Below are 57,671 nucleotides of genomic sequence, written 5' to 3' on the forward strand. Positions count from 1 at the left end.
AAATAATAAATGACCCCTACGGGATTCGAACCCGTGTTACCGCCGTGAAAGGGCGGTGTCTTAACCGCTTGACCAAGGGGCCATAATAAAATACGGAACGGAGAAGGAGGGATTTGAACCCTCGCGCCGGTTACCCGACCTACACCCTTAGCAGGGGCGCCTCTTCAGCCTCTTGAGTACTTCCCCAAAAATGGCTCCGCAGGTAGGACTCGAACCTACGACCGATCGGTTAACAGCCGATTGCTCTACCACTGAGCTACTGCGGAATAAATAAAAGTTCACCTATACTCCCTGTTTACATCAGTGTCCCCACCTCAGGATGCTTCGCAAGATGCAGCTCGGCGGGTACAACTCGCAGTCTATTCATGGAAGTGATGCTCGTCTCTACCACTATACTACTCGGAATATTGATTTATCCACATGAACTATTCATCGGAAGTATTGAAGAGCCTTCCGTCGACTCTTTACATTATAATGACGCTCCACCCCAATGTCAAGAACGACTTCAAGATAAATTTTGGTTGATTTTCCACCGTCTACTGGGCACTCATTTCTTTAACTTTGCGCAATTCACCCCTGCACTTTCCGCACACGTATCTGGCTGTGTTTATGCTCCTCCTCCTTTTAAAAAGAATTCCACAGCCCGCACATTGGTAGACAACAACCTTCCCACTTCTTTTCTTTGCTTCGTTTTCCGGAAGCTGGCCACAGAATCTAGGTGCCCCGACTTTTTTTAACAACGCCCTGAAATCCGCGTCCCTGTGGCGGTATCCTTTCCCACGGGTATGAAGGTGATAGTGGCACAATTCATGCTTTATAATGCCGATCATTTCGTCATAACCAAGCTCTTCCAAATAGCGCTTGTTGATTTCTATGTTATGTGATTTCAGCAGGTATCTTCCACCAGTTGTTCTAAGCCTGGGGTTGAAGATAGCTTTATGTATAAAGCGGAGTCCAAAGTGCTCGAGCGAAATATTTTCTGTTAACGCCTGTAGTTCCGAGTTTTCCATCGACTATTGGACCCTCCCTTCCGTTGAACATGACAACCTATTATAGCATAGACTAGAGAAACGTTATGACACATCGGGAGGGATAATCCATGCCAACTTGGTTCCAAAACAGGATTAGGCGTGCTTTCTATGAGAAAAATCGGTACCAAATCAAGCTCCTTAATCAGTGCTGGTTCTTCTACAGGAGGAAAAATCCTTCATAGTTCTTTAAGCTGGCTTTTTCTTAGGACACTCCCTTTTCCCTAACAACAAAAAAAGACGTGCCCGTTAAATCAAGGCACGCTGTTTTTACGTTATTATAACTTACATAGTTTGTTTGTTCCCACTTTTCTTATTTTTCTTCTTTAGATGCCTCTGGGACAATCATTGTCAAAGACACTCGGCCTTTTTGTTTATCGACTGAATCCACCCAGACGGTTACGACATCACCTACAGAGACGACATCTAGAGGATGCTTGACATATTGCTTTCTCAGCTTGCTAATATGCACAAGCCCATCCTGTTTTACTCCGATGTCGACAAAGGCTCCGAAATCAACAACATTCCTTACTGTCCCCTGAAGTTCCATTCCTGTTTGTAAATCCTCAAGTTTTAGGACATCTTTTTTCAGCAATGGAGCATCGAGCTCGTCGCGAGGGTCACGCTCCGGTCGAATGAGGGCTTCGATAATATCCTTTAGGGTTATTTCACCAATCGAAAGATCTTCTGCTGCTTTTCCAAGCTCAAGCTTGTTTAGGGCTTCCTTCAGCTTGGGGCTGCCAAGGTCAGCAGTTGTAAATCCAAAAGTCGCCAAAAGTTTTTTTACTGCACCATAATTCTCCGGATGGATACCTGTACGGTCAAGTGGTTCAGCCCCATCCAGGATTCGCAGGAACCCGATGGCTTGTTCATATGTTTTTGCACCTAGGCGAGGGATTTTCTTCAGTTGTGATCGGTTGACGAATTTACCTTCTTCCTCCCGCTGTTTAACGATGTTGGCAGCGGTTGTTTTTGTCAGGCCGGCAACATATTTAAGAAGGGCCGGCGAAGCAGTGTTCACATTTACCCCAACTTGGTTAACAGCCGTTTCGACGACAAAATGGAGTGATTCCGACAGCCTCTTTTGCGAAACATCATGCTGGTACTGGCCGACACCGACCGATTTCGGGTCAATTTTCACAAGTTCGGCAAGCGGATCCTGCAGACGCCTTCCGATTGACACGGCGCTCCGTTCTTCAACCTGCAAATGAGGAAACTCCTCACGGGCAAAGTCTGAAGCAGAATATACACTTGCTCCTGCCTCGTTGACAATTAAATAATAAATTTCCCGATTCACTTCTTTAAGAATATCAGCGACGAACTGCTCTGTTTCCCTTGAAGCTGTTCCATTCCCAATTGCCACCATTTGTACCTTATATTCCGATAAAATTGCCGTGAATTTTCCTTTTGCTTCATGCTTTTTTGATACTGGCGGATGGGGGTAGATGACATCTATTTTCAAAACCTTGCCAGTTTCATCCACAACGGCAAGCTTGCAGCCCGTCCGGAAAGCGGGATCGACTGCTAATACGACCTTTCCTTTCAACGGCGGCTGAAGCAGCAGCTTCCGAAGGTTCTCAGCAAATATATGGATAGCCTGCTCTTCGGCCTTTTCCGTCAGCTCATTACGGATTTCCCTTTCGACTGAAGGCTGAATAAGCCTTTTGTAACCGTCCTCGATTGCTTCCGCAACCATGCTGGCGGATGGGGAATGGAGTTTGCCTATCCATTTTTTCTCCAAATACTTCATGTTTGAATCTGAGCTGGTTTTTATCCCTATCCTAAGAATCTCATCCTTTTCGCCACGGTTCAATGCAAGGATCCGATGCGGGACTATTTTGCTGACTGGCTCTTCAAATTCGTAATACATTTCAAAGACTTTCTTTTCGTCCTTTTCTGCGTCCTTTACTGCAGCAACAACCGTACCGGTTTTGAATGTTTCCCTTCTGATCCACTTCCTGCTTTCGGCATCATCGGATATACGCTCCGCAATGATATCCCTTGCACCTGCAAGCGCCTCCTCAATCGATAGGACTTCCTTTTCTTCAGATAAAAATTCTTTTGCCTTTTCTTCAACAGAACCACCGGAAAGCGCCAGAAGCCAGTCCGCCAATGGCTCAAGGCCCTTTTCTTTTGCAACGGTCGCCTTTGTCCTGCGCTTCTGCTTGTATGGTCTATACAGATCTTCCAGTTCCTGAAGCTTTGTTGCTTTTTCTATTTGTTTGGCCAATTCGTCTGTAAGTTTACCCTGCTCCGAAATGGAACGAACGATTTCTTCCTTTCTCTGTCCCAAGTTTTGCAGGTATTGCCATCTTTCAATTATGTTCCTGATTTGGACTTCATCAAGCGCATCGGTCTGTTCCTTTCGATAACGGGCAATGAACGGAACCGTGTTCCCTTCATTGACGAGCGACATGACATTCTGGACCTGTTTAAGGGCCAGGCTCTGTTCGTTGGCAATCAACTTTGCAAATTCATTCTGCTTTGTGATGGTCTCGTTCACCTAACCATTCCTCCACTCTTTCTTGCTTCACTTCTATTGTATCAAACTATCTGGATAGGGAGAAACACTGGAACCGCAGCATCCGACCAAAATATCCCTATCAGATTGAGAGTGAATTCATTTTAAAAAGACAAAAAGAACCTGCACTAGTGCAGGCTCCCGATAATGAATGTAGCGTCATCCGATTTTGTTGGGTATTTGCGTTTTATCTCATCAGCGATCATCTCGACAGGGAACAGGCCCTTTAGGAGGGCTTTGACTCCCTGAAAATCGTATCCATCCGAGAAAATCAGGAATTTAGAATGGGGGTCATAAGAAAAGCGCTGTGTATGGTAGGTTTGCGGTTTTCCCGACAGGTAGCCGGTGACCGGTAAAGGATACGTCAGCTTTCCTTTTGAGGAATACAAAAAGAAGCGGATGTTCCCTACGCAGCTATAAACAAACTCCCTGGCGTGGAAATAGACTTTCAATACGGAAACCGCGGCTCCCCTTTTTGTGGCAAGTGCATCATTGCAAAATTTCATCAAAGTTTCCACGTCTTCATGGTGGTTTTTTTCCACAGCAAGGACAACAGCATGCGAGGCTTCATATGCATAAAGGCCGCTGCCAAGGCCGTCGGCAAGCACGCATACGAAATATTCATCGGTTGCGATAAAAAAATAGCTGTCACCGCAATGGGACTTTCCTTCTTTGGCTATTTGATACGCATAAACTTCAATGTTGGTTTTTACAAGATGGTTCATGAAAGACACTCCGAGTTGTTGGCCTCCGCGTGGATGGCTTCCTGCAGCTTCTTGATTGCCCGCCTTTGCAAACGGGATACATGCATTTGGGAAATGCCGAGCTTGTCGCCCGCATCTTTTTGGCTCATGTTCTCCAAATACGTATACTGGATGATTTTCTTTTCACGGTCATTAAGGACATGAAGGACTTTTTCGAGGACCAGCCTCTGGTTGATTTTTTCATATCCTTCATCCACACTTCCAACGATATCAAGCAGGGTGACAGTTCCGCCATCCGAATCTGCTTCGATTGAGTGGTCTACCGAAAGGGCCTGATAGCTTTTGCCCATTTCCATCGCTTCAAGGATTTCTTCCTCGGAAACATCAAGATATTCGGCTATTTCAATTACCTTAGGGGAGCGGTGAAGCTTGGTTGTCAGTTCCTCGACGGTTGTTTTTATTTTCGGCCCAAGCTCCTTAATCCGCCTCGGGACATGGACACTCCATGTTTTATCCCTCAAAAATCGTTTGATCTCCCCAATGATTGTTGGCACAGCAAACGCCTCAAAACTCTTCCCGAACGATTCATCATATCTTCTGATTGCGCCAAGAAGGCCAATCATTCCAACCTGGAAGATGTCTTCATGGAACGAGCGTCCCTTAGAATATTTACGCGCGATTGTTTCAACTAGATTTTTGTAGTGAAGGACCAGTTGCTCCTGGGCATAGTCATCCTGATGGAGCTGATACGCTTTGATAAGGTCGTTTATTTCTTGTTTTCCTGAGGAGTTAAGTTGAGATTGTTTCGACATCCGTCTCCACCTGCTCTCCTTCGAGGTACTTAGTCATAAAGACCGTGACACCTTCTTTATGGTGAATCCTTACTTCATCCATAAGCGTTTCAATCAGGTAAAGCCCTAAGCCTCCTTCACGCAAAAACTCCACGGAATCATTATCTTCATACCGGCCAAGGCCCTGCCTAGCCGATTCGAAATCAAAACTTTGCCCGCTGTCCGCTACCATGACTTCCAGCCGGTCCTCATACAGGCCGAAACCGACGATTACTTCACCGATTTCCTTGTTTTTGTATGCATGTTGGACCGCATTGGTACATGCTTCACTTGTAGCAATTTTCAAATCTTCCAAATCGTCGTATGAAAACCCCATCCGGCTTGCTATACCGGAAAGTGTAAGGCGTATGACTCCTACATATTCGGGTTTAGCCGGAATTTTCATTTCAATATAGTCAAACGCCTGGCTCATTGCACTCCACCCTCTATCTGGCTGTTAATGTCTATGATGTCAGCCAGACCTGTAATTTCAAAAAGTCTGTTTAACCTTTCCGAGAGCCCAACGAGTTTGAATTCCCCGTTGTGGCTGCGGACCGATTTGAACACGCCTACAATCACTCCTAGTCCGGTACTATCCATATAGGATACTTCTGAAAGGTCGATTACCATTTTCACTCCGTCTTTTTCCGAAAGCGGGAAAACCGCCTCGCGTAGCTTTGGAGCTGTGTAGGCATCTATTTCACCGTTCACATATATTTCAACAAAATCATTGGATTCATTAACATCTAATTTGATGTCCACTTGACCCACCCCTTGTCTATTTACTAACCACTTAAACACTTTACCCGTATTTGCGGCTGTTAAACGCTCCTTTTCAGGATAATAAGTGTAAAATCATCCCTTAATTGGAAATCTTGGAGCCTTTCAAGGTCTTTGTAAATATTGTTCACGATTTCTTGTGCACCCAAATGAAGATATTTACGGATATAACCGATCAGAGCATCCCTTTCAAGGAAACCTTCCTCCGTTCGGCACTCCGTTACGCCATCTGACATTAGAATAATCATATCACCTGGATAGATAGGGCGTTCGAATTGCTGATACTTTGTTTTTTTATCAATCCCCAGCAAAAGCCCTTTCGCTTCCATTTCCAAAAATTCAGCTTTTTCGGCATTATAGTAAAAGCCTGGCTCATGCCCCGCTGAAGAATAATAAAAGATATGATTGGCGGGATTATACATACCATAAAACATCGTGATGAACATGCTTGGATCCACATTTTGTTCAACAACCCTGTTCAAGCTTTCAAGCACCATATGTGGCGCATGCCTGTTTTCCGGGAGGCTGTCCATTGCGTATTTAATCATAGACATGCAAAGCGCGGCTGGAATGCCCTTTCCAATGACATCGGCAATAGCCACGTTTACACATTGATTGTCATCCTGGACAAAATGAAAATAATCGCCATTCATATGCCTTGCTGGGACACTTATCGCTCCAATGTCCATACCTTCCACCTCGGGAATGGAGGTTCCAAGTAGTGTTTGCTGGACATTTGCGGCGATCTCCATTTCGGTACGGTATTCCATTTGCTTATTTCTAAGACTTTGATGTTCCCTGTAGGCAAGCCCATAGCCAACCATAACTTCTAAAAGGACGTCAAAAGAATGGAGTACACTTTCAGGTACATTGGGATATAGGTCAAGCAAGAGGCTTTTATGAAGGCTTACAATTTCCTCCGGGGAAATTTTCTTTTCCATCAATTCCCTGCTAAACTTCTGTCCTTGGTACAAGGTTTGTTCGGATTGGTCATTTAGATAATCAATCAGTATGTCCCGATAATTCGTTTCCATTCTTTCTCGCAAATCCATTTTCATCCCCCTAACGGAGCCATTTCACCGCTCTAATATCAGTTCCTTTTCCAGATGATGAGAGAATGTCAAATTCATCCATTAGCCGTTTCACCCCAGGAAGGCCAGCTCCAAGGCCACCGGAGGTTGAAAAGCCGTCCTCCATCACCTGCCTGATATCATTTATACCAGGACCACTGTCCACAGCAATGACCTTAAGGCCAGATTTTGGGCCCTCGTAAATTTTTTCGATACAAATCTGCCCTTGACCGGCATAAAGGTAAATATTTCTCGCCAGCTCACTTATTGCAGTCGTAATTCTCGCCTGGTCCACCGTGCCGAATCCAAGCTCTTTGGCAACATTGCGGCCAAGCTGGCGGGCAGCCACAATGTCCCACTCATTTAGGATTTTTACACAGGATTGGATGCCCATCTAGCTAATCCCCCAATTCCTGTTGTAATTTCTCCAAACCTTTTTCTAAGTCTAATGCCGTTAGGACATCGTCTAATCCAATTCCCAGTTCAATCAGTGTAATTGCAACCGCAGGCTGGATTCCCGTAATAACGACCTTGGCCCCCATCAGTTTGGACATGCTTATCACATCGCCAAGCACCTTGGCAATGAAGGAGTCGATAAAATCGATTGAGGTAATATCAATAACAACCCCATTGGCGCTCGTTTCATGGATTTTATGGAGCAGGTCCTCCTGGAACTGGAGGGCTGTTTGGTCATCCAATTCCCATTGAATGGAAACAAGCAAGCAATCATGCAGCTTTAAAATCGGTATCCTCATTCTCATTTTGCACCCTCCACCTTAATAATTTTCCGGTTTGTTAATTCCAGGGCGGCTTCAACGCCTTTTTTCAATGTATTTTTTGTCGTGAATTGATTCAGGTCAATTCCAAGATTGACGAGTGTTTGGGCGATTTCGGGCCTGATCCCGACAAGCATGCATTTTGCTCCGACAAGCCTTACCGCTTCGGCCGCCTGGATAATATGATGGGCGACCATCGTATCGACAACCGGCACTCCGGTAATATCAATCAACACGACTTCCGAACCGTGCTTGACGACGCCTGTCAAAAGATTTTCCATTATCTGCTTTGCCCGTTCAGTATCAATTGTGCCGACAAGGGGCATAACTGTAATTTTTTCAAAAACAGGGATAAGAGGAGCTGATAATTCCTGGAGCGCAATTTTTTGAAGGGATACCGTTCGCTCCCAAGTCCTAGAGTAAATATCGACTACTTCATTTTGCAGCGGGCTGATCCAACGATCAAACGCATAAACGACCGCCATCTGATTTTCGTCCGTTACATACTCTTTTTCCTGCATTCCTTCAAAAACTACTTTGCTATATGTCCTGACACCCTCTATGACAAAATGAAGCGGCCAACCAAGCCTTACAACTTTTTCAGCAAATTCGCTCAGTTTGGAACGGAACTCCTCTTTCGAACCTCCGAGACTTGAGCCAATCAAATCGATAAACTCGGAGCTTGTCCCATTAAAGACTTGTTCGGATACCATCCTCAGTACCCTTTCATCCGCCTCGGTTCTCATCCTGTTCATCCATTCATTTGCAATCTCGATCTTTTGCGCTCTTACATAGTCCAATATTAGGTTCTCCATTAAGTCCTCCCTGTCTTTTCCGGACGCTACTATTCATTTGTTTTGTCCAAAAAAAGCGCTATTCGTTTTAATTTGCCTCAATACCTTCAACTATATATCTTATATCCATTAAATGATAACAATTCTAAACCGTCAATTCCAAACTATCGGTTTTATTTTGTAATAAATCGGTACACCTGCGTTAATCTAAACGACTATGTTTTTTACCCATAATCCAAACGGAGTAAACGTGTTTGTTAACAATTTTCATAAAATAAAAAGGCGGGCTCCCGTGAGGTGCCTGCCTAAGATTGGAATGTTCATATGAGGTGGTTATGTAGAAAACGCCCGTTAAGAGCGTAGTTGGTTAAAACTCGATAAGACCAAGGCTTATCTGCAAGGCTTCATCCACTTTTTCCATCATCTCGTCATCAAGATGGGTAATCTTATCCGTCAGTCTTTGTTTGTCGATTGTACGGATTTGCTCCAGCAGGATGACTGAATCCCGTTCAAAACCATAACGCTTCGCATTGATTTCAACATGGGTTGGCAGCTTTGCCTTCTGGATTTGCGCCGTGATCGCTGCAATGATTACTGTGGGACTAAACCGATTCCCAATGTCGTTTTGAATGACAAGTACCGGCCGGACGCCGCCTTGTTCGGAACCGACAACCGGGGAAAGGTCCGCAAAATAAACGTCACCACGTTTGACAATCAAAGGATTATCCTCCGCTTACAAGACGTTCGACAGTGTGTTCCGCCTCATATTCTGCGAGGAATGCTTCCGATGCAATCGTCAAGTTGATTTTGGCCATCTCCATGTAGCCCCGCCTCATGGCTTCGCGAATTTGTCTCTTTTTCTTTTCGCGTAAATAAGCCTTTGTTGCCTGGTAAATAAATTCGCTGCGGTTCACATTTTCAAGCTTTACGATTCCGTCCAACTCGGTTAAAAGATGTTGCGGTAACTTTACCAGGATTTCCGTTGTTGCGCCAGTCTCTGACACAAGCTACACCTCCACCATCACTATAAAGACCGTTTATTTTTTCGCTGTTTTCAGCGAAAAAGCCATTTTTCTCTTTTTTTAAATACATTTCACCTCTGCCGGATGCCCCGACAAGAAGTTGCTATATTTTCTTACCAGTTCTAATAATACCATGATTCACAAGGCTTGCAAAGCCAATTCCGTAATCAACATGTAGTATTGGCATAAAAAAACGATTTTAATCCATTAATCCGCCAGCAAATTGTTTTGCAGGCCAACCATTTCCCCCTCCTTCTTATACAAGCGGGGAACCCTGTTCGAGATGAGGCAGGGAATTTCATAATTAATCGTTCCAATGTTCCGGGCAATTTCATCAATCCCGACAAACTCTGCTCCCTGTCTGCCAATTAAAATTACTTCCGTCCCGGGGGGAGCATATTCCTGGAGCCTAATCATGCATTGGTCCATGCATATCCTTCCAACAATCGGTGAGCGTTTTTCATTTACCAGTACTTCCTGTCCCTGAAGCTTTCGGATCCATCCGTCCGCATAGCCAATCGGAATGGTAGCAATCCACTCCTCGCCAGTTGCTTGATAGGTTGCGCCATAGCTGATGTACTCGCCCTTTTGCAGCTTTTTGATTTGGACGATTCTTGAGTGAAGCGAAAAAGCCTCATGGAGCACTACGGGCAATTCCGATTTCATTTCCGGGGATGGCGCAAGGCCGTACATTCCGATTCCCAGCCGTACCGCATTAAACCTTGCCTCCGGAAACCTTATCGCTGCGGCGCTATTGCTTGCATGGACCAAGCTTGGGCGATGGCTAAATACACCAAGCAAGTGGTTAAACTCCCGAAGCTGCTTACGGAAATAATCTGTTCCTGTTTCGTCCGCTGTTGCAAAATGGGTAAATACCCCTTCTAGCAAAAATCTGCCATCTGCCTTGATTAACTCATCGGCCTGTTTTAATTCTTTGGCATCCTTGAAACCAATCCGCCCCATCCCTGTATCCACCTTAATATGGATAGATAAGGAATGTTCGGCAAGGTGGGCAGAGGCCTCCTGCAGCCACTCCAAACTATAGGCCGTGACTGTTAGGCTGTTCTCGGCGGCAACCTTTACATCTTCCGGCCTTGTCGCTCCTAGAATCAACATGGGGGCTTCTATCCCCTTTTTCCTTAGGGCAAGAGCTTCGTCCAAAAAGGCTACGGCCAAATATTCAGCACCCGCTGCAAGAGCGGTTTCCGCAACTTCCACCCCGCCATGCCCGTACGCGTTAGCTTTTACGACCGCAATTACCTTTACTTCTTCTGGGAAAAGCTTCTTTATTGATGTAATATTTTGTTCAATGTTTCCCAAATCAATTTCAGCCCATGTATCTCTGTAAAAAAAACCTTCCATATCCATTACGTCACTTCCCTGGCATTGATTCGAGTTTCTGATTTCACTATTTTATCATAAGGCTGCTATGCCCATTAACAAATGGGCAACCGGTATTTTCTGCCGTTGATTCCATGAATACACAAAAAGCGGACCCTGTACCGGGCCCGCCTGATAATTGAGGTAATCTTATTTTGACAATTCTCCCTGGACGGTCCTCGCGATGGAAACCATCTCATCCTTTGTTAAATCATTGGAAGCAATCATGTAGTCCACTCCGCTGTCTGTCCAGGTTAGCGAATGGTCGGTGAGGGCTCCCACTGTAAAACCAAGGTCGGCTGGCTCTCCATTTACAACAACGGGATAAGAGGCGGATGCTGCCTCAACTACCCTCTTCTCCTGGACAAGTGTAAATGTTTTTGTGCCCCCGTATGTTAGAATTACCCGTTTTCCATCCTCAATAGCCATTTCTTTTTCGGAAAGGAAAGAGACTCCTTCAAGTTCCTCAGTAGGGTATTTAACCGTAAAGGAAGTATCATCCACGCCCGCCTCTGCCATCACAGGCGTACCAATTTGCGCTCTGGTCATGTTTTTCTTCATTTCAAAATCATCCTTGTCAAAACTGGCGTTGAATTTCACTTTTGAAAACTCCACCATAACAAGGGCGTTCCGGTCCGCATCCATGACCTTGACAACTGCTGGGGATAGATCCTTTTTATTGAATTTAATTTCCTGGGTCGGAAGCATTTGGTTGTTTTGATACCGCGTTTTCGTTTCGAACACATAGTAGTCCTTTGTTGAGGAGAACTTCGCCTCTTTGTCAGCAACAATATCTTTTATTAAGGATTCGTACAGGTATGCCTGGCTGCTGTTTTTAGGCCAGTCACTCTGGAAGCGGAAGCTTTTTTTCAAGGCAGGTGTTAACACAAAAACTCCATCATCATTTCTAAGAATCATCTGGCTTTGGTCTTTCTTGGCATTTTTTAAATTAACACGATAATAGGCAGGATCCTTATGCCAAATTTCTACCTTATAAACCTGTGGTTTTGCGCCCATTGACAGTGTCATCGTCGCATTCGCTTTATACCCTGACAACTTATCCAGCTTTCCTGCAAGCTGATCCCGGACGGATTCCTGCGATTTTGCACCGCAGGCTGACAGGGCTAAAACAGCCAGCAACCCGGCAATAACGAGCAACACCTTTTTCCTCATTCCTTCAACCCCTTCTGTTCTCATATCATCGTTTTGGAAAGCGGCATCCGGTCGCCCTGCTGCCTGTCTTCCCTGTGTCATTATGAATATATGAGACAACCATGGACAATATGTTAACGAATGGATTGAATTATGGGCTGGTCATTTGTCCAGTTCTTTTAACACAGCCTTAACAAAAGAGAAGAGCCGAATCAGCTCTCCTCGATGACAACATATGCAGCTGCATATTGCTTTGTATGGGTAATGGATAGGTGGGCCTTCCGGCTTGAAGGGAGCAAGAAAAAAGGCTTACCGAGAGGGTCCTTACCGACTTCGATATCCAGGAAGGAAAGAGACGCACCAATACCAGTCCCAATCGCTTTGGCATAGGCCTCTTTGGCAGCAAACCTTCCCGCCAGGTATTCTGCCCTTCTTTTGGCTGGTAGCTTGCTGAATTCCTCCTTCTCCCTCTCTGTCAAAATACGGTCTGGAAACTTCGTCTGTCTCTCCATCAATTCCCTAATCCTGCCTATCTCGATCAAATCAATTCCAATCCCTCTTATCATTGTGTCCAACTTCCTTCTAACGATGATTTTGCAAGCATACGAATAACCTGAATGGATTTGCAGGCGACTTCCGGCTAAGATGTTAGTATCGCTATAATTTTGTCGTTTAGGAGGCACCCCATGTTTACGAGAACCGAAACCTTTGGCCAGTTCATCCGTTTTTATCCTGTCGTATCAACAATTGCAGCCATCAACCTCCTCTTTTATCTAGTAACGGTTTTGCCCTTTTTCCCAAACTACTGGTTCATTTTTACATTTACGGGCGTAAATCTTTATATTGCGGAGGGGGAAATCTGGAGGCTAGTTACCCCGATTATTATGCATAGCGGGTTTTCCCACTTTTTGTTTAACACCTTCTCGCTTGTCCTTTTTGGCCCGGGGTTGGAGCGTATGCTTGGAGGCGTAAAATTCGTTGTTGTGTATTTTGTATCCGGCATTGCCGCGAACTTCGCCACTTTTCTTCTTGAACCTGCAACCTACAGCCATGTTGGTTCCAGTGGAGCAATCTTCGGCCTGTTCGGCTACTATATCGCGATTGTGTTATTACGCAAAAGAAATATGACGCGCCAGGACAGCCAGGTAATTGTGACGATTGCTGCGATAAGTATAATCATGACCTTCCTTCAGCCAAATATCAATATTACCGCCCATCTATTCGGGCTTTTGTCTGGATTCCTGCTAGGGGCAGCCGCAGGCCGGAAATAACTGCTGAAAATCCAGAAATAACTCTTTTACCCAGGTTCAATAGGACCCTGGCCCGGAGCGTGAAAACCAGCTGTAAATGGCTATGGCATCCGAAGAATCCACATCCTGGACACTTCCTCCGGCAATCCCTGTACCCGATTTTGCACTAGCATCAATTTTGGCCAGTTTTTTTCGCCTCTGAAAATAGCTCTCTTTCATGGCTAGGGATTGGATTTTATTTTTTTGCAAATAGACGGTTGTCTTTGCTAGCAATCTGTATTGGAGGCAAAGCTGTTCTCCCTCAATTCCCAACCCGGCAGCCCGGTACCGCGCGTATGCCCAAAGCGCCGCGATGGCCGGTACAAGAAGCGCAAAATAACCCCAGGGCTGGAAAAAGCCTGCGATAACAGCGGCTGGCGGAAGAGTAAAAATAATATACCTGAACATATACCTTCCAAGCGCCCTCTTAGGCAAAGGGATGAGGTTTGTGTTAAAATCATACCCTTGTAAATGCGTCCCAAGAATCGGGCCAACTTGTTCAAGCCTTACCATTGGGAGAATCAATATCCTTGAACTATCCTTTTCAGCCGCGGATCCCCCAGCACTATTGAGGTGAACAGCCGCATATCCAAGCAGTTCCCTGACTGGATTTTGGATAATTTGGACAGCCTGGATCCTCCGCAGTGGGATGGTAATCTTCCTTTTTTCCAGTAGCCCGCGGGAAATGACAAATTCCTCTTCCGTTTTTTCAATTGAGAAATTTCCGTATTTTAGCATCATCCCGGCTATGGCAATCAACCAGGCAGCCAAAAACGCCACAAAAAAAAGGATGCTAATGATAACCGCGCCGGTTGAGGCAAAATGCTCAAAATTCTTAAATACCTTCTTATATGGAATAAATTCCTCAAATTGAAAGAAGAAGGCAAGCACAGCCGAAATGACCACGCCTACTCCCCCTGATGTGGAAGCCATTAGGAATAAGGTAGTGAGCGGCATTTTGTAAAGTGTTCTGTTTGGAAGCACTAGTCCATCCTGGCTGTCAGTAATCGGTTTTTTTCCTTTTCCAGCTGATATCGCTTCCTCAAGCTGGGACGCATCCATTTTGGAGATCGCGGAAAAAACAGCTTCCGAGCCTTCTATTCCGGCTCCGCCTCCAGCAGTTTCTATCTTTATTTGAACAAGGCCGAACAGCCGCTGCAAAATCCCCTCACTCCGGTCGACACTTTGAATTCTTTCCAAAGGAATGTATCTTTTTTTCATAATAAATATGCCATACTCAAGCCGGAGTTCATTCTCCTCAATTCTGTACGTAAACCGATACCAGGACAGGACGCCTGCAAGCAGGGCAGCCACAATGCCTATACCTGCGGCAATATAGTAAAATGCATCCCATTCCGTTCTAGACCCCAAAAACAGAAACGCCGCGAATGGAACAAGTACGCCCTTTAATTGCTTAATCGCATTAGCGACGGCGGCAATGGGATGGAGTCTCTTCGGTTCAAACATCATCATCCGCCACCCTTGCAAGCCTCGATATTTGCGCCCTTAACGCCTCAGCTTCTTCTTCTTCTAGCGCTGGTATTTCATGGATGGTCGCAGCTGTCGACACCATAATAGCCCTAAGCCCAAACCTTCTTAAAATTGGTCCTTGGAATGTATCGACATGCTGGACCCTTGCCATTGGAATAAGAGAACGCCTAATTACAAATATTCCGTTCTGAAGCTCAATTTCATGCTCCCTGACCTCGTACCTCCACCGCTTCCATCTTAGCTCCGGGAATAAAAAAACAGTGAATACCGTCACGACAAATGAGATAAGGCATAGGACAACCGGAATCCACAGTTTCCATTCAAATACCGTGGACAGCACTACCGCCAGTATCGATGGAATCCAGACGTACAATGACGCAAGCACACCCGATATTCGCCAAACCAGAAGTGCCTTACGTGAGATTCTTTTTTCAGGCTGTGTAATCATATGTATCCTCCGTTTTCCCCACATCTACTACATCTAGTATACCGGAGGATCCCTAGCGCCGCATCTTGAAGAATTGTTTACTTAATTCTAAAGGAAGCTTGGTCAATGATTTCAATGTAGGGTTTGCCCCTCAAATCATTCATTAGCCGAAATAAGGCCGCATCCTTTTCCTTTGCTTCAATCATACAATCGATTTCAGGAACGGTACCCTTCACTCTTTGCAAAAAATCAAGGAACATTGCAGGATCAATATATCCTGCATGGGCCCTGAACTCGCTCTTCGACTTCGGGCTGGAAATGTGCATTTTTATAGGAAGCGGAGACCATGACCAGGAAGTGGCCACCCTTTCCCAATCTTCCTCCCAGCCTTTCCCGCCACCATTATGGGCTAGGTGATGGTGATAATCGAAGACACAGGGAACGCCAAGCTTTTCGCATAAATACAGGCATTCCTTAAGCGTGAAGGTCGTATCATCATTTTCCAGCATGACCATATCCTGCAACTTGCGAGGAAGATAGGCCCAGTTATGAATGAACATCTCGAGTGCTTTTTCCTTGTCATTATATCCGCCGCCTATATGGATGACACAACGGTGTTTCGGCTGAATACCCATTCCCTTAAGAATTTGGTAGTGCATCGAAAGCGTTTGAATGGATGTTTTTAAAATATCCTGCTTGTTCGTATTCAAGACGACGAAATGGTCGGGATGAAAATCGACTCTCGAAGGATGTTCCTTTAAAAAGGCGGCAATATTCCGGAACCCTTCCTCTAGAGGGGTTATATAATCCCAATCGGACAATTCTTCATGGTTCGCCAACGGAATCAGGCGGGAACTGAAACGAAAAAAACGAATGTCGTTGGCTAGATTATGCCGGAGGAGCCTTAGGCAATTCTCCAGGTTGGAGAGGGCTATCCTTTCCAATTTCCGGATGGCAGCCTCCCTGTCCTTCAACCGCTGAAATTGGGCAAATGTCATTGTCTGTGACGGTGAACAATGCTCGACTACCGTACTCATCGCAACATACCCAAGTCTGACAATAGTCATCTGGCATCCCTCCAATAAAAACTTTACATTTAGCATGCCTATTGTCCCTGAAAATCATTAAAAAACACGGGTTCCAATGGGAACCCGTGCCAAATTGTCGACTAAAGGCAGCGAGAGGTTACCCACTCACTGCTTTTTGCAATTTATATGGAATTATGAAGGTTAAAGGGTTCTCCCCCACAAAAAGTGGTTTTAGCGAATATGTTGATTTGCGCTACGGGTACACGCTTTCCGCGGGGCGTCAGTGGAGCCTCCTCGGCGCTTGCGCCTGTGGGGTCTCCACCTTGCCGCTACATCCCGCCGGAGTCGGTACCCTCCGCTCCAATCAACACAAAAGTTGGGCGTATTAATCATAAACCATCACTTATGGTGAAGAATCGGGTTAAATTAAACTTAACTTAAGAATTATTTCCAATTCTTCACATTCATAGGCTTGATTTTAGTCATCATCAGGCATCTCATAAATAGTGTTCTTTTTAAAAAGAGAATTTCATTTGATTGGAATGGAGGGTGGCGACTCCGGCGGTAAAAGCGGGATAGTCGAGACCCTGGACTGAGCGTAGCGAGGGAAGCGGCTCGGCCCCGCCCGCGGAAAGCGTCCACCCGGAATGGAAATCTAGAGACGCATTGTCATTTCAATTTATATTTCAAATTAAAAAAGACTGTAGGCAAACCCGAAACTCTTCGAGTTTGTCTACAGTCTGACACGGGTTCCAATGGGAACCAGTGCCTGAATGTTATTGTTTATTAAAGCTGCGTGGCTTTCCGCCAGTCCGCTTTTCGTATGGGCGTTTTTCGCCTTGGCGGCCGGAGCCTTTACGGCGGTCATAACCACCTTTGGAATCTCCGCGGCCACCTCTGTTGAAAGGCTTGCGGTCGCGGTCTCTTCTTTGTGGAAGAGGGGACTCTTCTGTCAGCTTGACCGGAGTTGCGTCAGGCTCTTTCGTCAGCATTTTCAGAACGGCTGCGACTACAGTTGAAGCATCATGGGTTTCCAGAAGCTCTGCGGCAGCTGCCTTATAATAATGCAGGTTGTTTGATTCAATTGATTGGTTAATCCTATCAACAACTGCCTTTTGTTGGCCTTCAAGCGCTTCATCAAGGGTTGGCGGGTTCATTCTTTCCATTTTCCGCTTGGTTGTCCTTTCAACTACTGCAAGATAGGACTTTTCGCGCGGAGTGATGAAAGTTAAAGCGACGCCTGTTTTTCCAGCACGGCCTGTCCGTCCAATCCTATGGACATAGGATTCCGGATCCTGTGGAATATCAAAATTGTAAACATGGGTAACACCGGAAATATCGAGCCCGCGAGCGGCAACGTCTGTTGCCACAAGGATATCGATGGAACCTTCTTTGAATTTTCGCAGCACGGATATGCGTTTCGCCTGAGTAAGGTCACCATGGATTCCTTCTGCTGTATAGCCTCTGAGCGTCAAAGCCTCTGCAAGTTCATCGACACGGCGCTTCGTACGGCCGAATACTATCGCAAGCTCAGGGGATTGAATGTCAAGCAGCCTTGTCAGTACATCGAACTTATTCTTCTCTTGAACTTCAGTGTAGTACTGCTCGATCAACGGAACAGTCATTTCCTTCGCTTTAACCCGGACAACCTGAGGGTTCTTCATGAACTTTTCGGCCATCCTTTGAATTGGTGCAGGCATGGTCGCAGAGAACAGCAAAGTCTGGCGCTCAGTTGGGATTTCGGCAAGAATTGCTTCGATATCCTCAATGAATCCCATGTTAAGCATTTCATCTGCTTCATCAAGGATGGCTGTGTGTACTGTGTCAAGGCGCATTGTTTTCCTGTTGATATGGTCGATGAGCCGGCCCGGGGTACCGACAATGATATGAGGGCCTTTTTTCAGCGAACGGATTTGGCGGCTGATATCCTGGCCTCCGTAGATTGGCAAAACTTGAATTCGCTTGCCAGATCCAATTTTGTAAAGCTCCTCTGATACCTGAATGGCAAGTTCACGGGTTGGGGCAATGATGATCCCCTGGATGGCATGAATGGAAGGATCGATCTTTTCAACGAGAGGGATGCCAAATGCAGCAGTCTTTCCTGTACCTGTCTGGGCCTGTCCAATCAGGTCCTTATTTTGCATGCTCAGCGGAATTGTTTCCGCTTGGATTGGCGTTGCCTCTTCAAAACCCATCTTAAGAACAGCTTTCAAGGTTTGCTGGCTGATGCCTAATTCTTCAAACTTTATCAATGTTTTCATTCTCCTTCATGTGTTCCTGTAAATATAGTTTATACGTGCAGAAAAACGTCCCGAATTCACATAAGAGCATTGTTCCGTTTTCATTTCTCTATTTTAGCAAAAAAAAGACATTCTCCCAAGGAGTATGCCCTGTTATGACGACCTTTTAGACACGTTGGAGGTAATCATACCATTTTTGCCACGATAATGCAATAAAGCACACCTTGCCTAGCAGGATTCCAACATTTCGGATACTCCTTCCAGGAAGGCATCGACCTGGGAAAAAAGGGCAGCTTTTTCCCGGCAATGGCAGATATGGTGGGCCGATTCTTTAATATAGGCCAATTGTTTTTGTTCTGAAGATATCGATTCATAAAGGAACTCTGCACTTTTCGGGGGAACGAGGCTATCGCATTCCCCCTGGGCAATAAGGGTCGGAGTTTCAATCAGGGATAATTGAGGCCTGATAAAGCCAACGAGCCTCCTAAATTGCAGGGCAGCGGATAGCGGTGTTTCTGTTATTTTTCGTTTATAACGCAAAAATAATTCATTCTCCTCCAAAGTTCCTTGAACAAGATCCCTGGCCATTTCCTTTAATTCCGCCGCCATCTGTCTCGGATTCAAATAATAGGCGGCAGCACTCAAGAGAACCAGTTTATCCACTTTGTAGTTGGCGGCAAGGTAGCCGGCAATTAGCCCGCCCATTGAAAAGCCAATTACATATACCGTGTCGCACTGCTCGGAAAGTGCCAAATACTCCCTTTCTGCACAGGCAATCCACTCTTTGAATTTTATCCCTCTGAGGGCAAGGCTCTCCCCGTGTCCAGGAAGAGTCGGGATGCTGAAAACCCAGTCGGGATGCCTTACCTTCAAATAGTCGGCAAGTGGTTCGACTTCATAGGGTGCCCCGGTAAATCCATGAATGCATAAACAGCCTATCATTGCCTGATCACTCCGGTTGTTTCGAGTTGTACTCTTACGCTTTTCGGGCCAAAATTATGAAGTTATTGTTCCTCAAAACCCCATTAGTGGGTTTCCTCTTTTTGAAGCGAGGAAACTACTTCTTCCAATCTCATTCCCCTTGAAGCCTTAACTAAAACCAGCGTATGTGAATCAGTATGTTTTTTCACTTCATTACTTAGCATTTCCTTGTCAGTAAATGCGTAAACCCTTTCAGTGCCCAAGGCCTTCTTTGCCCCTTCAGCGATCAAGGCGCCGAGCTGGCCGCACGTGAATACAAGGTCGATTTTGGCTGGATCAAGCATTTCACCAATCTTAAGATGATATTCCTTCTCCAAAGGACCAAGTTCGAGCATATCGCCAAGTACCAGAACCTTTTTTGCATAGCCCGCTAAATTCGATACAAGCTCAATGGCGGCACTCATCGAGGTCGGGCTCGCATTGTAGGCATCGTTGATAATTTTTTCACCATTTTCTCCTTCGGAAAGCTCCATCCGCATTTGGGTAAGCCTGACGGATTTAAGCCCCTCTGCCATTTCCTCAAACGAAATTGAAAAGTAGCGGGCAACGAGCATCGCAGCCATCGCGTTCATGATATTGTGATTTCCTAGCACCGGCAAGTAGAACTTATCGCTAGTGAGATTGACACGGAATTCATTTCCGTGGGCCGATTGGGTAATTTCTACAGGGAACATATCATTCGATTCGCTCCGCCCAAAGGTTTGGAGAAGCGCCCGGCCACCTATTCCGGACACTCTTTCCATAAGGAGCGGCTCGTCCCCATTCAGAACTGCAAGGCCGCCTTCCCGCAGGCCTTCAAGGATTTCAAGCTTTGCTTCGGCAATTCCTTCCCGCGAACCGAGGTCCAATAAATGGGATTCACCAATATTTGTAATGATGACAGCGTCTGGGGTGGCAAGCCTTGTTAAAAAGGAAATTTCCCCGCGGCTGCTCATACCCATTTCAAGGACAGCCACATCCGTATCTTCATCAAGATTTAAAACCGTCAATGGCAGGCCGATATGGTTGTTATAGTTGCCTTCTGTTTTCTGCACCTTATATTTCACCGAAAGGAGGCTCGCCGCCATATCTTTTGTTGTAGTTTTGCCGTTGCTCCCGGTAATGCCGACTATTTTTACACCAAGCTGGCGGCGGTAGCTTCCGGCTAGTTCCTGGAGTGCCACAAGGCAATCTTCTACTATTAATAGGGGCAGGCCTTCCGGCGGGTTTGGGACGTCCTTCTGCCAAAAGGCCGCGGCTGCACCTTGTTCAATGGCGCTTTTCACATAATTATGGCCGTCAACTTTTTCCCCTTTAAACGGTATGAACAAATTCCCTTGTCCTATTTTACGGGAGTCAATGCAAATTCCGCTTATCCGGGTATCCCCGAAAGGTGCTGCATCATTTAGGACATGTATCATCTTGGTAATTTCGTTAATCGTTTTCCGAATCAATCGGATTACCTCCTATAAGAAGAACGGGGCGCTGACCCGCTGACCCAAGCAAGACTTTCGCCTTAAAAGGGACACCGCTCCTGCCGTGTCCCGCCGCGTTATTCTTAAAATGTATATTTGATGCTTTGTTTTTCGGAATGCCTTTCAATAGCCAGGCTGACCAGCCTCTCAATAAGCTGCGGATACTCCACCCCGGTATGCTTCCAAAGCAGCGGAAACATGCTGAATGGCGTAAAACCTGGCATCGTATTTACTTCATTGATCAAAACTGTTCCGTTTTCGGTTAAAAAGAAGTCCGCCCTTATAAGCCCAGAGCAATCCAGAGACTTAAAGGATTTGATAGCCATTTCCTTAATCCGGTTGTAGGTTTCCCCATCGATATCCGCTGGGATAATAAGAGCTGTGTCGCCATCCTCGTACTTTGCCTTATAATCATAAAAGTCTTTTTTCGGGACAATTTCACCGGCAACGGAAACTTCCGGGCTATCATTGCCAAGTACACCTACTTCAATTTCACGTGCAGTAACGCCGACTTCAATGATTACCTTTCTGTCAAAAAGGAACGCTTCCCGAAATGCCTGCTCCAATTCCTCACGATTTCGGCATTTGCTGATTCCCACGCTAGACCCCAGGTTTGCCGGCTTTACGAAACAAGGAAAGCCAAGCTTTTCTTCAACCTTTCGATAGGCAGCTTCCTTATCCGCTTCCCATTCACTACGGATGAATGATGTATAATCAACCTGGGCAAGGCCCGCTTCGGCAAAAATATTTTTCATAATGACTTTATCCATGCCGGCGGCGGAAGCCAGGACACCATTCCCCACATAAGGAAGATTCAACAATTCAAGGAGTCCCTGAACGGTTCCATCCTCTCCATTAGGTCCATGTAAGAGCGGGAAAATGACATCAAGTCCATCTCCATTTTCCCTATCAGCAAAAATGGCTGGGGCAAGCTTGCCTTCTTCTCCGCCCGGGGAAAATTCAAGCTCTTTTACGGAACTGACTGGACCGTGGAGCTGTGGTCCTTTTACCCATTTTCCTTCCTCCGTTATATAAATTGGATAAATATCAAATTTTTCGTTATTAAGGGCTTTGATCACGGCCATCGCAGTCTGCAAAGATACTTTATGCTCTGCGGATTTACCGCCATATAATAAACCCAATTTTGTTTTCATACCGTAACCTCCGTTTTTTATGCCTATCGGCAAATCGTCAACTATATTATTTTCACTTTCAAATCAAAATGGCTATTCTATGAATCTTCGTGCCAAACGCTCCATTTAACTAAGTTTGCCGGCAAACTTGGTTCAAGTTCAACCTATATATTTTACCACCACGAAAAGAGTACGATAATTAAATTTCTCTCTATCAGTTTATGAGGGCAGAAGCCCGGCCAAAAACCCTTTTACTGAAAATTGTCATTCCTTCAGTGTTGTTCCCCAGGGTGCCCAGCATTACGTATGCCCTTTTCTGCTATGTAAGAAACTTTGTTCGTTTATCCAGCTTAAATAACGAATAATTTCCATTCCCTTGTTTTTTTATCAAAAATCAATTTCGCGTGACAAGGTTTTCTGACGGACCTGCTATAGGCCTCTGCCATATCATCCATATTTGCAAAATCACCAATTATCCAGATAGGAATTTCTACCCTTCCCCTTTGAGTATCGGCATCCCTTATTGAAATGCAGATACCTTCTTTCATATAAGATGTCAGAGAGTGGAGGAGATCTTTATTTAAAATCGGGTAGGACCGTTTTTTCCGGATCCCGAATAGCGTCTTTTCCACTTTAAGTTCGGCTAATTTTAAAGGGATAACAAAGCTTAACATAGAAAAAAAGTCTGTTAGGCTGCGGTAATACGTTTTATTAAACCAGCCATCATCATGGGCAAGGTAAACAAACCGGTTGCCCAGTTGATTGTAAAACGGAGGTTTTAAATGCTGTTTAATATGGCCCAGGTACAGCAATTCAGCGATATCCTGGCCACTTAGCTCATTTAGCGCATCCTCTTCATCAAAATCGACCCAGCAAAAGTCTCCATACCCGTTCACATCCTCACGAGCAAGCTTTCCTATTTTATCCAGGGGTACATATTCAAGCATGGTATGCAGATTGAATTCCCCATCCTCAAATTGATGCTTTAATAATAGGAGATGATTTGCAAAGCCTGAAAAAGCAGCGGTGAATTCACTGAATTCAATGCCGCAGGACATGGCATATTGGGCTTGCTGGTTTAGATGAACATAGATGAGGTCGCGTACGTCCCGGTTATGCTTTTTCAAAGGCAAACTCCTCCAATCCAATCTATAATAAAGTTCCCTACCCATCATAACAAAATCCAGGGGAAAATTCGCATTTCAATTCGTTTACAAAAATACCTTCATATGAACGTCCTCGAATAGGGGGCAGCCGACTGCCTATGAACACAAAAATTTGGGCATCCTGTGACAGAACAAAACTCCTCCGGCTTGTTTTCTCTTTTTTTATTTTCAATTCACCGCCAATTTACATATAATGATACATGGCAGTAAAACTGCTGGAAAGGAGTGTGAGTGCATGATTAAAAACATGACAGAGAATCAGATTACCCTCCAGGTAATAAAAGCTATCAAAGAGAATAAAAGGAAGGACTTTGATGCGATTCTGGACGAACTTCAGCCATATGATGTGGCCAAGCTATACGAGAGTTTTCCGGAAAAGCACAAGACCCGCTTCCTCCTTTTCCTCAATCCCCACCTCATCGCTGATTTACTCGAGGAGCTTGATACAGAGGAACAGCATGATGTCCTGAATAAACTAGGGATTGAAAAGACAAGTAAAGTCCTTGACCTGATGGATAATGACGACCTTGCCTCCCTCCTTGAAGAGCTGTCACCAGAAAGAATAGCCGCCCTTCTTTCGGGAATGAAAAAAGAAGAGTCAAAAATCGTCCGGGATATCATGAACTATCCTCCAGAAACAGCGGGCAGGCTAATGACAAACCGGTTTGTTTGGATCCGTAATTACTATACAGTCCGGGATGCTGTCGGCAAACTTAAATCTTTTGCCGATTTTGCCGAAACCATTAATTATCTATATGTGATAGATGAACAAAGAAGGCTGGTGGGCGTTGTTTCCTATCGCGACATGCTCATCGCCGATGCAGATGAAACCATCAATAATATTATGTACGAACGGGTCATTGCAGTATCCGACATGATGGACCAAGAAGAAGTTGCCAGAATGATTGAACGGTATGATTTCATGGCCATCCCTGTTGTAAATTCGGATAGTGTCCTTGTCGGGATTGTTACCGTCGATGATATTATCGACGTAGTAATCCAGGAAGCGAACGAAGATATTGAAAAGTTATCCGCATCCGGTAAATCGATTGATTTTGATACGAAGGCATTCGTCGCTGCCTACCGAAGGCTTCCCTGGCTCATTCTGCTCCTTTTTATCGGGCTCGTTTCCGGAAAGATCATCAGCTCGTATTCTGATACATTGGAAAAAGTCGTCTCCCTGGCTTTTTTCATGCCAATGATATCGGGCATGACAGGGAACACTGGTACGCAATCGCTTGCCGTTGTGGTCAGGGGGCTAATCTCCAATGATATTGACAAAAAGGTCATTTCCAGGCTGATTGGAAGGGAACTCGGAGTGGGATTGATCATCGGTTTGACTTGTGCAATCCTGATTTCCGTTATTGCCTTTGTCTGGCAGGGCAGCTTTATACTCGGAATTGTTGTGGGAAGCTCCCTTTTCCTTACACTCATTATCGGGACTCTTGCAGGAACCGTCATACCAATCATTCTCTATCATATAAATGTTGACCCGGCCGTCGCTTCCGGTCCGCTTATCACAACCTTGAATGATATATTTTCCCTCATCACCTATTTCGGAATCGCCACAATGTTCATACACAAACTAATGTAAAAGGGGCAGCCGCCCCTTTTTTCATTGCCTCAGGAACCACCTTCCCTTGAGTTCGGGACAATCACTTGAAAATGATGCTTCAACATGGTGATATATGCAGGTGTCTCCAGGTAAACCTCCCCATCCGTATCCGCCTCCATCCCCTTCTCGGTATGAATGGCAATTTCACGTCCGCTGCAATGAATAACTTCGCTCGAAGAAACGTCATTATCCATGGTAACATCGGTAGTCAACAATTCCCTTATCAGGTTCAAATTCGTATTTTTTATGATAAAAACATTTGCTTTTCCATCATCTGCCTCGATATTCCGAAATGGTAGTTGGTTTGTCCCGATATACCTCCCGTTTGTGGCCAGGACCATTACCGCTTCTCCTACAAAGTTCTCCCCATCGCAGTAAATCCTATACTTGAAGGGTTCCATCTCCCTCATTGTCCTTATGGCACTAAGATAATAGCTAATCTTTCCAAGTAATGCTTTTTCGGATTCTTTAATATTATGGGACGCCTCCGTAACAAGACCAATCCCCAGAAAATTCAACGCATACTTGCCGTTAACCTTCATGGCGTCAATCGGAACCTCGTTCCCGGTTACAACCACTTCCGCTGCACTTTGGATGTCCTGGGGAATCCCGAGCGTCCTTGTAAAGTCGTTGCAAGTCCCTCCGGGCAAGATGGCGAGGATCGGCCTTTTTTCCAGGGAGGAAAGCCCATTCATACATTCGTGGACAGTGCCATCGCCACCGAGAATTATGGCGAGATCCGCAGCTTCTCCATATTTGGCACAAAGCTCCCGGGCATGGCCGGGCCTATCCGTTTTTAAAATTAACAGTTCTTCAATCGCAGGACTTAGAATGGGGATGCAAACACCTAGCGTTTTGACAATATCCTTCTGCCCCGCCTTTCCGTTATATATGAGGATTGCCCTTTTAAATTTGGCCATGCCCTGCCCCTCCTGACATATACTTACTATTTAAACACCTTATACCCAGCTTATTCACTTTCGATAACATCCCGCCAAACCCCTTTGCAGTTTAGGTATGCCGATCCCGGGTATATCACAAGTAACCCACTTATATAGGGAATTGCAGACAAAAGGAGTGAAGTGTATTGGAAAATAACTATCAATTTTGGAGCGGTTGGGACAGGATCGTATACAAAGTCCCTGACTTTTTAGTGGCACTTGCCGTCCTCCTCATCGGCTGGGTTATCGCAAAGGCTATTGAAAAGGGCGTATATAAAGCCCTTTTAAAGTCCAACCTTGACAACCGCTTGTTTTCCCACGCAAAAGACAGGAAGGTTACATCAGAGAAAATCATCAGCAAAGTCATCTATTATCTGCTCTTGGTCTTCGTTTTCATCCTTTTCTTTAACATTCTCGGATTGCATATTATAGCCGGACCGCTTGTAACAATGCTTACCGCAATTACATCCGCTATACCAAGCCTATTAAAAGCTGCTCTTATCCTTGCGGTAGCATGGCTTGTCGCTACCGGTTTAAGTATGTTGATCAGAAAAGGCGGCCGGACACTAAGGGTCCATCAACTGGCTCAGAAGCTGAACATTGCCAAAGACAGCGATGGCCCGGGACAGTTGGCTGACAGGATTGCCAAGATTGTCTTCTATCTAGTATTGCTCATGTTCCTTCCAGGAGTATTCGCAGCTCTTGATATCAATGGGATATCCGGGCCATTTTCCAATATGCTTGGAAGCATGCTTTCCTTCCTGCCAAAACTGTTTTCTGCCGCGCTGATTATCCTTGTTGGGTGGTTTGTGGCAAAAATTGTCCGTGATATCGTCACGAATCTGCTGGAAGGTTTGGGATTGGAAAGGCTTGTTGACCGTTTCGGAGCAAGAAGGCTTTTTGAAGGGACAAGCCTATCATCAGTAATTGGGACAATTGCCTTTGTCCTCATTTTAATTCCTACAGTGGTTGCGGCGTTAGAACGCCTTGACCTGAAGGGCATTTCCACTCCGGCCATCAATATGTTGAACGATGTCCTCACAATGATTCCAAATATTATTGTCGCCATCGTGATGGTGCTTGTTGGTATTTGGATTGGAAAATGGGTCAACAGCTTTGTGACCGGATTGCTTGAAAGAGCAGGATTTAACGGCTTCCTAAAAGGAATAGGGATTGGAAAGGGAACAGCTCCGACATTGTCCTTATCCAAGGTTGTCGGTACTATCGCCCAGGTATTCATTGTTCTTCTGTTCACTGTTGAAGCCCTGAACCTTATTGGGCTTGATTTCCTGGTAACACTTGCGACCGGAGTCATCGCCTACCTGCCAAATGTCCTTGCTGCGGTAATTATCCTAATGGTTGGGCTCTGGCTTGGCAGTTTTGTTAAGAAACTGTTGGCAAGCATGCTTCAGGGACCACATTATGGTCTACTTTCATCTGTCGCAAAATATGCGGTTATTGCCATTTCAGTTTTTATGGCACTCGACCAGCTTGGGGTTGCCGCTTCCATCGTAAATGCCGCCTTCATTTTAACTTTGGGAGGCCTCGCACTTGCATTCGGCCTTTCCTTTGGTCTTGGCGGTCGGGAGTTTGCGGCGAAATACCTTGCCCGTTTTGACCAGAAGCTTGAACAAACCACTGTTGTAAAACCGCCTTCAGGCCAGGGAGGGATTCCCTTAGGCAATGGCGGGCAAGCTGGGAATCCTTTGAATCATGGCGGCGTGCCAGGTTCCATGGATCAAAACAAGCCTTTCACGAATCCGAATAACCATAATCCGGATGATCCCAATAATCCTTTCCACAATTTATAGGGATGGAAAACACTGCTGGAAACTTTCCGGCAGTGTTTTTTTTAGATAATTTTTTTGGCTTCCAATGTAAAAAATCTTTTCAGCAAAAAGCTCCCCACTTCTTTACTTCGCCGGATTTCATTCAAACGTTTGATTGAAGTCACTTTCTAATTCCGCAATAATTTCTTTACAGATTCTTTGTAATTTCAAGAGCCAATGGCCGTCCTTAACCAATCTTATCCTTTTTCCTTGCAAGCAAGGGCCATGATTGTATCTCCCAGCAATCTAATATAAACTAGAATACGATATTACTTTTTAAGCAGGTGTGCCATGAAGGAGTTTATTTTTTCTATATTAACAACATTATCTGAACTAGGTTATTTTGGGATAGCCATCGGGCTCATGATTGAAATCATACCCAGCGAAATCGTTCTCGGCTATGGAGGCTATATGATATCCCAGGGTACAATCAATTTTCCGCTCGCAGTGGTCGCCGGAACAATAGGAGGCACCTTTGCCCAGCTTTTTCTCTATTGGGCCGGTTATTACGGGGGACGCCCTTTCTTGGAAAAGTACGGGAAGTACGTCTTTATCAACCGGCAACAAATCGATATGTCCGAACAATGGTTTAAAAAATACGGAGCGGGGGTCATTTTCTCCGCAAGGTTTATTCCAGTAGTCCGGCACGCCATTTCCATACCGGCTGGAATTTCTAAGATGCCAGTTACTAAATTTACACTTTATACGGTCGCAGCCGTTATTCCATGGACAATCTTCTTCCTTTACCTAGGAGTAATCCTCGGCGAGAACTGGGCTAATATCAAGGATGTTGCGCAGCCGTACGTTCTTCCTGCGCTTGGAATTGCCATTATTCTAGGTGCAGTCTATATTTACATAAAAAGAAAAAAGTGAAATTTGCCGGCTTCCGGCAATTTTTTTTTTGTAAATTACGACAAAATTGTCGAAGGTTTGTCACAAAAAGCAAACTAAAACCTGTTAAAGTTAAATCATCCCTTTTTTACCATTTCTCCAATCCCCTATGGCTAATGATTGTCCCCACAATCACTCGTGCCAAGAGTGCTTTTCCGAAATAATTTTTGTTTATGCTTTGTATTCCGTTATTTAACATTGACTTGAGTTTTACCTGTAATTAAAATGAAGGATATGTTTTTCCGAAGGCGTAATTTACAAGCAAAGGGGAAAGATTTATGAAAAGAATAGGTTTAGCGTGGCAAATTCTGATTGGTCTGGTTTTCGGGATTGCCGTCGGGGCGTTTTTTTATGGGGATCCGTCTGTCCAGGCTTATTTGCAGCCGATTGGAACCATTTTTATCCGCTTGATTAAAATGATTGTCGTACCGATTGTTATTTCCAGCATCATTGTAGGCGTTGCAGGTGTAGGCGACATTAAAAAACTCGGGAAATTGGGCGGCAAGACCATCCTCTATTTTGAGATTATCACCACCATCGCCATACTTGTCGGACTGCTTGCAGCAAACCTGTTCCAACCAGGAACGGGAATTGACATGGGCGCCATTACAAAAGGTGATATCGGCAGCTATGTCTCAACGACCGAAGCGGTCAAAAGCCATAGCATGGCCGATACATTTATAAATATTGTTCCCACGAATATCATCGATTCACTAGCACGAGGCGATATGCTCGCCATCATCTTTTTCTCCGTTTTCTTCGGCCTTGGGGTAGCCGCAATAGGCGAAAAGGGGAAACCCGTCCTGGCATTTTTCCAGGGAACCGCTGATGCGATGTTTTTTGTTACAAACCAAATCATGAAGTTTGCTCCTTTCGGGGTTTTTGCCCTGATTGGTGTTACAGTGTCCAAGTTCGGGGTAAGTTCCCTTGTGCCTCTAAGCAAACTCGTACTTACCACCTATGGGATCATGATTTTCTTTGTTATAGTAGTGTTGGGCCTTACCGCAAGGCTATTCGGTATTAACATCTTCCATCTCTTTGTCATTTTAAAGGACGAGCTGATCTTGGCCTATTCCACAGCCAGTTCGGAAACGGTCTTGCCAAAGCTGATGGAAAAAATGGAGAAGTTCGGCTGCCCGAAAGCCATTACTTCCTTTGTCATCCCAACAGGTTATTCCTTTAACCTGGATGGTTCAACCCTTTATCAGGCTCTCGCGGCAATCTTCATTGCCCAGATGTATGGCATCGATCTCAGCGTAAGCCAACAGCTTTCACTCATGCTTGTGCTGATGGTAACGTCCAAGGGCATTGCCGGCGTTCCGGGAGTTTCATTCGTCGTCCTTTTGGCGACTCTGGGAACCGTGGGCATTCCGCTTGAAGGCCTCGCGTTTATCGCAGGCATAGACAGGATTCTTGACATGGCCCGGACAGCGGTGAACGTTGTCGGCAATTCGCTTGCTGCAATCGTCATGTCGAAATGGGAAAAACAATACGATGATTCCAAGGCGGCTGATTATCTTGCTGAAGTTCGGCAAGGTGAGCCAGCTACCCTCTAAATCCATATTCTTTTTCTCTTCAGCTGCCCTTTTACAGGGGCAGCTTTTTTTGAAAAATAGCAGATTGAACAATTTTTCGACAAAAAACCCACCTTCAGGTTTGAGGGTGGGTTTTTTGTGGTAAAGAAGATATGTTTGAGCAGGAAATTTTTCTCGTTTAATTTAACCATTTCGTAATTTTTACATATGTACCTTTGCCCTCGGCAGTCTGAATGGAAAATTCATCAGCCATCCGTTTTATGGCAGGCAATCCCGCCCCCAGGCTCCCAGAGGTTGAGTATCCCTGTTCCATGGCACGATTAATATTCATAATTCCTGGTCCGCAATCGACAGCGTGAATTTTAACGCCTTTGGAACCATTTTGGCTTTTAATTATTTCTATTGATATAAAACCCTGGCCTGCGTATTTAAAGATATTACGAGCAAGCTCCGAAATAAGCGTGATGATCCTGGATTGGTCGAAAGGGCTAATGCCTAATGCCAAGGCAGTTTCCCTTGCTTCGTGCCTGGCCGACATAATATCGCTTTCGGTTTTTATCTCAATATATGCTTTTTCCGGCACAATTCCATGTAACAGGCAATCCCGGCTGATATCTTTCGTACTTTCAAAAACCTTCACCATTGATTCCCCCTTATAAAACAAGCCAGAAAGGTCTCTCGCTTCCTTCCTGGCTTGTTAGCGGTGTTCCTTGCAACCACGCCGCACCACTCGGCAGAATTTATATGAGAATAACGGGATTATTCGATAGAAAATTCTGTTAAAAATCAGCATACTTTTCATGCCTTTTACACCCTCAGTATACTGGAAAACCTTACATATAACCACAGGAATAAATAACTTACCCAATTTTCCCAACTTTTCCGCCCAAAAACCGCACTGTTTTCCATCTGCCGTATACCTGTATTTGCCGGAAAATATTTTCTTATTAAAATATTAAATCAAAAAATCTGCATTTGTTGTCGGAATCTAAGGAAAGAAAAATCAATTTTACATTATTTTTCGTCATTGGCCTTCATGGGTCTCCAAAAAGAGACGAACCATAAAAATTTGCCAAAGCTATTCCCGTTTTGCTATTAATATAAGTAGAGATTTCGCCAAGTCATTTGGCAAACAGCAAGATTTGCTGTAAAAAACAGGAGGTGTAGCCCTGGTTTCAGGGCATTCCATTGATACTACTTAATTTGCTGCTTGTTCTTTTTTTAATTGCATTGACGGCCTTTTTTGTTGCTACAGAATTTGCGATCGTCAAAGTAAGAAGTTCAAGGATTGACCAGTTAATCGAAGAAAACCGAAAAGGGGCAAAGGCAGCAAAGCATGTCATTACACATTTGGATGAGTATTTGTCCGCTTGTCAGCTCGGCATTACCATTACAGCCCTCGGGCTTGGCTGGCTGGGGGAACCAACGGTCATGGCAGTACTTAAGCCAGCCTTCGATAATTGGGAATTGAATGAATCTATATCGAAGGTTCTTTCATTCGGGATAGCATTTGCGCTCATCACCTTTTTACATGTCGTTGTTGGAGAACTTGCGCCAAAAACATTTGCAATTCAAAAAGCTGAAGCGATTGCCTTATTATTTGCCAAGCCCATTATCACTTTTTATAAGATCATGTATCCTTTTATTTGGGCCCTGAATGGTTCTGCACGATCTCTAGTTGGCCTATTTGGCCTAAAGCCGGCATCCGAGAATGAGCTTGCCCATTCAGAGGAGGAACTGAGGATCATCCTGTCAGAGAGCTTTGAAAAAGGTGAAATCAACCAGTCCGAGCTCACCTATGTAAACAATATTTTTGAGTTTGACAACAGGATTGCTAAAGAAATCATGGTTCCCCGGACAGAGATTGTAACTTTTTCGATAGACGACAGCATGGAAGAAATCCTGGAGACCATCAGGCGGGAAAAGTATACCCGGTATCCAATTGTCATTGGCGATAAAGACAATGTCGCCGGAATGGTCAACATTAAGGAAATTTTAACAGCGACTCTAAAACCTGATGCTTTAAAGAATAAGCCAATAACGAATTTTATCAAGCCGATCATCCATGTTATTGAAACGATTCCTATTCACGAGCTGCTTGTAAAGCTGCAGAAGGAACGCACCCATATGGCCATTTTGGTCGATGAATATGGAGGCACAGCCGGGCTTGTAACCGTCGAGGACATATTGGAGGAAATTGTAGGAGAAATCCGTGACGAATTCGATGCCGACGAAGTTGCTGATATCCGCAAAATTAAAGAAGGGCATTACATCATGAGTGGAAAGGTACTCCTGGAAGATGTTAACGATATTCTAGGAACCTCGATACCCGAAGAGGATATTGATACATTGGGCGGCTGGATTCTCTCACACACGTATGATGTAAAGATTGGTGACGTCCTCACTGAAGAAGGCTTTGCTTTCAAAGTCATTGATGTCGATGGGCATCAAATCCTCTACGTTGAAATCAAACAGCCCGAAGCAAAGCTGCCGTCCGAGTAGCATGACGAACAATGATAAAAACATAAAAAACCTTTCTTCCAGGCGGAGAAAGGTTTTTCATTATGATTCAGTACATTTTTTACTAGCCTTGGGTGCTTAGCTGTATTACATTTCCAGACGGGTCCTTCACGAGAAAATCGCCACTTACCTCAATACCCATATCTTTAAGCTTACCTGCCGCCTTGCTCCTCTCCACTTCCCCGGGAAAAACAAGCTCGAATTGCTTTAAGCCTGCACTGTTTTCTTCAGGGGGTGGCGCGCCAACCCCATTCCAAGTGTTCAACCCTAAATGATGGTGGTACCCGCCGGTCGACATAAACAAAGCTTGGGGATAGCGGCTTACAATGTGAAAGCCCAGACCGTCTCCGTAAAATTGTTTTGCCTTATTTAAATCAGCAACATGCAAGTGGATATGCCCCATAATCGTGCCAACTGGGAGCCCTACCCATTTTTCCCCACCCGCTTCGGCGAGGATTCCTTCAGCGTCAATCTGTTTCGTGGTCATTTCTACTTCATTGCCGCTCCAGCTCCAGTCGGAAGATGGACGGTCGGTATATACTTCAATTCCATTCCCATCAGGATCATCCAAATAAAGGGCTTCACTGACCAGATGATCCGCAGCTCCTAGCGGGTACCCGATCTCAATAATATGGCGCAAAAATTTTCCCAACTCGGCGCGGCTTGGCAAAAGCAGCGCGAAGTGGTAAAGGCCAGTTGTCCTCCGTTGCTTCGGGATGGCATCTTTGGGCTGTTCAAGGGTCAGCAACGGTACCTGTCCGCTCCCCAGAACAGCGTTTGATTCGGAACGTTCCAAAACCGTACACCCAATTACCTTTGTATAAAAATCTAGTGACCTCTCCAAATTCTCCACTCTAATTTGCACGTTTCCTATGAATGTATTTGGAGACTGATGGAATTTTATTTCCACTTCCCTTCCCCTCCTTTGTAAGTTACTTTATGTAAGTAATGATAGTACCGCTCAATTTGTCTGTCAACAATCCAGTTTCTTGGATGACGTCTCCTAAAAGTAACTCCCTCTTTTAGAATTACCCTCACGACAATTTCATATGTACCATGCAAGTGCCGGACGTTTTGTTTCTAGAGAATCTTGTCGAAATAATTTACCAAAATATTCTTGCGTTCTAAATTATTAGAACGTATAATCATTTTAAATTGAATTAGATACTTAGTTCAGAAAGAAGGGTTTAAAATGGAACCTAGAATAATGGAAATCAACCTGGAACAGCAAAAGCTGATATCCACCCCACTTAGGGTCAAAATAATCTATTTATTAAGCGAGCAGATTATGACAGCCAAGCAGGTTGCGGATGAGCTAGGCAAAACTGCGGGTAGTATTCATTACCACATCCAGCAGCTTTACAAGGGGGGTATCCTTGAACTGGCTGAAACGAGGGAAAACAAGGGGATCGTTGAAAAATATTACCGGTCAAAAGCTACTCATTTCAATTTAAACACCAATGACCCGGCGCGAAAAGGAATCCATACGAAAGGAATCAGCATGGAATTTACAGGAGATGAATTAAGAGAGTTCGAAGAAGAGTATGACAGCCTACTTGAAAAATGGTTGAAGAGGACTGTTGCTCATAAGGAAGGCCGTTCTTCCTATACGTTATCACTTGAGTTTAAAAGGCACCTAAACGGAGAGGACGTGTAATATGCAACACGCCGTAAAAAGAAATTTATTTCTCTTTGTCCCCGCAAAAATGATTGCAGTCCTAGGCTCATCTATTTACAGCTTTGCCATTGGGCTTTATATTCTTGACCAGACCGGCTCAAGCCTCAACTTTGCCATTACACTTCTGATGGGAAGCATACCTCGAATTGTTTTATCACCGTTTGCCGGTACGGTCGCGGACCGGTTTGACCGAAAGAAAATTATCATCGTGACTGATTTTGCATGTGCCGCATGGCTTGGGATTGTGTTTGCCCTCTTTACCTTCGTCACAAAAGAAATTTGGCTTTTATATCTTGCTGCCGCTGTTCTGACCTCACTCAATACTTTCTACTCAACAGCGGTAAGCTCAACCATCTACAACATGGTCGGCCCCGATCATCTTCAAAAAGCAATGTCGCTTAACCAATCCGCTGCATCCTTATCAACCATCCTGGGCCCAGTCCTCGGCGGAGCAATGTTCGGATTCTTCCCTGTAAACTCCTTCATGGCCATAAACATTGTTGCTTTCACGATCTCGGGAATTTTCAGCCTGTTTATCAATTACCACCTGTTCGCAGAGAATAAGGAGAAAAAAGAAAGCAGCAGTTTCTTCCAGGATTTGAAGCATGGATTCAACTATGTTAAAAACGAATCGTTTATAAAGAGTATTGTCTTTTTCGCAATAGTGCTGAACTTCTGGTTCGCCGTAACCCCAATCGCACTGCCCTATATTGTCATGATTGTTCGTAAAATGCCGTCCTACCAACTCGGAATAATTCAAGGTGCTTTCTCGGTCGGAACTTTGCTGCTTGCTATCATTCTTTCAATCCGGCCTGAAATAAAAAGAAAGGATCGCGCCATCCTTGGCGGGGTCGCGGGTATGTCGATTACCCTCATCCTGTTCGGCCTTCCGAGCCTGCCATCCGCAGCGGGAATTCCAAATAGCTTTATTTTCATCTATATGGTTATCCTTGCCCTGATCACTTCATCACTTGCCATGATCATTAATATGCCAATTTTTGTCCTATTGCAAAAGAAAACGCCCGACGAATTGCGCGGGCGGGTCATGTCCCTGCTAGAAGCAGGTGCTGGAGGAATGATGCCAATTGGGCTAATCCTTTTTGGCTTCCTGTTCGAAAAGGTTCCGGCGTGGCTTTTGATGGGGGTTAGCGGATGCTGCGTCCTCCTCCTCGTTGTCTATCATTTCTTCAAGAAAACTTTTTCAGCTCATTTGGAAGAACCCGAAACACAACCGCGGACTGTTCCTGTACAATCAGGTATATAACCAGATATCCAAAGCGCCGGTATTATCGGCGCTTTGACATGCTTTTACTCTCCTAGGCGTGGACTACCTTGTTCTTTCCTTCCTTTTTTGAAGTATACAAGGCCTTGTCCGCTCGGTCCAATAGTGTAGCAATCGTATCTCCAGGCTGGAAGCTTGCGATTCCAAAACTGGAGGTGACCTTGCCTGCAAGCGCAAAATCATGCAGTTCAATGCGACTCCTCAACAGTTCTGCAAAATTGGCTGCCGCCTCTTTCTCCTCATTTAAAATAAGGATAAATTCCTCGCCTCCCCATCGGCCAAAATGCTCATTCGGTTCAAGGCTGCTTTTTATAAGGAAAACAAACTCCTTTAATACAGCGTCCCCAACATAATGCCCAAACCGGTCATTGATTGATTTAAAATCATCGATATCAAAAAAAACGACTGAAAATCCCTTTCCACCTTGGCAGGATTCGCTGATATACCCTTGGATCCATTCATCAATTTGATGGCGGTTGGCAATACCTGTCAAGGAATCCGTATAGGCCTCTCTCCTGGCCGCAGCCAGTTCTGAGTAAACCCCGATTAAATGGTGGGCAAAATATAATACGACAATATACACGATATTACCCAAATAAAACTGGAAAAGGGAATCGATTTCCTCTGCATCGAATTTTCCGGCATTCATAATTCCCGGGACTATGGTAACCGCCAGGACAATCAAGGCAAAAAGAAGGCCCTGTTTATTCTTCAGTGTAAGAAAAATGTACATCATATAAATCGGCATCCAGATTATAAAGTCTCCAAGGGAGTCATGTCGCTCGTTTAATAGGACATTATAGACCGCATCATAAAACGTAATAATGTGGTACACCGTTACAAGCAACAAATTGGAGAGTTCCACAAACCTGATGACAAGGTTTTTGTATAATAAAAGCCAGCTAATACTGAACCAGACAATCAGAGCTGTATTAATGACTGAGGCTAGAAGGTATTGCTCGGAAGCATTATTCTGCAAATAGTTATTCAGGAAAAGTGAAACGAGAACACAGGGTACAACCCATAAATAGATTGTCCGTTTTAAGGAATAAAGAGTCTTATACTGTTTCTCCATCCAACTGCCCCCAGGCCTCCTCGTTTTTTTAGATTATCAGTCGATAGGAGGTATGTCTATTAATTAAATAGTAGGCGGAAAGACCTATAAACACAAGATGTTTTTCCATTTAACATCCAAAATTTTCCGGAAAATTCAAAAGGATGATAAAAAACCAACATCTCAAAATAATCCTGTTAAATGATGATTATCCCTCATCCTCCTTTTCAGAAGTGAAACTGGTTTAAGCTTCTTAATAATAGGCAGCATTGATAAAACAGGATATGATGTTTTTAACAAGGAGGGATTTCATGGAAGCGTTGTTTCGGTATAACTGGATGGTCAGAGAGGAATGGTACCGGTGGTGTGAAGGTTTGAGCGAGGAAGAGCTTCTTGCAGAGCGGACTGGCGGGGTTGGAGGAATCCTTAAAACGCTGTTTCATATTATCGATGTCGAATGGAGCTGGATTCGCATTATCCAGGGCAAGCCTGACTTCCAGGAAAAATTCGAAGACTTTAACACACTTCAAAAGGTAAGGGAGCTCGATGCAAAGTTCCGTGTTGAGGTTGAGGAATTTGTCCGAAATTGGGACTCCAGTATGGAAAACAACCTGCACCAAGAAACTGAACCGGATGGGCGTGTTGTGACCGATACATGGGGCGAAGTCGTGCGCCATGTGATTGTGCATGAGGTCCACCATATTGGGCAATTATCCGTTTGGGCAAGGAAGATTGGAAAGAAACCGGTATCAGCTAATTTTATTGGCCGCCGGCTCCTGCCGGTAAACCCAATTGAGCAATAGCAAAGGCATCGGAGTTTCCCCGATGCCTTTTTGACTTAATTCACTTTCTTAGGCCAGAAGCTGTATTTGCCGAGGATAACGATCAGTGCCGGAATCGCAATCGGGCGGACGATGAACGTGTCGACCAGAATCCCGATTGCCACCGCGAAACCAAAGACACGCAGCTCCATGACAGGCTGGGTGATCAGTACAGCAAAGGTTGCGGCAAGGATGAGCCCAGCAGATGAAATGACGCCTCCTGTTTTGCCAACTCCTTCCTTGACAGCTTCTTTAATTGGCAACTGCTTTTTCTCTTCCCGGATACGGGAAATCAGCATGATGGAGTAGTCAACCCCGAGCGCCACGAGGAACACAAACGTATACAGAGGAATCCGATAACTTATTCCACCAAGGCCAATGATATCCTGGAAAACAAACACGCTGAAACCAAGTGCCGCGCCAAAGGAAAGCAGGATGGTTGCCATCATATAAATCGGAGCCAGCAATGAGCGGGTTTGGATGCCGAGCATGACCATAATCAAAACGGTCATCAGGATGATAATCCGGACTTCATCACCATGGCTGGCATTGCGGATATCTGTATTCAGCGCCGTTTCACCAGCAAACAACAGCTTCGCATCATCAATCTTACTTTCCTTTAAGAGTTTTAGAGATTCACTGCGAAGCTTTTCCATCTCATCAAATGCTTTTTCTGTATAAGGATTATTTTTCAGCACCAAATTGATTTTTGCCACATTCTGATGATTTTCAGCGAATGGATGGCCTTGAATTTCAGCTTTGGAGACACTATCCAGGCCGCCGAGTTCGGTGACAAGGTTTTGCACCTGCTTAGGCGTTAAATCATCTTTCGCTTTCACAATCACCGTGGTCGGCGCAATTTCCCCTGCCGAGAAGGCTTCATTCAGCCTATTGTACCCCTGGATCGATGACATATCCTTAGGAAACGAATCTAGCAAATTGAATGAATAATTGACATGCCTTAGCATGGATGTAAAAAAGATAAGAATGATTACTATCGGAATCAGCGATAACCATGGTTTATCCGTTACAAACCTGCCAAGTTTGTGCCAGAAACTTTCCTTGCCTGCCAGTTTCACAGCACGCTTGCGCGGATTTGACGGCCAGAATGACTTTTCTCCAGCAATCGCGAACAGTGCTGGCATCAGGGTTAAGCCGGCAAGCAGCATCAGGGCGACCGCTACAGCAAAGACTGGCGCAAATCCCCGATATGCTTCATAGACCGCAAAGAACAATGTCAGCATGCCCAGGAATACGGTTCCGCCACTGAAAACAATCGGCTCTTTCACAAAGTATGTTGCATTTTTCATTGCATCGTTCACTGGCAGCCCTTTTTCAAGCTCTTCACGGAAACGGGCAAATAGCAGAAGTGAATAATCCGTTATGACTGCAAACAGCAGGATCATCATGATGGACAGAGACTGGCTATCAATTGGGAACCAGTCATATTTTCCCATTAGCCCGAGCAGCCGGTCAACGACTGAATAGGATATTCCCGCCCCGACCAATGGGATAAACGCCAACAGCGGCGAACGGTAAATCAAAATCAAAATAACGAAAATCAGCCCGACGGTAGCCATTATCAAAACAACGTCTGCCTTCGAAAACATTTCATACGTATCGGCCATGATGCCCGCCGGACCGGTGAAGTATGTTCTTAGGTTGGATGGCATGTCTTTCGCGACTTCTTTTTTTAGCTCATCCATCGTCGTCTTGACTTCTTTGTTCTCCATTCCAACAGGAAACAATACCGGAATGAAGAATGTTGTTTGATCTTCAGAAAAGAAGGATGCACGTGCCTGCTTTGGCATCATGGATAATGGGACGGCCGAGAGATCTACTTTCGCATCTTTCACGACCTTCTCAACATTCGCAATTGCCTGTTCTACCTCGTTTTCTTTTAAGCCGTTAATATCAAAGACTACAATAAACAACGGAATCCCTTCGGACGCGGGGAAATATTCCTTTAAAGCCTTTTCAGCCTTAACCGAGTCGGCAGTTTCGGGCAGGCCAAAGTTTTTATTTGGCGAAGTTTGCTCTTTTGCTCCCGGAGCGATTCCTGAAAGCACGCCAGCTGCGAAGAGCCAGCATAGCAAAATGACGAACCATCTTTTTTTCTCTTTAAGGATTTTCATCATGCTAATAGCCTTCTTTTGTATCAATCATAAAAGTGGTGATGGTAAATACGCCAAAGCTGATCAATAAAATCGATCCCCCGGCAATATAAAAGATGAGCGCGGCAGTTTCGTTTACATTAAAAGGCTTCAATGCATTCAGCCACATGCCAACCGTCAGGCCAATCGAACCGATAACCGCCGTCCAGCCATGAAGAGATACTAATTTTGAAGATTTGATTTTATAAACACGGTAGAAAATCCCCCAGGCAAAAACAGAAAGCCAGCCAACAACCAAAATATGAGCGTGGATTGGGCGGAACTGATAGCTTTCCGAACCTGCCATATGTGAACCCATCATCGCCCCGACCAGGCCAAATATAGCCGCGAGCCGAATTAAACGTAAACTCCATTTTGCTTCCATCATGTCAACCTCCATAGATTTTGTTTCTACGGTGATAATAGTAATCCGTCAACATGAACTTTATATGAACTCGGAGTTACAAATTCGGAAGCTTGATTGTAAATGCGGTACATCCATCAGGAGAACTCTCAACAAGGATTTCTCCTTTATGCAGCTCGATGATTTGCTTTACGATTGCTAATCCCAGCCCTGTCCCTTCCTTCGTCCGCGATGCATCAGCCCGGTAAAAACGGTCAAACAGCTTTCCACGTTCGGCTTCGGTAATACCAATACCCATATCCTTTACCACAACCTGGATATACCCGTCTTTCCGGGTAAGCTCGATGGCGATTTCTCCTTCGGGTTTGTTGTACTTGATCGCATTTGAAAGAAGGTTATCCCATACGTTCTCCAACAGCGATTCATCCCCGCGATACACGACCGGCTCCATTGTCATCGATAGGTTCAGATTTTCCTCTTCCAGCCACCAGCGATATTTGTTTACACAGGCCTTCAGCTGTTCATCAAGGCGGAATTCCTTGAATTTTACTAGCCTGGACGATTGGTCCAGCGATGTCAGCAACAGAAGCTGGCGGGTCAGCCTCGACAAGCGGTTTGTTTCTGATTCAATGATTTCCGTATAGCTTGCCCGCTCTTCGTCCGACAGTTCCGGAGATTTAAGCAAGCCAGTATAGCCTTTAATATTTTGCAGCGGGGACTGGAAATCATGTGACACATTGCTGATGAATTCTTTTCGCATTTTATCATTTTCCTGCAGTTGGCCAACCATTTTATTAAAACTGTCCGCAAGCTGGCCGATTTCATCCCGGCGGTTAATGCTCAGCTGTGTATCGTATTTTTCATTGGCAATCCGCTTTGTTGCCGCAGTCAATTGCGTGATTGGGACGATGAGCATTTTTGCAACGAACAGCATGGCCAGGAGGCTCAGGACGGCCGTAACGAGGATGAGGACTGCCATTATTGTATGGACCTCGCTGAACAAGAGCTTAATGTCGGGCCTCATGAACAAGGCGTAATGCTTGTTTTCAAACGTGAATGGCACGCCGATTGTGTTTGTCAATTCATTTGCGAAAAAGCCTGTCATGAACGTCTCACGCGGAAAGTCGCGCATCCCGTGGTAGACGTTCCCTTCCAGCACTTGTTTTACAGCTGAAGGTTGCAGGTTTTTGGCCCTGTATTTGCCTCCATAAAAATATTCCGCGCCCGTTTCATCCGCGACGTAAAGCTGATAACCAATATCGCCAACCGTTTTCAGGTAGTTTGATAAATCCATCTTGGGTGAAGCCTCGATGTGGCCAACAATCGTTTCTGCAATCTGAACGTTTTTTGCATCATTCCGTTCCTTCATGACCCGGTGGTAATACGTATTCGTGACGAGGAATCCGGCAATTGAGCTGAATACCATAATCAATACGGTCATAAGCAGGAATTTCCCATATAAGGACTTCATGAACTATGCACCTCAAGCTTGTAGCCTACCCCGCGAACCGTTACAATTTCAACATCGCCGGCAATCTTTGCAATCCGCTCGCGAATTCGCTTAATATGCGTGTTCAGTGTCTGCTCGTCCCCCTCATAATCGTACCCCCATATTTTCTCCATAATGGCAGCACGCTGAAAGACCTGGCCTGGTTTTGATGCGAGCAATGTCAGGAGTTCAAATTCCTTCAGAGGCATAAGCAGGGTGCTTTTACCTGCTATGACTTCAAAACTTTTAAGATTGATTGTAAGGGAGCCTACCTGCAGGATCGAATCAGCGGGCTTGTCATAGCGCCGCAAAATTGCCGCGATACGGAACAGCAATTCCTTCGGCTCAAACGGCTTCACCACATAATCATCGGAGCCTGCCCGAAAGCCCTGTTCCTTATCTTCAAGCTCCCCTTTAGCTGTCAGCATCAACACAGGGATATCCTGGTCTTCCCGAATTCTTTTCGTCAACTCGAAGCCATCCATCCCCGGCATCATTACGTCCACAATCGCCAAGTCAGGCAGCTCCGTCTCGAGGATTTCCAGTGCCTGGTCCCCATTTCTTGCCTTCACCACCTTATAGCCCGCCTGGGACACATGGATTCCGACCAAATCAACTATATGTTTATCATCATCAACAACCAGTATCTTTCTCATCCTGTACGCTCCATTCAGCCGCATTTTTCTCCATTATAGCGGATTCGGTACCTGGCACCTAAAGGTTCCGCAACCTGAAATTTGGAGTATTTGATCTTTCTGCCATGAAAATAACCTCACAGGCTGTTTTCTATGGAGGCTATTTTTGCAGGACTTGGTTTTAACAGCCTCTGCCGCTTACAACCCTTTGAAGCCGTATTTCTCCAGAACACCAACCGACTCATCTCCAGTAAGGTACTTGTAAAATTCCGTTGCTTCTTTTAAATGGCGGCCGTCTTTTACAATGCCAAGAGGGTAAATGATTGGACCGTGGGAATCCTCTCCTGCAGTATCGGCAATCTCCACTTTTTCGGAGGCCATGGCATCGGTTTTATACACAATTCCCGCATCCACATTGGCAGTTTCCACGTAGGTAAGAACCTGGCGGACATCCTTGGCATAGACAATCTTTCCATCAACAGCCTGCCAGACTCCTAGATATTCAAGCGTCTCCCTCGCATATTTTCCTGCGGGGACGGATTCGGGGGTCCCAATCGATAGTTTATCCGATTTACCCAAGTCTTCAAATGTCCGGATGGTGTTCTGTGCATTTTCCGTAACGACAAGGACGAGCTCGTTGCCTACAAGGTCGGACCTTATTTCAAGAAGCCCCTCTTCCTCCAGCTTGTCCATTTTATCCACTGCTGCAGATAAAAAAATGTCAACCGGAGCACCCTGGGAGATTTGCTGCTGCAATGCCCCTGAAGAGCCAAAGTTATAGTTGATTTTTATAGTAGAATGTTTTTTTTCAAAATTGGCGGCTATTTCATTTAAGGCGTCCTGCAGGCTCACGGCTGCCGAGACGGTCAGCTCTACTCGTTTTTCTTCCAGCTTCGCTTTTTCCGCACAGCCCGAAGCCACAATTAATAAAAGCAGCAACGCAGTCAAACCATAGAATTTCTTCATGCTTTTACCCTTCCCGGCTTTCAGCCATTTCATCTGTCAACATCAGACTTCATTATACACTACGGCCAGATTGGTTTTTGAGATAGCAAGCTCTTTTCATAAAGGTTTCATAAATGAAAAAACGCCCGGTGATGAACTGGCGTTTCTGGCTTATCTTTCTTTTGAATTCCATTTGTTCACATACTATTCATTTACCCAATCATCATCCATTGTCCATGCTCAAGCGCCCCTGTTAAAAGTAAACACCCCTATACACTTATTCGGACAATATACCGGGAGAAGGTAATCGGCAGCCCGGCCCGCGTGGAATTTCCTTCAAAAATCCTCGTTATTTCCGACAGGTTATCTTCAATTATTTTTTTATAAATATTCGGCTTTTGGCCAAAACAGCGCCACTTTATCACATCAAAGGGAGAGTGTAAATATTCTATGCTCTTTATATGTTCAATCTCAGCGGAGGTGAAGCTTCCCGCTTCAAGGCGCTGCCTAATATGATCTAAGGTTGGTGTACCCTCAATTTTGTCAAAAAAGTTTGGGAATAGAAGGGGCAGCTCTTTCCCAAGTTCGTCTCCAGGGTGAAGGCCAAGCACCATTCCGCCCTCCTTTACGGCTTCTTTTAAAAAAAGATAAGCAGAGGTAGGGCCTTTCCGAATAAAGGCGCAATCAAATGGTCCACGCTCAACTGGCAATCCATGCTTTGTATTCCCTGTCACAAAGGAGACATTCGCTCTCTTCTTTTCACTTCCGGCAGCGGTGAACTTTTCCGTTGCATCAAATCCAACAATCTCTTTAGCTACCGTCCCGCACTGGATTGTGAACCCTCCATCGCCACAGCCTATGTCCAGTACTTTTTTACCTTTAATCATCTGCAGAACATCCGCGTCGAAAATAGACTCCCCATTTGGTTGCGTTATCGACGAGTTCCAGGAATAGCTGTATTTGCCCTCAAGACTGCCTATTTGGCTGTACCATTCCAGGGAATGGGGTGGCAGCCAATCAGGATGAGCGGTCGGATTAATCAGCATTCACATACCTCCATTTTTTTGCCCATTCCCCCTAACCCCGGCCACCTCAAATTCAATCAAACGTTTGATTGAATTTCAAAAAACCTGTTGGAATCAAGGGTTTCCGTCTATAGTTCAGAAAAATACCCAATCATTTTATGAAACTCTTCACTTTCTTCAAGGAACGGAAAGTGGTTGCTTTTTTGAAAAATATAAAGTTTGGAATTTGAAATTTGTTCGACTATTTCCTTTGAAAAATCCAGGGGACACTGCGTATCATGCTCACCACAAAATACAATCGCCGGAATGCTTATTTGCCTAAGCTTCTCTCTGACATCATAAGTAGGCAGCTCGGTAAAGGAATAATAGTCCAGCCGCTTCTGAACCACCTTTCCGCTGCTGGGTTTTGAAAAATACTCTTCAAACATCCCCGGACTATATAGTGACATTTCCGTCCATTCCCTACCCGCTTTCATCCTTTCCTCCCTTGAGGAATCTGCTGATTTAAGGATTGAAAACAGTTCCTTCAGGCGGGGATTAAGAGCGTTATTCCTGCAATATATGCTTCCGCTATGGTCCATATAGCCCCTGGTAGCCGAAGCCCCGCCAACCAGTACTTTGGTTAAGGAATCGGGAAAGGAGGAAGCATAAACCAGGCCAAGCATCCCTCCGGTCGAGTGTCCGGCATAGCCCCATTCCTTGATGTTCAAGGCTATTCTCAATGCTTCCAAATCAAGGGCCGTTTCTTTCATGCTCAGTTCTTTCTCGCTGATAACTTTACTTGAATTACCCGCCTCCTTTAAATTCACCAAATAAACTTTGAAAGACTGGACGAACATATCAGCAAAGTAATTCCCCCGGTCATTGAATTCACTGTACAAATGCGTAATGCATAGCGGCTCCCCGTTCCCGCAAACAAATACCTCAAATGTCCCTCTATCTGTACTAATAAGTTCTCTCTGCCACATAGTTACCTCCATCGCAGGTTATACATCTATTTATTCTCGCTTTGGAAGGATTATCCTTTGAGTGGAATATCAAAAATTAAAAAACCCGCCACCGAATTATAATTTTAAAAACATCTGACAGAAATTTCGTAGAGAAATTGAATAAGCTTAGCAAGGGCTTCGTCAAATGATCCATCTTTTCCTAACTGTTGTTGTCCAGAAAAAACTCCACTCAAAAAAACAATTCACAATCAAACATGTAGTCAACACGAATAAAGCCTGCTATAATTGACACTTGCTCAAAAACGAAGTCCGTGCCTAGTGAGAATTGTTTTTCCAACTGCGTGAATAACGCCATCGGTTGAGCCTAGCTTTTGTACAAACACTCTCACGGCTAATCCGTTTTCATCTTTGCAATCACGGACCCAAGGTTTAGACCGGTTTTTTTGGTGCATACTTGAATTAATAAATATTTTTATTAACAAATTTAACGAAAAGGGGAATACATCATGAGCGGCTATAACGCAGTTTCAGCAAAAAATACGGAAAATGCTCCAAACGGTAACGGTCTATATTCACAAACTGTAGCTTTCTCCCATTACAATAATCTTTCAGCTCAATTACCAACCGAACCCAAAACTGGTCAATTGGTAGCTGGTGGTATAAAAGAGCAAGCTGAACAGTGCTTTAAAAATATCAAGGCAATTGTAGAAAGCATCGATCATGTTATGAGCGATATTGTTAGAATCACTGTATTCGTTAAGGATATCAAAGATGTTGACGCTGTAGATGAAGTTTATAAAACATTCTTCCCAACCTATGTTCCTTCACGGACAACAGTTGCAGTTGCAGCTTTGCCGATGGATGCTTTGGTGCAAATTGAAGCACTTGTTTCACACGGTGAAGGTACAATTCCGAACGCACCACAAGCAGGCGACCTCATAAAACTTACAAATAACACGCTAAATGCACCAATATGCCCTCTATCTACACAAACCGTTTCTTTCTCTCATTACAATAATCTTTCAGCTCAATTGCCAATTGATCCAAAAACCGGCAGATTGGTAGTTGGCGATGTAAAAGAGCAGACTGCACAGTGCTTAAAGAACATTAAGGCAATTTTGGAAAGCATCGACGTTCCTTTTGACGATATCGTTAAAATCAACGTTTTCCTTACAGACTTGGCTGATACTGAAGCAGTAAATGAAGTTTACTCTCGTTTCTTCCCGGATTCAGCGATTGCAAGGGCTGTAGCCTACGTCCCTGCACGTACAACAGTTCAAGCTGCTGCTTTACCTTTGGGTGCTTCTGTTCAAATTGAAGCAGTCGTGTCACACGGAGACGGTACACCTCCACAAGAGATTGAAGACAGACACGGAATTGTTATCTGGGCAAACAACACTGAAAATGCACCACAGGATTCTCTATCTACACAAACTGTAGCGTTCTCTCATTACAATCACCTTTCAGCTCAATTGCCTTTGGACCCAAAAACGGGCGAATTGGTAGCTGGTGGTGTAAAAGAGCAGGCTGCACAGTGCTTGAAGAATATTAAGGCAATTGTAGAAAGCATTGATCACGCTTTGGAAGATGTCGTTAAAGTGAATATCTTCATTAAAAATATTGAAGATATTGATGTGGTAGACGAAGCTTACAAAACATTGTTCCCACAAGGTACTCCTGCACGTAGAGTAGTTGGCGTATCAGCTTTGCCTAAAGATGCTTTGATCCAAATTGATGCGATTGTATCAAATGCTGAAGGAACACCTCGAAAAGCATAACAGGCATTTGTTTGTAAATACAGGAACGATCAAAGTTACAAGTTAAAGCCGATGGTGAATGCGAAATCGCATATCTTAAAAAGGGGCTGTCTCAATTGAAAATTGGGACAGCTTCTGTTTTTTAATAGCGCAGATGAAAAAGCATCGAGACTTTAGCCGATTATGGCAGAAATCTTGATGCTTTTTTAATTTTCGGGCAAATATTAAAGTCAGTCCGGCCCGCAACGATTGAAACTAAGCTTCGTAAACAGTAAAAAACTCCACGGTTTACGCTATGCGCGTTACCGTGGAGCTCAAAATTAAATTATATGGTTTGGAAATTATTTCGAAACCAGTCTAGGACTTTTTTTACCTACCGACGCGAGTTGCAAACTACTCCACCGTAACCGATTTGGCCAAATTCCTTGGCTTGTCGACGTCGCAGTCGCGGTGAAGGGCTGCATAGTAAGCTAAAAGCTGCAAAGGGATAACAGAGATAAGCGGTGTTAGCTGTTCATGAACGACTGGCAGAACAAATGTATCTTCGTCTGTTTCCAGCCCTTTCATGGAAATGATGCACGTATTGGCTCCGCGGGCCGCCACTTCCTTAACGTTGCCGCGGATGCTCAAGTTTACGTTTTCTTGTGTAGCTAGAGCGATGACTGGAGTTCCTTGCTCGATCAATGCAATCGTGCCGTGCTTCAATTCGCCGCCAGCAAAGCCTTCCGCCTGGATGTAGGAAATTTCCTTCAACTTTAACGCGGCCTCAAGGCAAACATAATAGTCAACGGCTCTTCCAATAAAGAAGGCATTCCTAGTGACAGTCAAGAATTCCCGCGCGATATGTTCAATTGCTTCCTTTGAATCGCACAGGGCTTCAATAGCGTTCGCGACAATGCCGAGCTCCTGAATGAGATCGAAGCCAATTTCGCGGCCGCGGCTCTTTGCTGAAACCTCTGCAAGAATGGCGAGAACAGCTAGCTGGGCGGTGTACGCCTTAGTGGATGCGACGGCGATTTCAGGGCCAGCATGGAGCAGCAGCGTATAGTCTGCTTCACGGGAAAGAGTCGAGCCTGGAACGTTCGTGATTGTCAGGGCCGGATAGCCCATTTCCTTCACCTGTACAAGGACAGCGCGGCTGTCGGCTGTCTCGCCGCTCTGCGATATGAACACAAACAGCGGCTTCTCGGAAAGAAGCGGCATGTTGTAGCCAAACTCGCTTGAGATATGGACCTCGACTGGAATCCCCGCAAGCTTTTCGATCATCTGCTTCCCAACAAGACCTGCATGGTAGGAAGTACCAGCGGCAATAATATAAATCCTGTCCGCAGCCTTGATGGCGTCAACAATCTCACTGTCGATCGATAATCCAACGTTTTCATCCTGGTACTTCTGGATGATTTTTCGCATGACAAGCGGCTGCTCGTCAATTTCCTTCAGCATATAGTGAGGGTATGTGCCCTTTTCGATATCGCTTGCATCAAGCTCAGCCTTATATGGCGCGCGGCTAATTTTCTCGCCTTTTAGGTTCTGGATAGTCACTTCATCCTTTTTCACAATGACGATTTCCTTGTCCATTAGCTCAACATACTGGTCGGTTACCTGCAGCATCGCCATGGCGTCGCTCGCGACAACATTGAACGCATCACCAAGGCCTATGAGTAGCGGGCTCTTGTTTTTTGCGACAAAGATGGTTTCGTTGTCCTCCCTATCCAGCAATGCAAGTGCATATGAGCCCTTAAGAAGGGTAAGCGTTTTGCGGAAAGCATCAATGGTGCTAAGGCCTTCTTTTGCAAAAAGCTCAATCATCTGGACGATGACTTCTGTATCTGTATCGCTTTGAAGCTCGACAGTCTGCAAATATTCACGCTGAAGCTCCGAATAGTTCTCGATTACGCCATTATGGACGAGCGTAAACCTGCTTGTGCGGCTTTGATGGGGATGGGCATTGCGTTTACTTGGCGCACCATGGGTTGCCCAGCGGGTATGCCCAATTCCAGCCTTAGCTTCAACACCTAGTTCAACAATCCCTCTCAGGTCTGCAATTCGGCCCTTTTCCTTGAAAACTTGAATACCCTCACTATTCATGACGGCGATTCCGGCTGAGTCATAGCCTCGGTATTCAAGCTTTTCCAGGCCTTTTAGTAAAATTTCCTTCGAATCCGTATTTCCTATATATCCAACGATTCCACACATATTCTAGTCCTCCTGATGCAAGAGGGCAAAACCGTGCCGAGGGCAAAGCATGCCCCCTTATCTCCGTAATGTTCTCCATTAGGATGCCTTTGCAAGACATCCTTTATTTACGCGCAGCTTGCTTCCCTTTGTCCATCAAGTTGCCTCAATGTTTTAAGGAGCAAGATTCGGCCGTGCGCTGCGACCGGGAGGCATCCGCCGAAACATTCGATAAACCTCCACCTCGTCAACTAACCCCTTCTCCGTACAGGTTAGTTCTGGCGCTTATGTTGCTATTGCCAACCTCTGTCCACCTTTCCATTTTAAACTGGTTTGTTTTGACAAATTCAATTTTGCAAACAAGCAAATAACATGTTACATGAAGAAGATATATCCGTCAAGATGAAGAGTTTCCCTGTTTTTACCCAGGCCGCATGGACTAAAAACTATTTTATTGCTAATAAAATATGCATAAGGGAATGGTTCGGTTCCCTTATGCATAGGATAAGCTCTATTCTTTTAGACCCATTTCCGCTTCTACTATTGCGGCAATTCTGTTTACATAGTCATTGCATAGCTCTTCGGTCGGGGCTTCGGCCATGACGCGTACGAGCGGCTCGGTTCCGGATGGACGGACAAGGATACGCCCGTCGCCAGCCATTTCCGCTTCCACCTGTTCAATGATTTCTTTCACCTTTTCATTGTCTGTTACATGGTATTTGTCTGTTACCCGGATGTTAACCAGGATTTGTGGGAACTTTTGTATTTCATTCGCCAGTTCGGATAACGGCTTCTTTGTCGCCTTCATGATATTTACAAGCTGGAGGCCGGTCAATAGCCCGTCACCTGTTGTATTGTAATCAAGGAAAATAATGTGGCCAGACTGCTCGCCGCCAAGATTGTAGCCGCTCTTCTTCATTTCCTCGACCACATAGCGGTCTCCGACAGCGGTTTGGACGCTTTGGATCCCATTTCGCTCCAATCCTTTATAAAATCCAAGGTTGCTCATGACGGTCGATACGACTGTCGACTGCTTAAGCCTGTTATGTTCCTTTAGATACTTACCACAAATGTACATAATTTGGTCGCCATCCACGACTTCGCCATTTTCATCGATGGCAATGACACGGTCGCCATCCCCGTCAAATGCAAGCCCAATGTCAGCTCCCTTTTCTTTTAGAAAAGCGGCCAGAGCCTCTGGATGGGTAGAGCCTACTCCTGCGTTTATATTGAGGCCGTTTGGCGTAGCACCCATAGTGGACAAATCTGCATCCAGGTCAGCAAACAGATGTGTCGCGAGCGAAGATGTCGCCCCGTGAGCACAATCAAGAGCGATATGAATGCCGGAAAAGTCTTCATCAACGGTTTGCTTGAGGTATTGAAGATACTTTTGCCCGCCTTCAAAATAATCATTAACAAGCCCAAGATTGGCGCCTACTGGACGAGGCAAGCTGTCCTCCGGCAGGTCCATGAGCTGTTCAATTTCATTTTCCTGTTCGTCCGAAAGCTTGAACCCATCCGGTCCGAAAAATTTGATTCCGTTGTCCTCAACAGGATTATGCGATGCTGAAATCATAACCCCTGCCTGGGCACCAAGAGCCTTAGTCAGATAGGCAACTCCTGGAGTTGAAATGACGCCAAGCCTCATCACCTCTGCTCCTATTGACAAAAGCCCAGCCACGAGGGCGCCTTCAAGCATATGGCCGGAGACGCGGGTGTCCCGCCCAATAATAACCTTTGGCCTTTCCTTATCTTTTGTGAGAACAAATCCTCCGAACCTACCCAATTTAAACGCTAATTCGGGTGTCAGCTCGCTGTTGGCAACTCCCCGTACTCCGTCAGTCCCAAAATATTTTCCCATGTATAATCGCTCCTTCTACTGAATCCACATCAAATAGTCTTATGCATCTGTTTTTGTTATCGTAACGGTAGCCGTTGATTTGGCCATCCTCCAGGAAACATCGTTTGGCCCGTCGACCTCTATGTCAACATCATGGTCTCCCTCTTCCAAACCCGACAGTTCAATAAACAGCCTAAAGTCCGAAGGGTCAATTGAATCTATTTTATCGGTTGGCCCATAGACAAGCAGGGTGGTGCTGCCGTTCGCCGGATCTTTGAAGACAGCCTTTTGATCGGGTGAAAGTCCCCTGATATTGACCGGTATGGAAGATATACGTTTCTCTTCCTCATCCTTTCGTACCTTTACATTTACTTTGACCAGTTCAGGTGAAACCTTTTTGATTCCCTCCGAAATGATGACAGGAACGGTAACCGTTCCGCTTTCTTTGATTTTGCTTAAATCTACTTCCGCTCTCACTGCCTTCGTTGCGGCCAGGACATCCTCATCTGCGGTGATGACGGCATCCTTTACATCTAGTTCAATTGATTCAAGAACTAGCCCATCCGGCAGGGATCCTTTTTGCACAATATTGATAGGCACCTGTTTTGTCATACTTTTAAGTGGGATAGTTACTTCCACTGAATCCGGCTCGACAATGACGCTGAGCTTGTTTAGCTCCTTGTCAAAAACTCGTATTTTAGCATCCCTTGTGGTTGTCTGTTCTAATGGCCTTTTCAAATCAACTGTAGCTTTCACATAGGTTATGCTATCAATTATATCCCTTGCCCCGGTAATCTTTACTTTGTCCGGGCTTACCTTTGGAGGAGAGGCTGCGAACCCTTCCTTGACCATTGAAGTGTTGTATTCCGGTTCTACACTGAATTCCTTGGTAATTCTCTCCTGGACAGATATCGTAACAGTCGATGGGGAAAGCACGGCATCTAATTTATCGGAAAGTTCCCGGACCTTAAGTTTCACAGATTGGTTGCCTACCTGTGCTCCCTCGAGGTCAACATATACTTCGAAGTTCCTTAGTGTTTTAGCGTTTTGCACATGGCTTTTTGGGCCCGTAATCTTCATATTCACTGTTTCAGGTATGCCTGTGACAATCAGGTTTTTTGTATCATAATACGCGTTTACCGGAACATCTTTTATTGTTTCAGTCGTTTCATCTCCCGGTACGTAAATCTCATTCAGCTTTTTACCTTCGGTCGGTACAGAGGAATAAAGCAGGATTGCGAGCAACAGGGCGACGATTTTGACAAACCAGCCGTTATCCAGCATTTTATCCATTTTTCTTCATCCTCCAATTCCAAAGGGTTGAAGATGTGGTTTTTCCTTTGTCTTTTCCAACAAATTCGTTGTTAATCATATCCTTGAAGGTATCCATGCTTAAATCCCGATACAATTCTCCATTTTTGGTAAGTGAGATGCTACCCGTTTCCTCGGATACGATGATGGTAATACTGTCTGTGACTTCACTGATGCCAAGTGCCGCCCGATGCCTTGTCCCGAGTTCCTTCGAAATAAATGGGCTTTCCGATAAAGGGAGATAGCATGCTGCTGCGGCAACATTATTCTTTTGTAAAATAACAGCTCCGTCATGCAATGGCGTGTTCGGGATGAATATGTTGATCAGCAGTTCAGAAGATACCTTTCCATCAAGCCGGATTCCTGTTTCGATATAGTCAGTCATACCGGTTTCACGTTCTATCGAAATAAGGGCCCCAATCCTTCGCTTTGCCATATAATCGGCGGCTTTAAAAATTGCAGCTGCCGTTTTCTCGACTTCCTCTTCTTCCTGTCCGCCGCTCCTTGAAAAGAATCTGCCCCGGCCAAGCTGCTCAAGCGCCCTTCTTAACTCAGGCTGGAAAATAATAATGATGGCAAGGAAACCCCATGTAATAATGTTGTCCACAATCCAGCTTAAGGTACGCAGGTCAAAAGTATCACTGAGGACCTTAACAATCAAAATGACGAAAATCCCTTTTAAAAGCTGGACTGCCTTCGTCCCTTTTATTAACATTATCAGTTTATAAACGACGTACCAAACGATGGCAATGTCGACTATGCTGGCTAAGTATTTAAAAAGTGAAAAATCTCCAAAAGACATCGGTATTCCTCCGTAGCGTATTTAGAAAGGTGCCTAAAAGTCTGCCCTTTATAGAAAAAAGTTGTTTGCCCGGCTGCCTGAATGCAGTCCGGTTACCTTGATGCCAGCTTCACAAAATGAATGATTGGAAATTCATATGGTTTGATATGTAACTTTCTCATTATACCATAAAATGATTCAGGACGAAGGTTTGCGGACCAAATGTACAGCAGTTTTCAAAACCTTTTGGAACGAAAAAAAGCCACAACGGCGGCTTATTTTTCGCTAGGTTCCTTCTGGCCATCAAGGCTAACTAGTTCCGTTGCTGTTTTTTTAATTTGATACCATATCCAATCAAATGCACGGTCAACCTCTTCAATCTTCCCGGTCACGTGTCCCGCGGAGGCCAAGTATTTCTCTCCGTTACTAACGGTGACCTCTCCGTTAATCACAGTGACATTTCCCTGGACTTCACCTTCTATTTTAATATCACCATTTTTTACAACCAGGTCTCCTTTTATAACCTTTCCTGCTGGAACTATGACTGTGTGATCCTCCACTACGACTTGGCCAGCGTTGGTTGTCGAAAACTCACGGTCGCTATCCCATGCCGAGAAAAGGCTTCCCGCCATTAAGAAAAGGAAGACTGCTGCTGCTGTGACAATTGGATGATGCTTCATCCACCTCTGCACCCCGACTTTTTTCTTTTCTTTAGGAAGCTTAGCCATTACTGATTGGGTAAAATTTTCTGGCGCATGGACATTCGCGGTACTCCGGATTAGGGCGACTGTTTTTTTCATTTCATGAAACATGCTCTGGCAAGCTTTGCAAGTACCTAAATGAGCTTTCAACTTTTGTTCATGCTCGGGATCTAAATCGTCATCAAGAAATTCATGCATATAAACAATTATTTCCTCGGGACAGTTCACATTATTCACCTCTTATACATGTCGTAATTGTTTCCTTAATGCTTCCCGCCCTCGATGAATCCTGGTTTTGACAGTTCCCAGGGGCAAATCGAGTATTTCACTTATTTCATTAAGCGATAATTCTTCGATATACTTCAGGACAATAACTGACCTGTATTTTTCGGGCAGCTTTACAATTTCCCCCTGAATTGCTTCTTGAAGCTCCAACATTTCAACTTCCTTTTCAGGAAGGGGGGAATCAGAAGGAATGCGGGAATAGAGGGTCAATCCCTCTGTACCTGCCATCTCGGCATCCAAATAATAATCCGGCTTTTTTTTGCGGATTCTGTCAATGCAGAGATTGGTCGCAATCCTGTATAACCAGGTTGAGAATTTGTACTCTTGGTTGAATTTATCGATATTCACATAGGCCCTAATAAAGGCTTCCTGTGCAATTTCTTCAGCCTCATGCCTGTTTCCAAGCATCCGGTACCCGAGCTGAAAAAGTTTATCCTTATACAGCTCGACAATCTCAGCAAAAGCGTCCTGGTCACCTTTTTTGATTTGTTTGATTCTTTTTTTGACAAGTGCATCCAATTTTTTACCTCCGCCTCTAATTGCGGCTATGCGATAGTACGAACCGCTAACAAAAAGGTTTCATTTATTTAAAAACAATTTTAACAAAATCTTACCATATATGTATCCTGGAGGTTTGAATTTATGGAAGAATGGAGATAAAAATAGTAACTTTGAGAAAGGAATTGGTACTTATGCATTTTCAGCTTTCCCAACTGGCCAGGGAAATTGAAAGATCCCGGAGAGAAATGGTCCAGCTTGCTGCCCAAAAATCCCTTACAGACCGAAATGTCCTGGATGCCAGTACAAAACTGGACTCATTGCTGAACACATATCATCTAATGAGTAACAATAAATATAATCCAGTTTAGGAAAACCCCTAATTAAAAAACCAGCAGCCTCTCTAGGGAGCAACCGCTGGTTTTTTGTTTTTTAATATCATCATTTCCTTACAATAGTTTTTCACCAAAAAGGGAGCCCATTAGTTCCACCGCGACTTTTGCTGTTCTGTTTCGCTCGTCGAGTATTGGATTTACTTCAACAAACTCCGCAGAGGTGATGAATTCTGCTTCTGCAAGCATCTCCATAGCTAAGTGGCTTTCCCGGTATGTAATCCCTCCAAATACAGGGGTTCCTACCCCTGGAGCATCCTGAGGATCAAGCCCATCCAAATCAAGAGAGAGGTGGACTCCGTCCGTCTTATTCTTCAGGTAGGCAATCGTCTCTTCCATAACACGCGCCATTCCCATCCTATCAATTTCGTGCATCGTGTAAACCTTAATGCCCTTTTCCTTTATAAGTTCTTTTTCCCCGTCATCAAGCGCCCTTGCACCGATGATAACGATATTCTCAGGTTTCACCTTAGGAGAATAGCCTCCCAACTCTGTCAGCATTTTATGCCCAATTCCAATGCTGACAGCAAGAGGCATGCCGTGAATATTTCCTGAAGGTGAGGTTTCCGCAGTATTCAAATCTGCATGGGCATCATACCAGATCACTCCGAGGTTCTTATAATGCTTGGAAACTCCGGCTAATGTACCGATTGCAATGCTATGGTCGCCTCCCAGGACTAGAGGGAATGAGCCTTTTTGAACGACCTTATCCACTTCTTCGGCAAGCTTCCCGTTCTTTTCTGTAACCAATTCAAGATTCCTTAACTTGGACTCCTGGTCAATGACCACCTCCGGCCTGCCAACCGGAATATCCCCCAAATCCTCTATCTCGTCAAATAATTTCCTAAGCCGTTGGACAACCTCAGCATATCGAATTGCGCTTGGGCCCATGTCGACTCCTCTTCGCAACTGCCCAAGATCTATTGGCATACCTATAATGGACAACTTCTTCAATGTGAATACCCCCTTTATTACTTCTATTTTAATCGCTTTCATCTAGTTGACTCAACTCGACAATTCTTTGCATATAAATACATGAATATTCAATTATCTTTTGGCTTTTATTGTTTGGGTTTTTAGATATCAGTAAGAATAAAAAAAGCCTTAAATCCACTGGGATTTAAGGCAAAATAGTCTTTATGTAAGAATGTGATGGTGGAGCCTAGCGGGATCGAACCGCTGACCTCCTGCGTGCAAAGCAGGCGCTCTCCCAGCTGAGCTAAGGCCCCACAGAAATGGAGCGGAAGACGGGGTTCGAACCCGCGACCCCCACCTTGGCAAGGTGATGTTCTACCACTGAACTACTTCCGCGTTTGGCTTTAGTATACTCAAAAAAAATCAACTGGACAAACATATAACAAAATGAGCCATGAAGGACTCGAACCTTCGACCCTCTGATTAAAAGTCAGATGCTCTACCGACTGAGCTAATGGCTCGAGTTTTTAATCTATCCTAATCCTCGATAGCATTTGTGTCCCCGCCTCAGTGAGGACTGCAAGCAGCTGCTCGGCGGGTACAACTCGCAGATTATTCATGAAGCTTCGCTCGTCTCTACCGACTGAGCTAATGGCTCGAGTTTTTAATCTATCCTAATCCTCGATAGCATTTGTGTCCCCGCCTCAGTGAGGACTGCAAGCAGCTGCTCGGCGGGTACAACTCGCAGATTATTCATGAAGCTTCGCTCGTCTCTACCGACTGAGCTAATGGCTCGAGTTATTAAAACAAAAAGACTGGGCTAGCTGGATTCGAACCAACGAATGACGGAGTCAAAGTCCGTTGCCTTACCGCTTGGCTATAGCCCAATAGTATAATTATTGTTCCCCATTTACAATTCCAATACAATTTAAAAAGAACATACATAGTATTGCTCTTTTTGTTTGGAACCTATTCAGGAAAATGGTGGTGGGGGACGGATTCGAACCGCCGAACCCGGAGGGAGCGGATTTACAGTCCGCCGCGTTTAGCCACTTCGCTACCCCACCAAAAATGGTGCCGGCTAGAGGACTTGAACCCCCAACCTACTGATTACAAGTCAGTTGCTCTACCAATTGAGCTAAACCGGCAAGGATATTAATAGAAACTATGGTGGAGGATGACGGGATCGAACCGCCGACCCTCTGCTTGTAAGGCAGATGCTCTCCCAGCTGAGCTAATCCTCCATATGAATGGTGACCCCTACGGGATTCGAACCCGTGTTACCGCCGTGAAAGGGCGGTGTCTTAACCGCTTGACCAAGGGGCCTTCATTAAAAATAAGCTTCCAAGCGGGCTCGAACCGCTGACCTCTTCCTTACCATGGAAGTGCTCTACCTACTGAGCTATGGAAGCATTATTCTAATTTAAATTTTTGGCTCCGCAGGTAGGACTCGAACCTACGACCGATCGGTTAACAGCCGATTGCTCTACCACTGAGCTACTGCGGAATAATTAGTATATCCATACTCCAGTATAGCATCTGTGTCCCCACCTCAGGAAGCCTTGCAAGATGCGGCTCGGCGGGTACAACTCGCAGTTTATTCATGGAAGTGATGCTCGTCTCTACCACTGAGCTACTGCGGAATAATAAGTATATCCATACTCCTGTATAGCATCTTATGTCCCCGCCTCAGAAAGATCCGCAAGAAGCAGCTCGGCGTGTACAACTCGCAGCTTACTCGTGGCAGAGATGCTCGTCTCTACCACTGAGCTACTGCGGAATAATCTTAGCCTGGCAACGTCCTACTCTCACAGGGGCAAGGCCCCAACTACCATCGGCGCTGAGAAGCTTAACTTCCGTGTTCGGTATGGGAACGGGTGTGGCCTTCTCGCCATTGTCGCCAGACAATGAATCAGACATATATTATTATAATGCCTTTTCAGGTTTTTTCAAGAGAAAAATTCATTCCCTCAAAACTGGATAATGCAGAAGAAGTTGAAGAACGAGTAATCTATTTTCTATA

53 protein-coding genes, 13 tRNA genes and 1 rRNA gene are annotated in these 57,671 nt (G+C 44.9%); 12 read left to right on the top strand and 55 right to left on the bottom strand.

The features are described from left to right. Positions 1 to 10 precede the first annotated feature (10 nt). From AR337_RS08225 to AR337_RS08240, 4 genes are all read right to left on the bottom strand, one after another. Positions 11 to 82 (bottom strand) — tRNA-Glu (locus tag AR337_RS08225). Between the two features lie 16 nt (positions 83 to 98). After that, a tRNA-Ser gene (locus AR337_RS08230) sits at positions 99 to 186 on the bottom strand. A gap of 5 nt (positions 187 to 191) precedes the next feature. Further along, positions 192 to 266, bottom strand: a tRNA-Asn gene (locus AR337_RS08235). A 270-nt stretch (positions 267 to 536) separates the two neighbouring features. After that, entirely contained in the window at positions 537 to 1,010 is a 474-nt protein-coding gene (locus AR337_RS08240) for a SprT family protein (protein ID WP_059171499.1), read from the bottom strand. 89 nt (positions 1,011 to 1,099) lie between these two features. Between AR337_RS08240 and cmpA the strand changes: the two genes are divergently transcribed. Then, a complete protein-coding gene (gene cmpA / locus AR337_RS23095; RefSeq protein WP_156424341.1) occupies positions 1,100 to 1,213 on the top strand; it encodes a cortex morphogenetic protein CmpA in 114 nt (37 codons plus the stop codon). A 128-nt stretch (positions 1,214 to 1,341) separates the two neighbouring features. Here cmpA and AR337_RS08245 read toward each other — a convergent pair whose 3' ends face one another. The 14 genes from AR337_RS08245 to acpS form a co-directional block, all read right to left on the bottom strand. Then, positions 1,342 to 3,531, bottom strand: coding sequence for a Tex family protein (locus AR337_RS08245; RefSeq protein WP_059171500.1), 2,190 nt, complete (start codon positions 3,529 to 3,531; stop codon positions 1,342 to 1,344). Positions 3,532 to 3,677: 146 nt separating this feature from the next. Then, complete coding sequence (locus tag AR337_RS08250; RefSeq protein WP_059171501.1) at positions 3,678 to 4,274, bottom strand: PP2C family serine/threonine-protein phosphatase; 597 nt, start codon at positions 4,272 to 4,274, stop codon at positions 3,678 to 3,680. Further along, entirely contained in the window at positions 4,271 to 5,065 is a 795-nt protein-coding gene (gene sigB / locus AR337_RS08255) for an RNA polymerase sigma factor SigB (protein WP_059171502.1), read from the bottom strand. Before sigB ends, AR337_RS08250 begins: the two co-directional genes overlap by 4 nt. Beyond that, a complete protein-coding gene (rsbW, locus tag AR337_RS08260) occupies positions 5,043 to 5,516 on the bottom strand; it encodes an anti-sigma B factor RsbW (RefSeq protein WP_059171503.1) in 474 nt (157 codons plus the stop codon). The genes sigB and rsbW overlap by 23 nt, the downstream gene beginning before the upstream one ends. After that, positions 5,513 to 5,845: an anti-sigma factor antagonist gene (locus tag AR337_RS08265; RefSeq protein WP_059171504.1), complete on the bottom strand. Its 333-nt coding sequence runs from the start codon at positions 5,843 to 5,845 to the stop codon at positions 5,513 to 5,515. The genes rsbW and AR337_RS08265 overlap by 4 nt, the downstream gene beginning before the upstream one ends. A 59-nt stretch (positions 5,846 to 5,904) precedes the next feature. Continuing rightward, positions 5,905 to 6,915 carry a PP2C family protein-serine/threonine phosphatase gene (locus AR337_RS08270; protein ID WP_059171505.1) on the bottom strand — a complete coding sequence of 337 codons (1,011 nt, stop codon included), beginning with the start codon at positions 6,913 to 6,915 and terminating at the stop codon, positions 5,905 to 5,907. Between the two features lie 10 nt (positions 6,916 to 6,925). Next, entirely contained in the window at positions 6,926 to 7,327 is a 402-nt protein-coding gene (locus AR337_RS08275; RefSeq protein ID WP_059171506.1) for an anti-sigma regulatory factor, read from the bottom strand. Positions 7,328 to 7,331: 4 nt separating this feature from the next. After that, entirely contained in the window at positions 7,332 to 7,694 is a 363-nt protein-coding gene (locus AR337_RS08280; protein ID WP_172797522.1) for an STAS domain-containing protein, read from the bottom strand. Further along, the gene (locus tag AR337_RS08285; RefSeq protein WP_059171507.1) at positions 7,691 to 8,524 is read right to left on the bottom strand and encodes an RsbT co-antagonist protein RsbRA; all 834 of its coding nucleotides are present in this window, start codon (positions 8,522 to 8,524) and stop codon (positions 7,691 to 7,693) included. The genes AR337_RS08280 and AR337_RS08285 overlap by 4 nt, the downstream gene beginning before the upstream one ends. A 346-nt stretch (positions 8,525 to 8,870) precedes the next feature. Next, on the bottom strand, positions 8,871 to 9,221 hold the full coding sequence (gene ndoA, locus AR337_RS08290) for a type II toxin-antitoxin system endoribonuclease NdoA (protein WP_059171508.1): 351 nt from the start codon (positions 9,219 to 9,221) through the stop codon (positions 8,871 to 8,873). 4 nt (positions 9,222 to 9,225) lie between these two features. Further along, positions 9,226 to 9,507, bottom strand: a complete 282-nt coding sequence (locus AR337_RS08295) for a CopG family ribbon-helix-helix protein (protein ID WP_053364852.1) — start codon at positions 9,505 to 9,507, stop codon at positions 9,226 to 9,228. A 225-nt stretch (positions 9,508 to 9,732) separates the two neighbouring features. Further along, complete coding sequence (alr, locus tag AR337_RS08300) at positions 9,733 to 10,893, bottom strand: alanine racemase (protein WP_059171509.1); 1,161 nt, start codon at positions 10,891 to 10,893, stop codon at positions 9,733 to 9,735. 162 nt (positions 10,894 to 11,055) lie between these two features. Beyond that, positions 11,056 to 12,078 (bottom strand): outer membrane lipoprotein carrier protein LolA, encoded by a 1,023-nt coding sequence (locus AR337_RS08305; protein ID WP_059171510.1) that lies wholly within the window; start codon positions 12,076 to 12,078, stop codon positions 11,056 to 11,058. A gap of 191 nt (positions 12,079 to 12,269) precedes the next feature. Further along, positions 12,270 to 12,623, bottom strand: coding sequence for a holo-ACP synthase (gene acpS, locus AR337_RS08310; RefSeq protein ID WP_059171511.1), 354 nt, complete (start codon positions 12,621 to 12,623; stop codon positions 12,270 to 12,272). A 120-nt stretch (positions 12,624 to 12,743) separates the two neighbouring features. On the opposite strand from acpS, the gene AR337_RS08315 reads away from it, so the two are divergent. Further along, the gene (locus AR337_RS08315; protein WP_059171512.1) at positions 12,744 to 13,328 is read left to right on the top strand and encodes a rhomboid family intramembrane serine protease; all 585 of its coding nucleotides are present in this window, start codon (positions 12,744 to 12,746) and stop codon (positions 13,326 to 13,328) included. Between the two features lie 36 nt (positions 13,329 to 13,364). Here the strand turns inward: AR337_RS08315 and AR337_RS08320 are convergent, their stop codons facing one another. The 8 genes from AR337_RS08320 to AR337_RS08355 all read right to left on the bottom strand — a co-directional run bounded on the left by AR337_RS08320 (position 13,365) and on the right by AR337_RS08355 (position 23,227). Next, positions 13,365 to 14,813 (bottom strand): PH domain-containing protein, encoded by a 1,449-nt coding sequence (locus AR337_RS08320; RefSeq protein WP_082686910.1) that lies wholly within the window; start codon positions 14,811 to 14,813, stop codon positions 13,365 to 13,367. Next, entirely contained in the window at positions 14,806 to 15,285 is a 480-nt protein-coding gene (locus AR337_RS08325; RefSeq protein WP_059171514.1) for a PH domain-containing protein, read from the bottom strand. The genes AR337_RS08320 and AR337_RS08325 overlap by 8 nt, the downstream gene beginning before the upstream one ends. Positions 15,286 to 15,362: 77 nt before the next feature. Then, positions 15,363 to 16,331, bottom strand: a complete 969-nt coding sequence (gene uvsE, locus AR337_RS08330; protein ID WP_059171515.1) for a UV DNA damage repair endonuclease UvsE — start codon at positions 16,329 to 16,331, stop codon at positions 15,363 to 15,365. Between the two features lie 737 nt (positions 16,332 to 17,068). Further along, complete coding sequence (locus AR337_RS08335) at positions 17,069 to 18,544, bottom strand: DEAD/DEAH box helicase (protein ID WP_059171516.1); 1,476 nt, start codon at positions 18,542 to 18,544, stop codon at positions 17,069 to 17,071. Between the two features lie 216 nt (positions 18,545 to 18,760). Next, positions 18,761 to 19,474 (bottom strand): carboxylesterase, encoded by a 714-nt coding sequence (locus AR337_RS08340; protein WP_059171517.1) that lies wholly within the window; start codon positions 19,472 to 19,474, stop codon positions 18,761 to 18,763. An 83-nt stretch (positions 19,475 to 19,557) separates the two neighbouring features. Beyond that, complete coding sequence (gene murF, locus AR337_RS08345) at positions 19,558 to 20,946, bottom strand: UDP-N-acetylmuramoyl-tripeptide--D-alanyl-D-alanine ligase (RefSeq protein ID WP_059171518.1); 1,389 nt, start codon at positions 20,944 to 20,946, stop codon at positions 19,558 to 19,560. Positions 20,947 to 21,050: 104 nt separating this feature from the next. Beyond that, positions 21,051 to 22,121, bottom strand: a complete 1,071-nt coding sequence (locus tag AR337_RS08350) for a D-alanine--D-alanine ligase (protein ID WP_059171519.1) — start codon at positions 22,119 to 22,121, stop codon at positions 21,051 to 21,053. A 329-nt stretch (positions 22,122 to 22,450) separates the two neighbouring features. After that, positions 22,451 to 23,227: a hypothetical protein gene (locus AR337_RS08355; protein WP_059171520.1), complete on the bottom strand. Its 777-nt coding sequence runs from the start codon at positions 23,225 to 23,227 to the stop codon at positions 22,451 to 22,453. Positions 23,228 to 23,501: 274 nt separating this feature from the next. On the opposite strand from AR337_RS08355, the gene mgtE reads away from it, so the two are divergent. Further along, complete coding sequence (gene mgtE, locus AR337_RS08360; protein ID WP_059171521.1) at positions 23,502 to 24,860, top strand: magnesium transporter; 1,359 nt, start codon at positions 23,502 to 23,504, stop codon at positions 24,858 to 24,860. A gap of 29 nt (positions 24,861 to 24,889) precedes the next feature. Here mgtE and AR337_RS08365 read toward each other — a convergent pair whose 3' ends face one another. Further along, positions 24,890 to 25,801, bottom strand: coding sequence for a diacylglycerol kinase family protein (locus AR337_RS08365; protein ID WP_059171522.1), 912 nt, complete (start codon positions 25,799 to 25,801; stop codon positions 24,890 to 24,892). Positions 25,802 to 25,968: 167 nt separating this feature from the next. Here AR337_RS08365 and AR337_RS08370 point away from each other — a divergent pair, with 167 nt between their 5' ends. The 3 genes from AR337_RS08370 to AR337_RS08380 all read left to right on the top strand — a co-directional run bounded on the left by AR337_RS08370 (position 25,969) and on the right by AR337_RS08380 (position 30,098). Next, positions 25,969 to 27,633 carry a mechanosensitive ion channel gene (locus tag AR337_RS08370; RefSeq protein ID WP_082686898.1) on the top strand — a complete coding sequence of 555 codons (1,665 nt, stop codon included), beginning with the start codon at positions 25,969 to 25,971 and terminating at the stop codon, positions 27,631 to 27,633. Positions 27,634 to 27,942: 309 nt separating this feature from the next. After that, positions 27,943 to 28,524 (top strand): DedA family protein, encoded by a 582-nt coding sequence (locus tag AR337_RS08375; RefSeq protein ID WP_059171523.1) that lies wholly within the window; start codon positions 27,943 to 27,945, stop codon positions 28,522 to 28,524. 296 nt (positions 28,525 to 28,820) lie between these two features. After that, on the top strand, positions 28,821 to 30,098 hold the full coding sequence (locus AR337_RS08380; protein ID WP_059171524.1) for a cation:dicarboxylase symporter family transporter: 1,278 nt from the start codon (positions 28,821 to 28,823) through the stop codon (positions 30,096 to 30,098). Between the two features lie 157 nt (positions 30,099 to 30,255). On the opposite strand, the gene AR337_RS08385 is transcribed toward AR337_RS08380, so the two are convergent. Then, positions 30,256 to 30,660, bottom strand: coding sequence for an anti-sigma regulatory factor (locus AR337_RS08385; RefSeq protein WP_059171601.1), 405 nt, complete (start codon positions 30,658 to 30,660; stop codon positions 30,256 to 30,258). Between the two features lie 605 nt (positions 30,661 to 31,265). On the opposite strand from AR337_RS08385, the gene AR337_RS08390 reads away from it, so the two are divergent. Further along, positions 31,266 to 32,579, top strand: a complete 1,314-nt coding sequence (locus AR337_RS08390) for a hemolysin family protein (protein ID WP_059171525.1) — start codon at positions 31,266 to 31,268, stop codon at positions 32,577 to 32,579. An 82-nt stretch (positions 32,580 to 32,661) separates the two neighbouring features. Here AR337_RS08390 and AR337_RS08395 read toward each other — a convergent pair whose 3' ends face one another. Next, positions 32,662 to 33,501 carry a VOC family protein gene (locus AR337_RS08395; RefSeq protein ID WP_059171602.1) on the bottom strand — a complete coding sequence of 280 codons (840 nt, stop codon included), beginning with the start codon at positions 33,499 to 33,501 and terminating at the stop codon, positions 32,662 to 32,664. A gap of 288 nt (positions 33,502 to 33,789) precedes the next feature. Here AR337_RS08395 and AR337_RS08400 point away from each other — a divergent pair, with 288 nt between their 5' ends. Further along, on the top strand, positions 33,790 to 34,254 hold the full coding sequence (locus AR337_RS08400) for a transcriptional regulator (protein ID WP_253701553.1): 465 nt from the start codon (positions 33,790 to 33,792) through the stop codon (positions 34,252 to 34,254). 1 nt (position 34,255) lies between these two features. Then, the gene (locus tag AR337_RS08405) at positions 34,256 to 35,539 is read left to right on the top strand and encodes an MFS transporter (protein ID WP_059171526.1); all 1,284 of its coding nucleotides are present in this window, start codon (positions 34,256 to 34,258) and stop codon (positions 35,537 to 35,539) included. Between the two features lie 52 nt (positions 35,540 to 35,591). On the opposite strand, the gene AR337_RS08410 is transcribed toward AR337_RS08405, so the two are convergent. Then, positions 35,592 to 36,632, bottom strand: coding sequence for a GGDEF domain-containing protein (locus AR337_RS08410; protein WP_059171527.1), 1,041 nt, complete (start codon positions 36,630 to 36,632; stop codon positions 35,592 to 35,594). Positions 36,633 to 36,922: 290 nt separating this feature from the next. Between AR337_RS08410 and AR337_RS08415 the strand changes: the two genes are divergently transcribed. Then, entirely contained in the window at positions 36,923 to 37,414 is a 492-nt protein-coding gene (locus tag AR337_RS08415) for a DinB family protein (protein WP_059171528.1), read from the top strand. A 35-nt stretch (positions 37,415 to 37,449) separates the two neighbouring features. Here AR337_RS08415 and AR337_RS08420 read toward each other — a convergent pair whose 3' ends face one another. The 7 genes from AR337_RS08420 to AR337_RS08450 form a co-directional block, all read right to left on the bottom strand. Continuing rightward, positions 37,450 to 39,570: an MMPL family transporter gene (locus tag AR337_RS08420; RefSeq protein WP_059171529.1), complete on the bottom strand. Its 2,121-nt coding sequence runs from the start codon at positions 39,568 to 39,570 to the stop codon at positions 37,450 to 37,452. A 1-nt stretch (position 39,571) separates the two neighbouring features. After that, positions 39,572 to 39,970 (bottom strand): hypothetical protein, encoded by a 399-nt coding sequence (locus tag AR337_RS08425; protein WP_059171530.1) that lies wholly within the window; start codon positions 39,968 to 39,970, stop codon positions 39,572 to 39,574. 76 nt (positions 39,971 to 40,046) lie between these two features. Then, positions 40,047 to 41,420, bottom strand: coding sequence for a cell wall metabolism sensor histidine kinase WalK (locus AR337_RS08430; RefSeq protein ID WP_059171531.1), 1,374 nt, complete (start codon positions 41,418 to 41,420; stop codon positions 40,047 to 40,049). After that, positions 41,417 to 42,094, bottom strand: a complete 678-nt coding sequence (locus AR337_RS08435) for a response regulator transcription factor (protein ID WP_059171532.1) — start codon at positions 42,092 to 42,094, stop codon at positions 41,417 to 41,419. The genes AR337_RS08430 and AR337_RS08435 overlap by 4 nt, the downstream gene beginning before the upstream one ends. Positions 42,095 to 42,271: 177 nt before the next feature. Continuing rightward, a complete protein-coding gene (gene modA, locus AR337_RS08440; protein WP_059171604.1) occupies positions 42,272 to 43,039 on the bottom strand; it encodes a molybdate ABC transporter substrate-binding protein in 768 nt (255 codons plus the stop codon). Between the two features lie 248 nt (positions 43,040 to 43,287). After that, entirely contained in the window at positions 43,288 to 44,064 is a 777-nt protein-coding gene (locus AR337_RS08445; RefSeq protein WP_059171533.1) for a bifunctional 2-polyprenyl-6-hydroxyphenol methylase/3-demethylubiquinol 3-O-methyltransferase UbiG, read from the bottom strand. Between the two features lie 107 nt (positions 44,065 to 44,171). After that, entirely contained in the window at positions 44,172 to 45,011 is an 840-nt protein-coding gene (locus tag AR337_RS08450; RefSeq protein WP_059171534.1) for an alpha/beta fold hydrolase, read from the bottom strand. Positions 45,012 to 45,499: 488 nt separating this feature from the next. On the opposite strand from AR337_RS08450, the gene AR337_RS08455 reads away from it, so the two are divergent. After that, positions 45,500 to 46,771: a RidA family protein gene (locus AR337_RS08455; protein WP_059171535.1), complete on the top strand. Its 1,272-nt coding sequence runs from the start codon at positions 45,500 to 45,502 to the stop codon at positions 46,769 to 46,771. A gap of 372 nt (positions 46,772 to 47,143) precedes the next feature. On the opposite strand, the gene glmS is transcribed toward AR337_RS08455, so the two are convergent. The 6 genes from glmS to sigW form a co-directional block, all read right to left on the bottom strand. After that, the gene (glmS, locus tag AR337_RS08460) at positions 47,144 to 48,946 is read right to left on the bottom strand and encodes a glutamine--fructose-6-phosphate transaminase (isomerizing) (protein ID WP_059171536.1); all 1,803 of its coding nucleotides are present in this window, start codon (positions 48,944 to 48,946) and stop codon (positions 47,144 to 47,146) included. Between the two features lie 490 nt (positions 48,947 to 49,436). After that, positions 49,437 to 50,786 carry a phosphoglucosamine mutase gene (glmM, locus tag AR337_RS08465; RefSeq protein ID WP_059171537.1) on the bottom strand — a complete coding sequence of 450 codons (1,350 nt, stop codon included), beginning with the start codon at positions 50,784 to 50,786 and terminating at the stop codon, positions 49,437 to 49,439. 39 nt (positions 50,787 to 50,825) lie between these two features. After that, positions 50,826 to 52,058: a YbbR-like domain-containing protein gene (locus AR337_RS08470; RefSeq protein ID WP_059171538.1), complete on the bottom strand. Its 1,233-nt coding sequence runs from the start codon at positions 52,056 to 52,058 to the stop codon at positions 50,826 to 50,828. Next, on the bottom strand, positions 52,051 to 52,878 hold the full coding sequence (cdaA, locus tag AR337_RS08475) for a diadenylate cyclase CdaA (RefSeq protein ID WP_059171539.1): 828 nt from the start codon (positions 52,876 to 52,878) through the stop codon (positions 52,051 to 52,053). Before cdaA ends, AR337_RS08470 begins: the two co-directional genes overlap by 8 nt. A gap of 254 nt (positions 52,879 to 53,132) precedes the next feature. Next, positions 53,133 to 53,786: an anti-sigma factor gene (locus AR337_RS08480; RefSeq protein ID WP_059171540.1), complete on the bottom strand. Its 654-nt coding sequence runs from the start codon at positions 53,784 to 53,786 to the stop codon at positions 53,133 to 53,135. Positions 53,787 to 53,798: 12 nt separating this feature from the next. Next, positions 53,799 to 54,362 carry an RNA polymerase sigma factor SigW gene (gene sigW, locus AR337_RS08485; RefSeq protein WP_059171541.1) on the bottom strand — a complete coding sequence of 188 codons (564 nt, stop codon included), beginning with the start codon at positions 54,360 to 54,362 and terminating at the stop codon, positions 53,799 to 53,801. Between the two features lie 173 nt (positions 54,363 to 54,535). Between sigW and AR337_RS08490 the strand changes: the two genes are divergently transcribed. Next, positions 54,536 to 54,712 (top strand): aspartyl-phosphate phosphatase Spo0E family protein, encoded by a 177-nt coding sequence (locus AR337_RS08490; RefSeq protein WP_156424342.1) that lies wholly within the window; start codon positions 54,536 to 54,538, stop codon positions 54,710 to 54,712. Positions 54,713 to 54,790: 78 nt separating this feature from the next. Here AR337_RS08490 and rocF read toward each other — a convergent pair whose 3' ends face one another. The 12 genes from rocF to rrf form a co-directional block, all read right to left on the bottom strand. Then, positions 54,791 to 55,687, bottom strand: a complete 897-nt coding sequence (rocF, locus tag AR337_RS08495) for an arginase (protein ID WP_059171543.1) — start codon at positions 55,685 to 55,687, stop codon at positions 54,791 to 54,793. A 199-nt stretch (positions 55,688 to 55,886) separates the two neighbouring features. Beyond that, positions 55,887 to 55,962: transfer RNA gene (locus AR337_RS08500), tRNA-Ala, on the bottom strand. A gap of 7 nt (positions 55,963 to 55,969) precedes the next feature. Continuing rightward, a tRNA-Gly gene (locus AR337_RS08505) sits at positions 55,970 to 56,044 on the bottom strand. A gap of 52 nt (positions 56,045 to 56,096) precedes the next feature. Next, positions 56,097 to 56,169 (bottom strand) — tRNA-Lys (locus tag AR337_RS08510). A gap of 294 nt (positions 56,170 to 56,463) precedes the next feature. Continuing rightward, positions 56,464 to 56,535: transfer RNA gene (locus AR337_RS08515), tRNA-Gln, on the bottom strand. Positions 56,536 to 56,630: 95 nt separating this feature from the next. Then, a tRNA-Tyr gene (locus tag AR337_RS08520) sits at positions 56,631 to 56,715 on the bottom strand. Positions 56,716 to 56,720: 5 nt separating this feature from the next. Then, positions 56,721 to 56,796 (bottom strand) — tRNA-Thr (locus AR337_RS08525). A gap of 20 nt (positions 56,797 to 56,816) precedes the next feature. Further along, a tRNA-Val gene (locus AR337_RS08530) sits at positions 56,817 to 56,892 on the bottom strand. A 7-nt stretch (positions 56,893 to 56,899) separates the two neighbouring features. Continuing rightward, positions 56,900 to 56,974, bottom strand: a tRNA-Glu gene (locus tag AR337_RS08535). 13 nt (positions 56,975 to 56,987) lie between these two features. Next, a tRNA-Thr gene (locus AR337_RS08540) sits at positions 56,988 to 57,060 on the bottom strand. Positions 57,061 to 57,080: 20 nt separating this feature from the next. Next, positions 57,081 to 57,155 (bottom strand) — tRNA-Asn (locus tag AR337_RS08545). A 282-nt stretch (positions 57,156 to 57,437) separates the two neighbouring features. Continuing rightward, positions 57,438 to 57,553 (bottom strand): 5S ribosomal RNA (gene rrf / locus AR337_RS08550). Positions 57,554 to 57,671: the final 118 nt, after the last annotated feature.

Source organism: Bacillus sp. FJAT-27445, assembly GCF_001510665.1.
Taxonomy (GTDB): domain Bacteria; phylum Bacillota; class Bacilli; order Bacillales; family Cytobacillaceae; genus Bacillus_D.

Coding starts and splice junctions, on each gene's coding strand:
- AR337_RS08420 (WP_059171529.1), bottom strand. CDS start 39,570: ATGATGAAAATCCTTAAAGAGAAAAAAAGATGGTTCGTCATTTTGCTA.
- AR337_RS08350 (WP_059171519.1), bottom strand. CDS start 22,121: ATGAAAACAAAATTGGGTTTATTATATGGCGGTAAATCCGCAGAGCAT.
- acpS (WP_059171511.1), bottom strand. CDS start 12,623: ATGATAAGAGGGATTGGAATTGATTTGATCGAGATAGGCAGGATTAGG.
- glmS (WP_059171536.1), bottom strand. CDS start 48,946: ATGTGTGGAATCGTTGGATATATAGGAAATACGGATTCGAAGGAAATT.
- cdaA (WP_059171539.1), bottom strand. CDS start 52,878: ATGTCTTTTGGAGATTTTTCACTTTTTAAATACTTAGCCAGCATAGTC.
- AR337_RS08410 (WP_059171527.1), bottom strand. CDS start 36,632: ATGGAGAAACAGTATAAGACTCTTTATTCCTTAAAACGGACAATCTAT.
- AR337_RS08240 (WP_059171499.1), bottom strand. CDS start 1,010: ATGGAAAACTCGGAACTACAGGCGTTAACAGAAAATATTTCGCTCGAG.
- AR337_RS08450 (WP_059171534.1), bottom strand. CDS start 45,011: ATGTGGCAGAGAGAACTTATTAGTACAGATAGAGGGACATTTGAGGTA.
- AR337_RS08435 (WP_059171532.1), bottom strand. CDS start 42,094: ATGAGAAAGATACTGGTTGTTGATGATGATAAACATATAGTTGATTTG.
- AR337_RS08320 (WP_082686910.1), bottom strand. CDS start 14,813: ATGTTTGAACCGAAGAGACTCCATCCCATTGCCGCCGTCGCTAATGCG.
- AR337_RS08405 (WP_059171526.1), top strand. CDS start 34,256: ATGCAACACGCCGTAAAAAGAAATTTATTTCTCTTTGTCCCCGCAAAA.
- AR337_RS08490 (WP_156424342.1), top strand. CDS start 54,536: ATGCATTTTCAGCTTTCCCAACTGGCCAGGGAAATTGAAAGATCCCGG.
- AR337_RS08400 (WP_253701553.1), top strand. CDS start 33,790: ATGGAACCTAGAATAATGGAAATCAACCTGGAACAGCAAAAGCTGATA.
- AR337_RS08340 (WP_059171517.1), bottom strand. CDS start 19,474: ATGATAGGCTGTTTATGCATTCATGGATTTACCGGGGCACCCTATGAA.
- AR337_RS08325 (WP_059171514.1), bottom strand. CDS start 15,285: ATGATTACACAGCCTGAAAAAAGAATCTCACGTAAGGCACTTCTGGTT.
- AR337_RS08365 (WP_059171522.1), bottom strand. CDS start 25,801: ATGGCCAAATTTAAAAGGGCAATCCTCATATATAACGGAAAGGCGGGG.
- AR337_RS08285 (WP_059171507.1), bottom strand. CDS start 8,524: ATGGAGAACCTAATATTGGACTATGTAAGAGCGCAAAAGATCGAGATT.
- AR337_RS08445 (WP_059171533.1), bottom strand. CDS start 44,064: ATGCTGATTAATCCGACCGCTCATCCTGATTGGCTGCCACCCCATTCC.
- AR337_RS08470 (WP_059171538.1), bottom strand. CDS start 52,058: ATGGATAAAATGCTGGATAACGGCTGGTTTGTCAAAATCGTCGCCCTG.
- AR337_RS08250 (WP_059171501.1), bottom strand. CDS start 4,274: ATGAACCATCTTGTAAAAACCAACATTGAAGTTTATGCGTATCAAATA.
- AR337_RS08275 (WP_059171506.1), bottom strand. CDS start 7,327: ATGGGCATCCAATCCTGTGTAAAAATCCTAAATGAGTGGGACATTGTG.
- alr (WP_059171509.1), bottom strand. CDS start 10,893: ATGGATATGGAAGGTTTTTTTTACAGAGATACATGGGCTGAAATTGAT.
- AR337_RS08430 (WP_059171531.1), bottom strand. CDS start 41,420: ATGAAGTCCTTATATGGGAAATTCCTGCTTATGACCGTATTGATTATG.
- AR337_RS08315 (WP_059171512.1), top strand. CDS start 12,744: ATGTTTACGAGAACCGAAACCTTTGGCCAGTTCATCCGTTTTTATCCT.
- AR337_RS08375 (WP_059171523.1), top strand. CDS start 27,943: ATGAAGGAGTTTATTTTTTCTATATTAACAACATTATCTGAACTAGGT.
- modA (WP_059171604.1), bottom strand. CDS start 43,039: ATGAAGAAATTCTATGGTTTGACTGCGTTGCTGCTTTTATTAATTGTG.
- AR337_RS08280 (WP_172797522.1), bottom strand. CDS start 7,694: ATGAGAATGAGGATACCGATTTTAAAGCTGCATGATTGCTTGCTTGTT.
- uvsE (WP_059171515.1), bottom strand. CDS start 16,331: ATGACTATTGTCAGACTTGGGTATGTTGCGATGAGTACGGTAGTCGAG.
- AR337_RS08415 (WP_059171528.1), top strand. CDS start 36,923: ATGGAAGCGTTGTTTCGGTATAACTGGATGGTCAGAGAGGAATGGTAC.
- AR337_RS08455 (WP_059171535.1), top strand. CDS start 45,500: ATGAGCGGCTATAACGCAGTTTCAGCAAAAAATACGGAAAATGCTCCA.
- AR337_RS08425 (WP_059171530.1), bottom strand. CDS start 39,970: ATGGAAGCAAAATGGAGTTTACGTTTAATTCGGCTCGCGGCTATATTT.
- cmpA (WP_156424341.1), top strand. CDS start 1,100: ATGCCAACTTGGTTCCAAAACAGGATTAGGCGTGCTTTCTATGAGAAA.
- AR337_RS08380 (WP_059171524.1), top strand. CDS start 28,821: ATGAAAAGAATAGGTTTAGCGTGGCAAATTCTGATTGGTCTGGTTTTC.
- sigB (WP_059171502.1), bottom strand. CDS start 5,065: ATGTCGAAACAATCTCAACTTAACTCCTCAGGAAAACAAGAAATAAAC.
- glmM (WP_059171537.1), bottom strand. CDS start 50,786: ATGGGAAAATATTTTGGGACTGACGGAGTACGGGGAGTTGCCAACAGC.
- AR337_RS08305 (WP_059171510.1), bottom strand. CDS start 12,078: ATGAGGAAAAAGGTGTTGCTCGTTATTGCCGGGTTGCTGGCTGTTTTA.
- AR337_RS08270 (WP_059171505.1), bottom strand. CDS start 6,915: ATGGATTTGCGAGAAAGAATGGAAACGAATTATCGGGACATACTGATT.
- mgtE (WP_059171521.1), top strand. CDS start 23,502: ATGATTAAAAACATGACAGAGAATCAGATTACCCTCCAGGTAATAAAA.
- rsbW (WP_059171503.1), bottom strand. CDS start 5,516: ATGAGCCAGGCGTTTGACTATATTGAAATGAAAATTCCGGCTAAACCC.